Source organism: Paenibacillus sp. NPDC057934, assembly GCF_042887565.1.
Taxonomy (GTDB): domain Bacteria; phylum Bacillota; class Bacilli; order Paenibacillales; family Paenibacillaceae; genus Paenibacillus_AQ.
Genome location: NZ_JBHVPB010000007.1, coordinates 173,015 through 230,685, shown reverse-complemented (window position 1 = coordinate 230,685; position 57,671 = coordinate 173,015). Strand labels below are relative to the sequence as shown.

Genomic DNA, 57,671 nt, shown 5'->3' with positions numbered 1-57,671 from the left:
CCAAATGGCATATCATGATTTCCCGATAGAAGAGAGACAACTGGATGAGGAACTTAGAGAATTCACAAGACCGTTCCAATTGGGGCAGGCTCCCTTAATGCGCTGTTCTCTGTATAAGTTGACCAACCAACATCATGCATTTTTGTTCGATATCCACCATATTATTTCGGATGGAACTTCATTGCTTAATTTGTTAAATGAACTGTTTCTTTATTATGAAGGGGATGTCGAACCTGATCCCTTGTCGATTCAATATAAAGATTTCGCGGAATGGCAAAGCCAATTCCGGCGATCTGATCGTATGGAAGAGTTAAAGCGGTTTTGGATGACAAAATTATCTGGGAAGCTCCCGGAATTAAATTTGCCAACCGATTTTCCGAGACCGGCCACAAAAACTTATGTGGGGGATCAAATCAGGTTTGTCCTGGATACTCATTTGAAAGATGCGCTTTATCGGTTTTCTCAGGAAACGGGAGTAACTATGTATGTCTTATTACTGGCATTCTATCATTTGCTGCTGGTAAAGATAACGGGTGAAGATGATATCATCGTTGGTTCTATAGCTCAAGGAAGACCCTTAAGCATGTTGGATCCCGTTATTGGGATGTTTGTACATACTATCGTATTACGGAACAAATTCGGTAAGAATGATACCTTTCTCGAATTTCTAAAGCGGGTGCAGGAAAGCACTCTTCAAGCCTTTGAGCATCAAGAGTATCCGTTTGAGGATTTGGTTGCTCTCGTGAATCAGAAGCGGGACCCTTCCCGAAATCCACTTTTTGATACTGCATTTATCATGCATAACATGTACAAACAAGCGATACATGGAAATTCCATTAGAGTGCGTAAGTTTCCGTACCATAACGGTGTTTCGTTAGTGGATATGGCTTTGGAAATCCACGAAACTTCAGATGAGCTTATATTTCATTGGGAGTTCAGCACTTCATTGTTCCGGAAAGAAACAATCGTTGCATTTGGAGAGAAGTTAACTGCATTGATTGAGCAAATTCTCCGGAATCCTGATGATCCCTTGGATCAAATTGAGGGGATGTCTCCCACGAATGATTGTGTAGAAGAAGTTGAATTTCAGTTTTAGGAGAAGTCGCCTCTTTGACAAAATTTTGTTGGACTAGGGTGGGATGCTTAATGATAGGAAAAATCTTGAAAGAACAAGTGAATTCTTATGCGGATCAAAAATATTGGGAACGGAAACTGGATTCTGAGTTGTCATTATCCTCATTTCCTTACGATATACCGAGAAGCAGTTATTCGGGTTGTAAGGCAAGCATCCAACGGCGGTTATCAGAGAATGTAGTCGGAAGTCTATTTGCGATGACAAAAGATTCTCGTTTGGGCGTCTATATGATACTGCTCTCCGGCGTCAAGTTTTTGCTATCCAAATATACTGGTAGGGATGACATCGTTGTCGGTGCTCCCCCCTTGGAAACTGGGAACGCAAATGTTGTTTCCGATTCCATCTTGTTGCTTCGCAGCCAGATTCAGCAGGACATAACTCTACGACAATGGCTGGGTGTTGTAAAAGAGACGGTTACAGAAGCATTCAATCATCAGCAAATTTCTTTGCAGACCTTAACAGAACAAGTCCAATTAATCTACCTTGAGAATAACAAGCCTTTAATCCCTGTTATAGTCATGTTTGAGTCGATTCAGTCGGGAATATCTATCGATAAGGTTTGCACTGATATAATTTTTCGGTTTGAACTGCTGGAGGGGCAGTTAGCTGTGTCACTACTTTATGAGCAAGATTTGTATGATGTTAAGACGATGGAGCATTTGATGGATTCGTTGTTTCTATACTATGAATCATTGATCAAAGACTCGACCCTCACTCTTGCGGACTTGGATCTATTGTCCGATAGGGAACGACATTTAATATTTAATGTTTTTAATTCGCCTGAGGTGACACTTCAGGAAGGGGAGCTTACCCTACCGGAATTATTCGAGAGGCGAGTCCATATTTTTGCGGAACGCACAGCCCTCATCTATGGAAACAAGCGGATGACTTACAGGGAACTAGATGATCAGTCAAATCAGTTAGCTAGCTATTTAATCTCTACGTTCCAACTCAAAAAAGAAGAAGCGGTTATGGTGTATATGAACAGATCTCCATACACCTACATAGCTTTTCTCGGTATCTTGAAAGCTGGAGGGACATTTGTTCCTGTTGATCCGGCAGTTCCAGGAGATCGGGTACAATCCATCCTAGCGGAAGCAGAAATTCGTTTAGCTTTGACTCTTTCCAATTGGGAACCAGTGTTGAGCAAGCTGCGAAAGAACGGTTCGCCCTTGGCATATACTGTTTGTTTGGATGAAGACAGGGTTGTGAAAGAGGAAGGTTTCCAACTTCCCGTACTGTCTAACCGGCAATTGGCTTACATTATTTTCACTTCCGGATCAACGGGCAAACCAAAAGGGGTGGAGATCGAACAGAGATCGGTAATTCAGTTTCTTCATGGGATTGATAAGGTGATCCATCCTGCAGCACCCAAGGTGGTTTTGAATGCGGCCAGTATCGCCTTCGATCTTTTTATATCAGAATCATTGTATGCCCTATATAGAGGAATGGAAATTGTTATTGTTGACGAGAAGAAACATTTGGATTCGCAGGAGCTAGCCAGATTGCTTGATGATCATCAAGTTGAATTATTGATGATGACGCCTTCAAGATTGCAGATTCTACTTCATCATTCTGCGGGCAGGAAGGCACTGTCCCGAATCAAAATGTTTCTTGTAGGTGGACAAGAATTGAAGCAGTCATTTCTGGATGAGCTTCGCAAATGGAGTGCCGGGACAATCGTCAATGTGTACGGTCCTACAGAAGCTACCTGTTTGGCAACTGCATCCGTATTAGAAGAAGCATCGAGTATTACAATCGGTCGTCCCTTGCAAAATTACAGCTGCTATATACTGGATGATCAAGACCGGCTTCAGGTGATCGGTGGTATAGGCGAACTGGTGATCGGTGGTGGTGGGCTTGCCAGACGGTATTTGAATCAACCGAAGTTAACTGATGAGAAGTTCATGATTAATAAACAATATACGAATCAGCGGTGGTACCGTACAGGAGATCTAGCTCGGTGGCTGCCGACAGGTGAGATTCAATACATTGGTAGGCTTGACAATCAGGTGAAGATTCGGGGATATCGGATTGAGATCGGGGATATTGAGAAGGCAATTCTTAGCTATCCTCAAATCAATCAGGCGATTGTACTTATGAATCATGATGATGAGGGTGCTCCATACTTATGCTCCTACTTGGTTTGCGATGAGGAACCGGAGGTTTCCGGTTTACTTGTTTTTTTGAAATCCAAGCTTCCGGATTATATGATTCCTACATACTTCGTTCCGTTAGCTGAACTTCCGCTGACAGTCAACGGAAAGGTTAATACCAAAGCGTTAAAAGCTATGAATCATCGACAGTTTTCCCAATCTCCTTACATAGCTCCAAGCAATGATATTCAAAGGATGTTGGCGGATGTATGGGAGCAGTTGTTGGGACATGAGCGGATTGGAATCGATGATCATTTTTTTCAGATTGGCGGAACTTCATTAACAGGGGTCAAAATGGTTGCCTTATTGAGCGATCGGTATACCATTTCGATTAATGATGTATTCAAATTTCCTACGATTAGGGAGTTGTCGGCACATGTGATAGAACAGAAGGGGTATTTTTTGGAAATGATAGAAACGATGAGGCACTCGGCGGTTACCCCTGAACTCCTGAAGATGAGACGTGGCGAGAATGAAGAATTGCTAACCTCTTACCGTGAACGAATCATTCAGCGGGGGAACCCGAATCTATCTATTCAAAGAAAATACAAGCATATTCTGTTGACAGGAGGAACGGGCTTCCTGGGCGCTCATCTATTGTATGAGTTGATCCATAGAATCGAATCGGATATTACTCTTCTGATACGTGGGGAGTCAGGCGAGGCGGCAAGGCAATACTTGCGCAACAGATTTGATTACTACTTTGGCGATTCCGCCAAAGGAATATTCGATGGGAGCAAAATATCTATAGTCGCGGGGGACTTAACCCAACCATATATAGGCGTAGGCGAAGAAAAGTATAATCAATTGGCAGAGCAGGTCGATTGTATTATTCACACCGCTTCTCTTACCAAGCACTACGGAACAGCAGAAGAGTTCAAAACCGTCAATGTAGATGGCACACTCGCTTTATTGGACTTTGCCAAACAGGGCAATAAAAAAGACATGCATTTCATGTCATCCATGAGTCTTGCAACAGGTAGCAATATTAAAATGTTGGATGAATTCGTAGAAGATATTGAACTGCTCGATAAGAATATCAACAATCATTTTTTGAGCAGCAAATTGGAAGCAGAGGAATTGATCCGCAAGGAACGGAAAAACGGATTAAGCTGTACAATCTATCGGCTGAATTCTCTCAATAACAATACGAAAACGGGGAAGTTCATGTTTAACAAAGAAAGCAATGCGTTTTGCTCCTTTGTTAAAGGATTGAATGAGTTGGGGATTTATCCTGATTTGCAAGAACCGGTGCTTGATTTAACTGGAGTCGATCAGGCGGCCCGTGCGATTGTGACTTTGTTTGACAGACCCGCATTGCATAATCAACAGCATCATATCTTCAATCCTAATCGTTTGAGTTGGGGGCAATTCGGCAACGAGATCCGAGCCAGCGACCCTGACATTCGCCTTATGCCTTTTCAAACCTTCATAAGCGTACTTGAGGACCAATTCAAGGACCCGGAGACCCGGCATACCATTATCAACGTGGTTCTCAATTTATTCCTATTGAGAAATACAGAATGGTTAAGCTATTTGCGGGTTTGTGAGCGGACTTTGAGTGATTTGAATCTTCTTGGGTTTGAGTGGGGACCTATAAATAAACGACAAATCGATTGCTATTTGGAGGCGCTTCCATAAATTCCGTTTCTCTCTCCATGGGAGGAATGTCATGTGAAATATTCTTCAACGAAGCGTTCTTACAATAGAATCCATCTATTGGAGGAGGTGAAATTTAACGTGAAGACCATTGGATTAATTGGAGGGTTAAGTTATGAATCTACCTTGTTGTACTACGAGCATATTAATAAATTAACAAACCGCCTCTTGGGGAAGACCCATTCGGCCAAGCTGATTTTGAATAGTCTAGATAATGAGGAGGTACTGGATTTATTCAACAGAAACGAATTCGATAAAGCTCGAAGCATTTTGATAGACGCCGCCCTTCTGCTTCAAAATGCGGGAGCGGATTGTATTCTGATGTGTTGCAATTCCGTTCACAAATTGGCGAAAGAAATCCAGCAATCCATACAAACCCCGTTGATTCATATTAGTGATGCAGTAGTAGAGAAGATGCAGGGGAACGGATTAAGACGTATTGGCTTAATCGGCACGAACTTTACGATGAGTGACTCGTTCTACAAGCATAGGCTTGAGGAACATTCCATTGAAGTCATGTTGCCGGAGCAAGAGGAGAGGAATTTCTTGCATCGGGTTATTTTCAGTGAACTCGTTGTTGGAACGATCAATCCGGATTCCAAGAAGGTAATAAAACAGATCATTAAGGACATGGTTGATAAGGGAGCACAAGGAATTATTCTGGGCTGTACGGAACTACCGATGATGATTGAACTTCAAGACGTGAGGGTTCCCGTATTCGATGCTGTTAAGCTACATGCGGAAAAAGCTGTGGAGTTTGCGCTGTCCCGTATTGAATGTCTGAACCCTGTTTTTTAAAAATTGATTTTTTAAATGACGAATAAGAAAAGAGGAGATTGAATAATGGAAAACGTGAAAGAAAAAGAAGCAAGCTTGAATCCGGGAATCCCTCCCCAGGCAGTTGTCATGGGGAGTATCAGTGGCTTTTTTGGTTCTTTTGTGATTAAGACCGCTGTGGATGTGGGCATCTTTAAGGCATTGAAAAATGGTATTGCTACCAATGAAGCATTAAGTGATGCTTTGGGTTTGGATTCCAAGTCATTATTTAGATTGATGCGGGCTCTAATCTCAATGGAGTTGGTCTCACTTCTGCCCTCCGGAGAGTATTCGTCGACTGTTCTTGGACAAACATTAGAACCGGGCCCTACCCCTCAATCTATCGAACCGATCGCGGAGTATTTGTTGAGTGATTTTATTGTTGAAGCCATGGCTAAGTTGAAGGGAAGCATCCAGACAGGGAAACCTTCTTTTGATAATTCAGCTTGGTTTATGGAAGGGGAAGTGAACATTGAGCAACAGCAAATCGTAAACCGGGCGATGGAAGTCTATTCCAAGGTGAGTTTGCCTGCAATTCTAAGAAATTATTCATTTGAACCTTTTGATGTCATTGTGGATGTTGCGGGTGGGTTAGGGCAAATCTTAGCGGGTATTCTACATACCAATCCTAAGGCGAAAGGCGTGCTATATGATCTTCCAACAACCGTTGAAAAAGCCAAGGGATATATGGAATCTGTTGGTCTGTCCGAACGTTGTGAATTGATTGCGGGAGATATGTTCAAGTCTATCCCCGCAGGCGGTGACTTGTATATTATCAGCAAGGCATTAAATGATTGGGATGACGAACATGTTTTGTCTACTCTCCGAAATGTCTGTACGGTCATGTCTGAAAATTCGAAACTGATGATTATAGAAATGCTGATTGATGATCAACAGCCAGCAGCCGATGAAGCGATCCGGGATTTGTTCTTCCTTGCTATTACACCGGGGGGGAGAATTCGGACGAAGCAGGAATTTACCCGACTGATTGAACAAAGCGGGATGAAGGTGTCACGGATCATCCCTGCATCCGATCAGTTCTGCATGATTGAATGTGAGCGTGTGGAATAAATAATTGTCTCTTTAGCATAAGTTTTTGCCACCCATTCTTGGGTTTAAGGGTAATGGGTGGCAAAACAGTTAAATGATCAATATCGAATAAGCGAATAAAGGGGAAATTGAAATGTTGGCTTATGTATTTCCGGGCCAAGGCGCTCAAAGGGTTGGGATGGGTGGGGATTTATTTGATGAATTCCCAAAAATCACACGGCAAGCGGATCGCATATTAGGTTATTCGATTAAGGAGCTATGTCATACGGATCAAGGGAAAAGGCTTCAGAAGACCCAATATACCCAACCGGCCCTGTTTACAGTCAATTCCTTGATGTATATGAAGGCTGTTGCAGATACTGGGGTTAGACCGGATATAGTTGCAGGGCATAGTCTGGGAGAATATAATGCCTTGTTTGCCGCAGGTGCCTTTGATTTCGCAACAGGTCTCCAATTGGTTCAAAAAAGGGGAGAATTAATGAGTCTGGCCCAGGGCGGCGGAATGGCGGCAGTTATCGGTTTGGACGCAGATGCGGTTAAGCATGTTTTAGAACGGAACCAGTTGTCAGAAATTGATGTTGCTAACTATAATTCGCCAAGGCAGTTGGTGCTGTCGGGCTTAAAAGAAGATATTGATCGTGCGCAGCCGATTTTTGAATCGGTTGTTGGAGCAAACTATATCCCCTTATTCGTCAGTGGTGCTTTTCACTCCAGATATATGCAGGAGGCTATGAAACGCTTTGAAGTGTTCTTAGAATCATTTGAATTCGCTGAGTTGGATATTCCCGTCCTGTCAAATGTGGATGCTAGACCCTATAAATACAAGGACATCAAATCAAATTTGACCCGACAAATCACCAGTTCGGTGAAATGGTGTGAAACTGTGCAGGTTATGATGGGATTACCGTCGTTAGAGATGAAGGAAATCGGTCCGGGGCACGTGTTGTCGGGGTTATTGAAGAATATTCGCGAGGAGGCACCCCCAATAAATTTGCCTACGGAAGAATGGAATAAAAGGAGAAATGAGGAGACGATACTTTCCCGGCAGGTTGTTCATTCCGATGATATTTCTTCTGTAAAGGAGGTGCAGACATCCTCCATGATAGCGCCTGGAGAAACCTTGGGAAACAGTGGGTTCAAACAAGACTATCGGTTGAAATACGCTTATATCGCAGGGGCTATGTACAAAGGCATTGCATCTAAAGAACTGGTGGTGAAAATGGGAAAGGCGGGGATGATGGGTTTTTTTGGAACCGGAGGGTTAGGGTTAGATCAGATTGAGACATCGATTCAATTCATTCAGAGGGAACTGAAACATGATGAAGCTTACGGACTCAATTTGGTTCATCAACCGGATCGGCCGGAAAGGGAAGAAAGGCTTGTTCAATTGTACACTCAATACGAAGTAAGAAATATTGAAGCAGCCGCGTTTATTACGATTACTCCCGCATTAATATTATTCCGTGCACATGGCTTATCCATGAACCCAGATGGTAGTGTGAATGCTGTTAACCGCATCATTGCCAAGATATCCCGGCCTGAGGTGGCTGAAATGTTCCTGAGCCCTGCTCCTGAAATTCTTGTGGACAAGCTACTCAAGCAGAATCGGATTACATGGCAGCAAGCCCAAATGCTACAGCAGATTCCGGTGGCGGACGATCTGTGTCTGGAGGCAGATTCCGCGGGCCATACGGATGGTGGGGTTGCCTATGTCCTGCTACCGGCTATTGTCAAACTCCGTGATGAGATGATGTTGAAATACAACTATAACAAAAGGGTTAGAGTCGGAGCGGCTGGCGGTATCGGTACACCGGAGGCGGCAGCCGCTGCATTCATCCTGGGAGCGGATTTCATTCTCACGGGTTCTATTAATCAATGCACAATAGAGGCAGGAACGAGTGATGCGGTGAAAAATTTGCTTCAAGAAATGAATATTCAAGATACAACTTATGCCCCGGCAGGTGATATGTTTCAGATTGGAGCCCGGGTTCAGGTTTTAAAAAAGGGTTTATTTTTTCCAGCTCGGGCTAACAAGTTATACGAATTGTATATGAGACATCAATCTATTGATGAGGTTGATTCGTTGGTCAAGAGGCAATTGGAGGAGAGATATTTTAAACGCAGCTTGGAAGAAATCTACCAAGAGGTTAAAGCTTATTACTCTGCAGAGGAAATAGAGAAGGCAGCGAACCAACCCAAGAAGAAGATGGCGATGATTTTCAAATGGTATTTCAATTATTCTACCAGAATCGCTATTGCTGGAACCCCCGGGTGCGAGCTTGACTATCAGATTCATTGCGGACCAGCTTTAGGAGCATTTAACCAATGGGTCAAGGGTACAAAATGGGAACTATGGACCAATCGTCATGTGGATGAAATCGGAATTCGCATTATGAATGAAGCGGCAGCTATTCTAAATCGGAAAACCCTGATGGAATGGGACTTTGATAATAGGAGCGGTCACCGTAGAACGGAGTCCAACTATTCATAGAACAATTGGGAAGAGTGAGCTGAATGAGAAGGAGAAAAGCGGATATTGCAGTAATAGGCATGTCCTGCCGGTTTCCCGGCGCGGATGGATATCAGCAATTCTGGGCAAACCTTGAAAATGGCGTCAATTCTATAAGGGAGATTACACCGGACCGCTGGAGCATCGACGAGTATTATTCGCCGGACCCGGAGAAACCGGGGAAAAGTATCAGCAAGTGGTGCGGATTATTGGATCATATCTATGATTTCGACAACCAATTTTTTCAAATATCTCCCCGTGAGGCAGCTAATATGGACCCTCAGCAACGCCTATTACTTGAAGAAACCTGGCGCTGTATTGAGGATTCCGGAGTTCCCATTAGGAAACTTCAACAAAAGACGACCTCTGTCTATGTTGGCGTAATGACTACCGATTATCGACAGCATTTGGCAAGCCCAGAACAAATGCCGGACAGTTATGCCTGCTTGGGGAATTACGAGAGCATTCTGGCCAACCGGATTTCCTATTGGTTTGATTTTCATGGGATTAGCAAGCCGGTGAATGCTGCCTGCGCATCTTCTTTGGTTGCCATTCATGAAGCGAAACAGGCTTTGATGAGAGGGGATTGCGACTATGCTCTCATAGCTTGTGTAAATACTAATCTCCACCCTTTAAAATATATATCTTTTTCCAAGTCGCGTATGTTGAGTCCGGATGGGCAATGCAAAACATTCGATATAGATGCCAACGGTTATGTTCCGGGAGACGGGGTAGGGGTTCTATTGCTGCAGCGTTTAGAGGAGGCTGTTCAGAATGGAATTGTCGTCCACGGGCTGATCAAAGGCACTGCAGTGAACCATTCCGGCAAGAGTATTTCCATTACAGCCCCAAGCATACAGGCGCAACAGGAGGTTATCCTTAGTGCATACCGGGATGCGGATATAAATCCTGAGACGGTGACATATGTTGAGGCACATGGTACAGGAACTTCCTTGGGGGACCCTATTGAGATAGAGGCATTAACCCGTGCTTTCCGTGAATATACATATCGGAACCAATTTTGCAGAATTGGCTCTGTGAAGACCAATATCGGCCATCTGGAAGGGGCGGCTGGTATTGCCGGCATTATTAAAGTATTGCTGATGATGAAACATAAGAAAATCCCGGCCACACTCAACCTGAATACGTTGAACCCGATCATATCCTTCGAGGACACTCCTTTTCTTGTTTCGGGGAATTGCGAGGATTGGAAGAGTGGGGAGTCAGATGGACTGTCTTTAAGAGCGGGCGTGAGTTCGTTTGGATTTGGAGGAGTGAATTCCCACGTTTTACTTGAAGAATACGTTCCAGATGAGAAGGAAGAGCCTGAACTTGAGGAGCAGCCCGAGCTCTTTTTGTTATCTGCGAAGAATCCTGCCAGTTTAGAAAGAATGATCGGAGAGTGGATGGATTTACTACAACATGATACGAGGCCCCCTTTCCGTCTCCGTGATATCTGCCTAACCATGCAGACCGGTAGAGCAGCCTTTCCATACCGGTATGGAAGGTTGGTTAAGAATAGAGAAGAATTAATGATGGCTGTACAATCGGCGGCCCAATTCCCTACTCATGTAAAAGTGGGGATAACAGCTTGGGGGCTTCATATCGGAGAGTTTTCTTGGAAGGGCTACTCCGACATTGAATCGCTTGTTAGCAGTTCCCCAATTTATAGAAGACATCTAGAAGATGGAATGAAAATGTTGAAAGCGATACGTGTAAGCAAATCTATCAGGGATGGTCTGTATGAGGAGAACTGGGAAGGGCCTCATGGTTCTATTTATTTATTTATTTCAGGATATGCCTATGTCATTACTCTCATGGAATTAGGATTAAAGCCAGACCAGGTATCGGCGCAAAAGTCAGGGATTTGGATTGCAATGGCAATCACCGGAATGATGAGCATGAAGGATATCCTGACTGTTATAAGTAAGAAAACAAAACCGGGAAACGACTTTCTCGCGAGGCCTGCCATTCCTTTCTACGATTGCCTACGTGATATGACTTACCCGAGCTTTTTAATTCAGGAAGAGTATGTAGTAGAGCTCTTGAACAGCATGAATGGACAGACATTGACTGTGATTTCTGAATATGTTTATAAAGCCAGATTACTCTATGAAAGTCAATATACATTCAAAAAAACTTTGGACGATTGGATCGAACTGGTCCAAAGCACATGCGGGTTGCGAATGCGGCATTGGCTTTATGACAATGATCTTTTGAACGAAGCTTCAAATCTCTATGAGATTGAAAAGAAAATTCTATTGATTTCCATTGTTTACTCTATTCGAAAATTGAATCAAAAATGGGATATTCAGGAACAACGTATTATTGGGGATCTCCGGTTTTACGAACTTATAGATTTGTTGATGGATGGTGTTATAACGAAAGAGGTAATTACGGAATTGGTATCAAATACTATACCGGATTTCAGTCTGGCAGCTAAAAAACTGCAACAAAATGCAGGCAAACTGAATCCGGCCCGATCCTACTCTTTGTTAAGACAATACAACAGTCGATTGCAGGAAATACCTGAGATGAACGAATGGATCGAAGCTGCGGAAGACACTGTCCGTGCTGTATCTAAGATAAGGAAGAACAGTTTTGTGCTTGGAAAAACGGAATGGAATGCGGAGGGTCAAATGGGTCATATCGCCCTTTCCTCAGACGGGGACCTCAAAACTTGCTTTCAGGAGAATTTGCTCCGCCTGTGGCTTAATGGGAACGATATTTCATGGGAGTTGCTCAATCGGAATGAAAAATATCAATCTCTCCATTTGCCAACGTACAGCTTTCAACGTGAAACGTTTCAGTTAGCAAGTCCTAGGAGGATTGTCTCCAAGCAAGTTGTGGATTCTGTGAAGCCGATGCCGGATGATGATCAACTGAAACAGCTCTTGACCAAGCTTGGAGCTGGGGAGATCGAAGTTGAGGAAATCAAGAGTTTAATGGGGGATACATGATGGATGGGATGAAATGGAGTATAGATCGTGTACTGCATAAGATCAAAGGTCGGGAGATTACTTCAGAAGAGGGATTTGAGCTGATCAAGGCCATCCAGCGGGGAGATACGCCTGCGGTTACGAATACAAACCAGAACACTACCGGTCAATCCTTGGATTATTACACACCAGTATGGGAAAAACGGGATACGCCAACGAGTGTTTGGCCTGATAGGATTCTGTTGTTTGATACCACATCGGATTTGATGGACAAGTTGAAAACTATCGGCGTCCAGACGGTGTTGGTACAACCCGGAAACACGTACAAACGTCATAGCGTAGATCAGTATACTATTGATTCAGGAAGGCAGGATGACTACAAGCGCTTGATAGCATCCCTGTTGGAGGATCAATCGCTACCTGATTGCATATTGCATTATTGGTCCCGAAGTAGCTTTACTGGCGACCTTGCACATCTTGAGAACCAGCTTGGTCATGGGATATTTTCTCTCTTTTATTTTTACCGGGCTTTGACGGATTATAAAGTAAAACAACAGATCAAGCTGCTGTATCTTTATGATTCCCATACTCACGGCCAACCTCAGTACGGAGGCGTTAGTGCATTTGCCAAAACGGTGAGGAAAGAAAACCCGGGGTGGATATGTAAAACAGTGGAGCTGGAGGGAGTAGCCCAAGAAGTCGCTGCCTCTTTGCTTAGTGAGTTTGGAACAGAGGATGAGGAAATAGAGTTGCGCTACCGGGGAGAACAGCGCTTTGTAAGAAGAATGATTCCGGCCAGTATGGAGAAGGGGCCCCTGCCATTAAGAAAAGGGGGGACTTATTTAATAACGGGTGGGTTAGGTGGGGTGGGTTTCACAGTAGCTTCCTATCTCGCCAAGAAAACCCAAGGTAAAATTGTTTTAACAGGCCGCTCAGAGCTCACTTCTGATAAAAGGATTAAATTACTTGAGTTAGAAAAAATGGGGTGTGAAACTCTATATATTCAAGCGGATGTTTCTATTCGTGAGGATGTTGAGCGTCTGGTTGCGAAGACTAGACAGCAATGTAACGAAATCTATGGGATTATTCATGCGGCAGGCGTCATTAGAGATGCGTTTCTATTTAATAAAACAACGGAACAAATGAAAGAGGTAATTGCCCCCAAGGTGTTCGGAACTCTGTGGTTGGATGAAGCGACCTGCTTTGATCGGCTTGATTTCTTCATTATGTTTTCTTCCAGCACGTCGGTTCTAGGTAATGCCGGGCAATGTGACTATGCGTATGCCAATGGTTTTATGGACCATTATGCCTTATGGAGGGACGGGTTAAGGGAACAGGGAGAGCGGGAGGGGAAGTCCATCTCTATCAACTGGCCGTTATGGTCGGATGGCGGGATGAAGGTCGATCATGCAACGCTCACCTTTATGCAGAATACGATGGGGATTCTACCTATTTCCAATGAAGAGGGATTGTTAGCGTTTGAAGAGGCGCTTTCGCAACAAGAGAAGCAGTGGGTGGTCCTCAAAGAAAGCGATAATAAGAAGGTCCGCCTGTTTGATTCCTCTGATGAACTCGTTGCAGGGAGTAATTCCTCCGCGATTGTTTCTATAAATAATGAGAATTTGCATACACATGTGAGCCGGGAGGTCAGACAGATTGCCTCGGAAGTGTTGGCTGTCCCAATGGATAGGATTGATATGGATGTTGAAAAGAGTGAATATGGGTTCGATTCGATTTCTTCTACCGATTTTATCAATCGAATTAACAAAAAATTTACGATAGATTTGACCCCCCCCGTATTTTATGAATATCAAGATTTGGGGGCTTTCGCAAAGCACCTCACCGAAAATGTAGATATGTACCATTTTTCTGATCCTAGACAATCGGTTGTTTCTCACAAGGCGGCTCCCGGAGAATTACCTGAAATGGCCGCTTTCCCACGAGAAATAGAGTCCATAAATGATGCAGGGCATCCCCATAAGGAAACGTCCTTGCCGCCCGAATACGAGCCTGTTGCGATTATCGGCATGGCGGGAATTTTGCCAGGTGCCGATCATCTTGAAGAGCTGTGGGACAACTTGCTGGCAGACAAAGATGCAATCAGCGAAATACCGGCCGACCGTTGGAGTTGGAAGGAATATTACGGGGATCCGGCAAAGGAATCTAATAAAACGAATATAAAGTGGGGAGGTTTCATAAAGGAAATAGATAAGTTTGATGCGTTATTTTTCGGCATTTCTCCCCGCGAGGCTGAGCTTATGGATCCCCGACAGAGAATTTTTCTGGAAACAGTTTGGAAGTCTATTGAGGATGCGGGGTATAAGCCCTCTTCCTTGTCGGGGACGAATACAGGTTTGTTTGTGGGTGTCGGTACTTCCGATTATTACGATCTTCTTCATGAGAATCATGTGGAGATTGAAGCATATACGTCTACCGGTTGCTTCAATTCCATTCTTACCAACCGGATTTCCTATTTGCTTAACTTGCACGGGCCAAGCGAACCGATTGATACAGCGTGCTCCAGTTCGTTAGTAGCCATCCACCGCGCTGTCGAAAGTGTCAGAAGCGGGGAGTGCAATCTTGCAATTGCCGGAGGGGTTAATATCCTTGCCAGCCCTAATATGTATATTTCTTTAAGTAAAGCTAGAATGCTTGCGGAAGATGGAAGATGCAAGACGTTCGACAAGAAAGCCAATGGATATGTAAGGGGAGAAGGAAGCGCAGCTGTCCTGCTCAAACCTCTTTCCCAGGCTGAACGGGACGGTGACCATATCTATGCTATCATCAGAGGTTCATCCGTCAATCATGGTGGCCATGCTAACTCGCTGACCGCACCGAACCCGAATGCCCAAGCTAATCTTATTGCGACTGCTTGGTCGAAGGCTGGTGTCGATCCTTCCAGGGTTGGTTATATTGAGGCGCACGGTTCTGGCACTCCTCTGGGAGACCCGATTGAAATCAATGGACTAAAGAAGGCGTTCGGAAAATTATATGCGAACCATGGAAAATTCGTCAAAGAAGCTAGTTGCGGGATTGGTACCATAAAAACGCAAATCGGACATTTGGAATCAGCAGCTGGCATTGCCGGTTTACTCAAGGTTTTGCTGTGTTTGAAGCATGGAAAGCTCATTAAGAATCTTCATTTTGAAGAGATGAACTCCTATATTGAGTTAAAGGGAAGTCCTTTCTATATTATTGATGAAACGAAAGAATGGAATAGACCTGAACCGGATGCTCCCAGATTGGCTGGTGTCAGTTCGTTCGGGTTTGGCGGAGTGAACGCCCATATTGTCGTTGAGGAGTATATGAATTCCAATAGGTGGATTAAGTCTGGGGAAGGTCCAGCAATGATTGTACTGTCAGCTAGGGATCAGACAAGGTTATCTCTCATGGCCCGCAATCTGCTTGGTTTTCTTGAGAAAGAGGACGTCGCATTAATTCATATGGCCTATACACTACACACCGGCAGAGAAGCGATGGATGAACGGATTGCGTTCGTGGCTCGGCATGTTGATGAAGCTAAGGAAAAATTGAATTTATTCCTTCAAGGTGAGACCAACATCGAGGACTTCTACTATGGCAGTACTAAAAAGAGAGGCTCCTTGGCAGAGGTATTAATGGAAGCCGAAGAAGGTAAGGCGTTTATTAATAGTTTGTTGAACAAGAGGAAATTAAGCCAATTGGCTCAACTGTGGTCATCAGGGGTGGAAATTGACTGGGAACGAATGTATAACGGGCAGCAGTCCAATCGCCTTTCTCTTCCTTCATATCCCTTCACCAGGGAGTCATACTGGGTCGATCAAGCTGGGCGAAAGGCTGAGGCCAATCAGTTTCAATGGATTCATCCGCTGCTTCATCAGAATATTTCAGATTTTACGGAAATGCGGTTCCTTTCAAGATTTACAGGTTGTGAAAGGTTCTTTTCCGATTTTCGTAGCAATGGAATTAAGACTTGGTTTGGTGCCGCTTATTTAGAAATGGCCATCATTGCTATAAGTGAAATGGCCGGCATATCGGATGATAAACAGATTCATATTCAACTCAACAGCATGCACAGGGGCGCTGCTTTGATAGTGGGGGATCAGCCGGTAGAAGTGTTTTTCGGTATTAGCCGTGAAAAAAACGGATACATACAATATGAAATCTATGGAGAGGAAGACCTTCACGGGGAATGCGACGTTTATTGCTATGGACATGTCGCTCTTGTCCAGGACAAAACCGTGGGTCGGGTAGACCTACTCTCTTTAAAGGAAGATTGTGAGGAAACAGATATTCCATCTGACGTCTTCTATAAAGAGCTATCGGAGTTGGGAATGGTTTTCGAAGACCATTACAGAGGGGTCGAGCGAATCTATGCTGGACATGATAAGGCTCTTGCCAAACTGAAACTTCCCGAATCTTGGGAGGCTGATCGGCAGGAATATGTCCTTCACCCTTGCTTGGCAGATGCTGCTCTGAGTGTGTCTTATTTGTGGAGTATGGAGAAGAAGGGCAAGGTTAATGAGGAGTTCGGCCCCCTTTCGATGGAAGAGCTTGAGGTGCTTCGTCCTTGCACAAGTTCCATGTGGGCCCATGTCCGAAAAATAGAAGGCGTTGCTTCCCAAACGGGTGAATTGAATCGAGTGGATATAGATATATGTGATAACGATGGTAATATTTGCATTAGTATGAGAGGGGTTACAATCTAAACATTTAGAAGGGGATAGAGTGATGAAGAAGACGATGATGCTTGAACCAGGCTGGAGCGAGCAACCCGTTAAGGTAAGGGGAGAGGGAGCTTACTACGGGAGTCGAATCGTAATGCTCTGTGAACCTGCAGAAGATCTGTACGAGAGTCTGTCTGGCATGGAGAAATCGATTCGGTTCATACGCCTGTATTCGGAGGCACAGGGAATTGCAGAACGCTATAAAGCCTACGTGCTACAGGCAATGGAAGAAATACGAACGCTTTTGGAGAGCAAGCTGGAAGGAGCAGTACTAATCCAGATTGTCAGCGAGAATCGAGGGGAAGGGCAGCTCTTTTCGGGACTGGAGGGACTGCTGCGCACGGCACGGTTGGAGAATCCAAAGCTGGTTGGACAACTGGTAGAAGTTGACTCCTGGGGAGAGGCGGCAGAGCTGAACCAGGTGTTGGCAGACAACGGAAAGTATCATGGGGAAGACGTGTGGGTCCGGTATGCGGAAGGTAAGCGCCAGGTAGCGGTATGGAGCGAGGCGAAGGAAGTTAAGAATCCGGAGATGCCGTGGAGAGAAGAAGGCGTCTATCTCATCACAGGAGGAGCCGGAGGTTTAGGCATGATTCTAGCCAGAGAGATCGCAGAGCAGGCAAGGAATGTGGTCTTGATCTTGACGGGCCGGGCAGCCGTGAGTCGCGAGGTAGAGCGGAAGCTGGAGGAACTTCAGTCAGCGGGGGCCAGAGCGGTGTACGAGCAGGTGGATGTCAGGCAGCGAAGTGCTGTGGATGGGATGATGAAGCGTATCTGGGAAACCTACGGAACTCTGAACGGAATCATCCACAGCGCCGGGGTGATCCGGGACAGCTTTCTCTTGAAGAAGCGGAGAGAAGAGGCGGCAGAGGTGCTGGGGCCGAAAGTGGACGGCTTGGTGAATTTGGATGAGGCAAGCGCGGGGATGGCACTGGACTTCTTCATCCTGTTTTCGTCAGTAGCAGGAGCCATTGGTAACCTGGGCCAAGGGGATTATGCGGCAGCGAACGCCTTCATGGACCGTTATGCGCTATATCGGAATGAAAGGGTAAGCGTAGGCCACAGGCAGGGGCATACCTTGTCCATCAACTGGCCATTGTGGAAAGAGGGTGGCATGCGGGTGGACAGTGAAACCGAGATGAGGATGTTGGAGCAAACGGGGCTGGAGGTCATGGGTAAGGAGAATGGGCTGTTTGCTTTCAATCAGGCACTTGCATGGAAGAAAGGCAGATTTTGCGTATTGCATGGTGACGTTACGAAACTACTGAAGCAGTATATGAAGAAGGGGAGCCATGACCTCCCTGATCATGGAGAGCACAAGGGTCCGGTCCCACAGGTAAATCTGCAGTTGTTACGGAGTAAAACTCTTGTCAAACTGAAAGCTTTGTTCGGAGAAGCGGTCAAGATTGGGGTAAACAATATTGATGCGCTGGAGCCATTGGAAAGTTATGGATTGGATTCGATTCTCATCATGATGTTGAATCAAAAAATAGAAATGATTTTCGGGGAATGCTCCAAAACGATATGGTATGAATATTTGACTCTGGAGGAGTTAACTGGCCACTTCGTTGCCCATTATCCTGATCGTTGCATGACGTGGACCCGACTGAATGAAACATTACCATCCGACAGAGAAGGAAATGAGTCTGTTAAGGAACAGTTGAAGATTGAAGTCCCTGTCATAAGCCCGATAAAAAGAAAAAAACGGAAGTCGGCTCATAGTTTCGAAGGGTACAAAGCAACGGAGCCTATAGCAATCATCGGGATGAGCGGGCGTTATCCGCAAGCGGACAACCTTCGGGAATATTGGGCGAATTTGGAGAAGGGGAAAGATTGTATAGAGCAAATTCCCCAAGACAGGTGGCCCATTGAGAGCTTCTATGATCCGGATCGCAAGGAAGCTTTTGCGAAAGGGAAAAGCTACAGCAAATGGGGAGGATTCTTGGAGGGGTTTGCGGACTTTGATCCATTATTTTTTGCTATTTCCCCAAGGGATGCTATGAATATGGATCCTCAGGAACGAATATTTGTTCAGAGCTGCTGGGAGGCGTTGGAGGATTCCGGTTACACAAGGGAACGATTAGAAGGATGTTATAAGGGCAAGGTAGGCGTCTACGCGGGAATTACCAAAACCGGCTATGGTTTGTACGGTTCGGAGGTATGGGAACAGGGAGAGGGGCTTTATCCCCATACTTCGTTCAGCTCCGTGGCGAATCGAGTATCGTATCTGTTGAATTTGAAAGGTCCCAGCATGCCTGTAGATACCATGTGCTCTTCTTCTTTAACCGCAGTGCATATCGCCTGTGAGCATCTCAGACACGGGGAATGCGAAGCGGCCATTGTCGGAGGGGTAAATCTATACCTTCATCCTACCAATTTTGTTGAGTTAAGTGGAGCACAGATGTTATCTGCGGATGGGAGATGCAAAAGTTTCGGAAAAGACGCGGACGGGTTTGTGCCGGGGGAGGGTGTAGGTGTTATCATCCTGAAGCCACTGTCTCAGGCGATTGTGGATGGAGACCAGATTTATGCGCAAATTCGGGGCACCTCTGTGAATCACGGAGGCAAAACGAATGGATATACAGTGCCCAGTCCAACTGCACAAACTGAGTTGATAAGGCAGGCAATTCGGAAGTCCGGAATCTCATCGAGAGTGATCAGTTATATAGAAGCCCATGGAACGGGCACGGAATTAGGAGATCCTATCGAAATTACAGGTTTGACTCAAGCTTTTGAGGAAGATACCAATGATAGAGGCTTCTGCGCCATAGGTTCCGCAAAGAGTAATATAGGGCATCTGGAAGCGGCTGCTGGAATCGCGGGGTTAACGAAGATTGTGCTTCAGATGAAGAATCAAAAGCTAGTTCCAAGCCTTCATGCGAAGGAACCTAATCCGAATATTGCGTTTGCCAAAACCCCTTTTACAGTCCAACAAGAACTAAGAGACTGGAAAAGGCCCGTTGTGGAGATCAACGGGTTCAAGGAAGAGTTTCCAAGAACTGCTGGGATTTCATCTTTTGGCGCAGGCGGTGCGAACGCCCATGTAGTGGTGGAGGAATACATTCCGAAGGAGGCACGGCGACCTAACGTCCGGGTTAGCCCCGAACATCCTGCAATGATCGTGCTTTCCGCCAAGAATGAAGAGCGACTGACCGAACTGGTACGGCAGTGGGTAGACGCGTTGGAAGAGCGGAGATATACGGATGAGCTGTTGCCGAATATTGCTTACACGCTGCAAACGGGAAGGGAAGCGATGGATGAGCGTCTGGGTCTGAGTGCTGCTTCGATCGGAGAGCTGGGGGCCAAGTTGTCCGATTGGCTTCGTGATCCATCGGGGGCGCAAGAGATATACAGAGGCCAGGTGAGGCGCAACAAGGAAGTGTTGTCGGCGATCGTAGCTGACGAGGACATGCAAGAAGTTATGGAAAAGTGGATAAGGAAAGAGAAATACGACAAGCTGCTGGACCTGTGGGTCAAGGGTATGAGCGTGAACTGGGACAAGCTGTATGGGGAACATCCTCCGCACCGGATTAGTCTGCCGACGTATCCGTTTGCGAAGGAGCGCTATTGGGTGCCGGCAGGGGGGGCGGCAAGCGGCAGAGAGCGGCTTCATCCTTCTCCGTCCGTGCGGCTACATCCTCTGCTGCATGAGAATATCTCTGACTTCACGGAGCAGAAGTATAGCTCGACTTGGACCGGAGAAGAATTCTTCCTGACGGACCACCGAGTCCAAGGGAGGAAAGTACTACCGGGTGTGGCATATCTGGAAATGGCAAGGGCTGCGTCGGAGAACGCGACTGGTCCGACTGGGCGTATAGGAGACGGGCAAGCCGTTCGGATTAAGAATGTAGTCTGGATAAACCCGGTAGTGGTTGGGGAAGAGCCGGAGCGGGTGCAGATCGGACTATACCCGGAAGAGAATGGAGAGATTGGCTTTGAGGTTTACCAAGAAGAACAGGAGACCGGAGAAGCAGCAGTATACAGCCAAGGGCGGGTCGCATGGTTCGAAGCATCGGGAATGCCCCAATTGGATGTGACGGGGAAGCAGAAGGATTGCGACGGAAGAGTAATCACAGCAGATGAATGTTATGAGGCGTTTGAAAAGATGGGGATATCTTACGGAGCCGCCCATCGAGGGATCGAACGGATCTATGTGGGAGAGGGTCAGGTACTGGCGAAACTATTACTGCCGGGTGGAGTTGCCGATACCTTGGAGCAGTACGTGTTGCATCCGTCGCTATTGGACTCGGCTTTGCAGGCATGCCTAGGAATGGTAATAGGTGATGGACTGGGAAATAAGCCTTTGCTTCCGTTTGCTTTGGGACAGATAGAAGTGTACGCCCCCTGTACGGCAGCCATGTGGGCCTGGGTTCGTCACAGCGCAGGCGGTGAAGCCGATGGAAAAGTCCAGAGGTTGGATATTGATTTGTGTGATGAGAGCGGCCAAGTTTGTATACAGATGAGAGAGTTTACCTCCAGGGTCCTAGAGGTTGGAAATGGAAGGGAAGCTAGCGTGGTACAGACGATGATGTTCGAGCCAAGCTGGAGCGAGCAACCCGTTAAGGTAAAGGGAGAGGGAGCTCACTACGGGAGTCGAATCGTAATGCTCTGTGAACCTGCAGAAGATCTGTACGAGAGTCTGTCTGGCATGGAGAAATCGATTCGGTTCATACGCCTGTATTCGGAGGCACAGGGAATTGCAGAACGCTATAAAGCCTACGTGCTACAGGCGATGGAAGAAATACGAACGCTTTTGGAGAGCAAGCTGGAAGGAGCAGTACTAATCCAGATTGTCAGCGAGAATCGAGGGGAAGGGCAGCTCTTTTCGGGACTGGAGGGACTGCTGCGCACGGCACGGTTGGAGAATCCAAAGCTGGTTGGACAACTGGTAGAAGTTGACTCCTGGGGAGAGGCGGCAGAGCTGAACCAGGTGTTGGCAGACAACGGAAAGTATCATGGGGAAGACGTGTGGGTCCGGTATGCGGAAGGTAAGCGCCAGGTAGTGGTATGGAGCGAGGCGAAAGAAGTTAAGAATCCGGAGATGCCGTGGAGAGAAGAAGGCGTCTATCTCATCACAGGAGGAGCCGGAGGTTTAGGCATGATTCTAGCCAGAGAGATCGCAGAGCAGGCAAGGAATGTGGTCTTGATCTTGACGGGCCGGGCAGCCGTGAGTCGCGAGGTAGAGCGGAAGCTGGAGGAACTTCAGTCAGCGGGGGCCAGAGCGGTGTACGAGCAGGTGGATGTCAGGCAGCGAAGTGCTGTGGATGGGATGATGAAGCGTATCTGGGAAACCTACGGAACTCTGAACGGAATCATCCACAGCGCCGGGGTGATCCGAGACAGCTTTCTCTTGAAGAAGCGGAGAGAAGAGGCGGCAGAGGTGCTGGGGCCGAAAGTGGACGGCTTGGTGAATTTGGATGAGGCAAGCGCGGGGATGGCACTGGACTTCTTCATCCTGTTTTCGTCAGTAGCAGGAGCCATTGGTAACCTGGGCCAAGGGGATTATGCGGCAGCGAACGCCTTCATGGACCGTTATGCGCTATATCGGAATGAAAGGGTAAGCGTAGGCCACAGGCAAGGGCATACCTTGTCCATCAACTGGCCATTGTGGAAAGAGGGTGGCATGCGGGTGGACAGTGAAACCGAGATGAGGATTGAAAGAAGCTCAGGAATGGTATCTTTGTCCACTGAAGCAGGACTACGTCTCTTCTATGTTACAGCCGCATCGAGAAATGCTCAGGTTATGGTTTCTCAAGGCCACGGAACCGTCATGAAGGAAAGGTTACTCGGGAAACCACGAACGACAATACCTGCAGTTCCCAAAGTGTCGGAAGAAAAAGGAGAGGCCTATCTCCTTTCGGAAAAAGTGCAGGAAGTTCTGGCTCAAATGGTGTCTGGAATACAGAAGATGAAGGCGATGGATGTAGAGATGGATTTCGAGTTAAGCGACTACGGATTTGATTCCATCACTTTGACAAAGTTTGCAAATCAACTCAATCAAGCATTTCACTTAGAACTCGCCCCAACCCTCTTTTTTGAGTTCTCTACCTTGCGAGAATTGAGTGTGTACTTGATCAGGGAGTTTGGGGAATCGCTTGCGCATATCCTCAACATTTCTGCTAATCCGGAAGAAAAGGCGGCACCGCTGGCATCAACTGCTTTGGAGGAACCATTGCCGCAAAGGACGCTTTCCCGAAGGCAACAGACCAGGTTTATCAGCTTCCCGGCAGTTACGAAAGAGAAGCGGGATCCATCCTTCTATGAGCCGATCGCGATCATTGGGATGAGCGGCAAGTTCCCGATGTCTGACGATTTGGATTTACTATGGAAACATTTATTGGAGGGGAAAGATTGCATCTCCGAAATTCCCGATGATCGGTGGGATTGGAAAGCTTATTACGGAGATCCTGCCCTGGATGAGAATAAAAGTAACATTAAATGGGGCGGCTTCATGGATGGAGTGGACGAATTCGATCCCATATTCTTTGGGATTTCTCCGAGGGAAGCAGAGTATATGGATCCGCAGCAACGGCTCTTGATGACCTATGCCTGGAAGGCGATAGAAGATGCGGGTTATGCCGCGGAGAATCTGTCCGGAACCAAGGTAGGAATGTTCATAGGAACGGGAAGCAGTGGATACAACGAATTGATCACCCAAGCCAAAGCCGTCACGGAGGGCTATTCTTCTACAGGGAAGGTTCCCTCCGTCGGTCCTAATCGGATGAGCTATTTCTTAAATATACACGGGCCTAGCGAGCCAGTGGAAACTGCGTGTTCCAGCTCTCTTGTAGCGATTCACCGGGCCGTCAATGCAATTCGAAACGGGGAGTGTGTATCCGCTATTGCAGGGGGAGTGAATACGCTCGTTACTCCGGAAGAATATATCAGCTTTAGTAAAGCAGGTATGCTCAGTGAAGACGGTAAATGCAAAACTTTTTCTGCAAAAGCTAATGGGTATGTAAGAGGCGAAGGTGTGGGGATGATCTTTTTGAAGCCGCTGTGCGATGCGGAACGTGATGGAGATCATATATACGGAGTCATCAAAGGAACCGACCAGAACCATGGCGGACGTTCTAACTCTCTGACCGCACCTAACCCTAGAGCCCAGGCCGAATTAATTAAAACCGCATGGACTAAGGCGGGGATCGATGTGAGAACCGCTGGCTACATTGAAGCCCATGGAACGGGTACGCAGCTAGGGGATCCCATAGAAGTAAATGGACTAAAGATGGCATTCAAGGATTTGACAGGTTCCGTCAAAGATCCATGGAAGCCTCAGGCATATTGCGCCTTGGGTTCAATTAAAACCAACATCGGCCATCTGGAGCTGGCTGCCGGAATTGCAGGATTCATCAAGATTCTGCTGCAAATGAAGCATAAGACGTTAGTTAAGAATCTTCATCTTGACGAAATCAACCCCTATATTGATCTGAAAGACAGTCCATTCTATTTGGTAACAGAAACCCAGGAATGGAAGCCACTTCGGAACGCAGAAGGCCGGGAGCTTCCACGCCGTGCAGGAGTCAGTTCTTTTGGATTTGGCGGTGCGAACGCCCATGTAGTGGTGGAGGAATACATTCCGAAGGAGGCACGGCGACCTAACGCCCGGGTTAGCCCCGAACATCCTGCAATGATCGTACTTTCCGCCAAGAATGAAGAGCGACTGACCGAGCTGGTACGGCAGTGGGTAGGCGCGTTGGAAGAGCGGAGATATACGGATGAGCAGTTACCTGATATTGCTTACACGCTGCAGACGGGAAGGGAAGCGATGGATGAGCGTCTGGGTCTGAGTGCTGCCTCGATCGGAGAGCTGGGGGCCAAGTTGTCCGATTGGCTTCGTGATCCATCGGGGGCGCAAGAGATATACAGAGGCCAGGTGAGGCGCAACAAGGAAGTGTTGTCGGCGATCGTAGCCGATGAGGACATGCAAGAAGTTATGGAAAAGTGGATAAGGAAAGAGAAATACGACAAGCTGCTGGACCTGTGGGTCAAGGGTGTGAGCGTGAACTGGGACAAGCTGTATGGGGAACATCCTCCGCACCGGATTAGTCTGCCGACGTATCCGTTTGCGAAGGAGCGCTATTGGGTGCCGGCAGGGGGGGCGGCAAGCGGCAGAGAGCGGCTTCATCCTTCTCCGTCCGTGCGGCTACATCCTCTGCTGCATGAGAATATCTCTGACTTCACGGAGCAGAAGTATAGCTCGACTTGGACCGGAGAAGAATTCTTCCTGACGGACCACCGAGTCCAAGGGAGGAAAGTACTGCCGGGTGTGGCATATCTGGAAATGGCAAGGGCTGCGTCGGAGAACGTGACTGGTCCGACTGGGCGTATAGGAGACGGGCAAGCTGTTCGGATTAAGAATGTAGTCTGGATAAACCCGGTAGTGGTTGGGGAAGAGCCGGAGCGGGTGCAGATCGGACTATACCCGGAAGAGAATGGAGAGATTGGCTTTGAGGTTTACCAAGAAGAACAGGAGACCGGAGAAGCAGCAGTATACAGCCAAGGGCGGGTCGCATGGTTCGAAGCATCGGGAATGCCTCAATTGGATGTGACGGCGAAGCAGAAGGATTGCGACGGAAGAGTAATCACAGCAGATGAATGTTATGAGGCGTTTGAAAAGATGGGGATATCTTACGGAGCCGCCCATCGAGGGATCGAACGGATCTATGTGGGAGAGGGTCAGGTACTGGCGAAACTATTGCTGCCGGGTGGAGTTGCCGATACCTTGGAGCAGTACGTGTTGCATCCGTCGCTATTGGACTCGGCTTTGCAGGCATGCCTAGGAATGGTAATAGGCGATGGACTGGGAAATAAGCCTTTGCTTCCGTTTGCTCTGGAACAGATAGAAGTGTACGCCCCCTGTACGGCAGCCATGTGGGCCTGGATCCGCCACAGTGCGGAAGTTCAAGACGATATCGGGTTGTTGGAGTTTGATGTGGATCTTTGCGATGACAAAGGTGTTCTGTGTGCTAGAATGAGAAAATTTGCAACCAGAGCACTGACAAGGGAGGAGTCCTTATTATCGGCTCGGCAGCAAGTAACGGAGCTGGATGAAGAGGCTGAGAACCCGGTTATTGAGAGTGTAAAATTGGCCCCAGTTTGGGAGCCGGTTGAAGTTGATCCTCAAGTAGAATCCCAACTGATGGAATCGGTTAACGTTCTCGTCGTCATTGATTATAGTGAAAGATTAAGGAAACAACTGCTAGAGCAGTATCCCGGGGCAATCTTCTTGACAATCGGTGCAAGTTCAACGATCGAGGAAATCATGCTTCAACTGAAGGCCTGCGGTCCAATAGAACATATTTTGTGGGTGGCTCCGAAATCCTCCGATCATTCTTCCTGGCTGAATGCAAGATTGATAGAGGATCAAGAGTCGGGAGTCCTTCAAATTTTCCGGCTGGTCAAACTTTTGCTTAGATCAGGATATGGCAACCAAAGTCTGCAGTGGACTATCGTGACGGAACGAGCGCAAGCCATCTATAAGAATGATATGACTGATCCCACCCATGCCAGCGTTCACGGTTTCATGGGTTCATTGGCCAAGGAATATCCCAACTGGACCATTCGTGTCCTAGACGTGGATGACTTGGAAACATGTTTAGTAGCATCTCTTTTCGCTGTGCCTGCAAATGTTGAGGGAAACCTAGTTGTATTACGGGACGGACAGTGGTATCGCCAAGAATTCATACCGATGAAGATCACTATACCTGAGAAAACGGCTTACAAGCAGAACGGTGTCTATGTCGTTATCGGAGGAGCGGGGGGCATCGGCGAAGTGTGGAGCGAATATATGATCCATCACTATCAAGCTAAAATGATATGGATTGGCAGACAGGCGATGGGGGCTTCCATCCATAGCAAAATAAACCGTCTGGCGGAATTTGGGCCCGCCCCGGTATATATTCAGGCGGATGCTTCCGATTTAGAGGATTTAACCCGTGCTTATCAAGAGATTAAGAGTCAGGTTTCCCGCATAGACGGAGTGATTCATTCCGCGATCGTCCTGGAAGACGGCAGTTTAGCAAATATGGAAGAGCGGCAGTTTAGAGGCGCTTTGACAGCCAAAGTCGATGTTAGTGTTTGTATGGCAAGAGTGTTTCAGAACGAACCGTTGGATTTTGTAATGTTTTTTTCCTCATTCAATGCATTTACCAAATCGCCCGGCCAGAGCAATTATGCAGCAGGATGTACCTTCAAGGATGCGTTCGCTCACCGTCTTGCCCAAGAATGGCATTGCATGGTGAAGATTATGAATTGGGGATACTGGGGAAATGTTGGGGTTGTAGCTTCGGAAAGGTATCGGAAGCTTATGGAGAAGAATGGGATTTACTCGATTGAGCCTGTTCAAGCCATGGCTGTTCTGGAGTTTTTGTTAGCAGGCCCAATTGATCAGATAGGATTGATTCATACGTCGAATCCTCTAGAAATTCAGAGGGTTAATAGTTCGGAGGAAATCACTGTTTCATTGAAATGAGGCTGTTCGCAGGGACGAGGCGGTAGTTCAGGGGCCGCAAACGCGGCTCCCGGTTCTGCGTTCAGAGACAGCCGTTTAGAAAAATAGCAAACGGAGAGATGAGAATGGATCCCATTGAACAACTGGACTTGATGAGAAAGCCGTTGGAAGTATTAAATAGTCTGCTTCTTCAATTATTAAGAGGGCAACTGCAGAGTATGGGATTAACATTGCAGGGGTTGAAAGCGAAACCCGAGGAGCATTGTGATCTGCCGGGAATGTTGGATAAGTATCGCAAGTGGCTAGTGGAAAGCGTTAATTTGTTGTCTGATCTTCCGAGTGTTGAAGCACTAGAACCGGCTTCTGATATGGAGGCTCTTTGGCGGGAATGGGACAAGCGAATGGGGGAATGGGCAGCTGACCCGAACTTACGGGCTCATGCGGCTCTGGCGGATGTCATGATCCGGGCATTACCTGAGATCCTCACGGGGAAGAAGCCCGCTACCGATTTGATGTTCCCTGACGGAGGAATGCAGCGTGTGGAGGGAGTCTATAAGAATAACTTAATTGCCGATTACTTTAACACCGTACTAGTAGAAGCTGCTTTGGCATGGGTAAAGGAACGAGTACATGATGATCCACACGTTAATTTGCGTATTTTGGAGGTTGGAGCTGGAACCGGTGGCACGACCGGGGCTTTATTGCCTGCACTGAAACCTTATGCTCATGCTATTTCCGAATACTGTTATACGGACATATCCAAGGCATTTCTCATCCATGGTGAAAAAAAATATGGTCCTCGTTATTCCTTTTTAACATGCCATCTTTTAAATATCGAAGAACCATTGGCGAGCCAAGGCATTCAAGTCGGCCAATATGATGCAGTTATCGCAACGAATGTGCTGCATGCTACCCAGAATATGAGGCAGACAATTCGTAATACGAAAGCACTTCTGAAAAGAGACGGACGGCTCTTCATCAATGAGATAACAGGGAAATCTGTATTTACCCACTTGACATTTGGCCTCTTGGAAGGTTGGTGGTCCTATGAAGACGCTCCTTTGCGAATACCAGGTTGTCCGTCGTTATCTTCTGGTACATGGCAGACACTGTTGGAGAACGAGGGGATTCATTCCATACGCTTTCATGCACATAAGGCCCATTTTCTCGGACAACAAATTGTTGAAGCTGTTAGTGATGGAGTGATCCGACAGCAACGGAAGAGGAATAAATACGTTCCTGTTTCCGGGAAGCAGGAGAAGGCGGTCAGATATAAAGGCAAGCACTCTACTCAGCCGGAGATCACAGTCAATGAGGAGGCCCTTCGGCAGAGAAGCCAAGAATACTTTATAGAAATGTTGAGTCGGACATTGAAGGTTCCACCCGGACAGATCGAGGCCAACAGGCCGCTGGCGGATTATGGTTTGGATTCCATATTGAACATTCAGGTAACAAATCAATTGCGTACACTCTGGGATGATATTGGCAGCACTTTGTTTTTCCAATATCCCACGGTAGAGAAACTGACACAGTATTTCCTGGATTCCCGTAAAGAGTCTTTAGCCGAGGTTATTGGTATGAAGCATTCCCCAGTTAAGTTGTCCGAGGGAGAAGAGATTGAGGCTGAAGAGAGGCTAAGTACGGAGCGTTCAGCCTCTCCGAAGGGAAGTTTTACTTCCCGCTCGAGGTTTAAAGAAATGTCTCCTCCCACATTGGATCCGACAACTATACCTTTTGGTAGTAAAGATATTGCAATAATCGGTCTAACCGGACGCTATGCCCAGGCCCAGAACCTAAAGGAATTCTGGAATCATCTGAAAAATGGACAAAATTGCATCACGGAAATTCCGGAAGACCGCTGGCAATGGCAGGATTACTATCGGGCGGAGGGTCAAGAAAGGAACATATATACGAAATGGGGGGGATTTATAAAGGATATCGACAAATTCGACCCTTTGTTTTTCCGTATTTCTCCGAGAGAAGCAGAGAAGATGGATCCTCAGGAGCGTTTGTTCCTGGAAACCGCATATGCCTGTATCGAGGATGCGGGCTATACTCCTCAATCGCTCTGCAAAGACGGCAAGGTTGGAGTTTTTGTCGGCATTATGAATGGCAACTATCCTACGGGGGCGGCGTATTGGTCTGTTGCGAACCGGTTGTCCTATGTCCTCAATTTTCAGGGGCCAAGTATGGCTGTGGATACGGCCTGTTCTTCCTCTCTGACAGCGGTTCATCTTGCGGTGGAAAGCTTAAACAACGGAACAAGCGAATGTGCCATTGTAGGTGGAGTGAACCTGATTGTGGATCCAGAGCACTATCTGCGGTTATCCGAACTGAAGATGCTCTCTCCAGGCCCACAATGCAAATCTTTTGGCGATAATGCGGACGGGTTTGTGGATGGTGAAGGTGTGGGAGCCGTAATCTTAAAACCCTTACAAAAGGCTATTGCCGATGGAGACCAGATCTATGGTGTGATCAAAGGCACCATGTTGAATGGAGGGGGCAAGACGAACGGATATACAGTACCCAATCCCGAAGCTCAGTCTCGGCTTATCACGGAGACCTTGCAGAGGGCAGGGATTCATGCCAGAAGTATTAGTTACGTGGAAGCGCACGGTACAGGAACGGCTCTTGGAGACCCGATTGAAATTGAAGGATTACGGCAGGCTTTCGGGAAGGATACTCAAGATACAGATTTTTGCTCCATCGGTTCAGTGAAATCCAATATTGGACATTGTGAGAGCGCGGCAGGCATCGCAGGTTTGACTAAGATACTCCTCCAATTAAAGCATCGCCAATTGGTGCCTTCCTTGCACTCTAACTCCCTCAATCCAAACATCGATTTCAAGAAAACGCCGTTTAGGGTACAACAGGAGCTTTCAGAGTGGAAACAGCCGTTTGTTGCGATAGAGGGGAGCCGTCAAGAGCATCCGAGAAGGGCAGGTATTTCTTCTTTTGGAGCAGGAGGTGCTAACGCACATGTGCTGATAGAAGAGTATGTGCAACCCGAAGAACCAATGGCACACCATACTGCTTACCAGAAACCAGTTATGGTAGTGTTATCAGCCAGAAATGAGGAGCGGTTGGCAGAACGAGTTCAGCAATTGATCTCTGATATTGAAGAGCAGCAGTACTTAGATCGGGATATTGAGGCCATTGCATATACTCTTCAGGTTGGAAGAGAGCCTATGGAAGAAAGACTGGGATTTGTCGTCGAATCTTTACAAGAACTCGAAATAAAGTTAAGAAGTTTTTTGCTTGAAGGGGTCACACCATCACTCTATAGAGGGCAGGTCAAGCATAATAAAGAGACTATGCTACTTTTTGACCGGGATGAGGATATGATCGAAACCATTGATCAATGGTTTCAAAAGGCAAAGTTTGAGAAACTGCTTCAGTTATGGGTGAAAGGTCTAGATTTGGACTGGAACCGCCTGTATACGGAAAGGCATCGCAAGCCCCGAAGGATCAGCCTCCCGACGTATCCTTTCGCCCGTGAGCGCTACTGGGCAACGAAGGGGGAAAACAAAGCGCCGAATTCCCTAGCATGGCTGCATCCTTTGCTTCAAAGAAATATCTCTGTTCTCCAGGAGCAGCGGTTTACTTCCGTCTTTACAGGAGAAGAGTTTTTCCTTAAGGATCACAAAGTGTTCGGCCGAAAAATTCTGCCGGGTATGGCGTATCTTGAGATGGCTCGCAAGGCGGTTGAACAATCCGTGGATGGCTACGAATCGAAAGTGACAATGAAGTTGCAGCATGTAGTTTGGATGAGCCCCTTATGGGTAGACCAGCATCCCGTTCAGGTAAACATCAGACTCATGCCCGAAGGGACGGATAGGATTCAGTTTGAAATCTATAGTACAGAGATAGAGGATGAGAGGGTGGTTCATTCTCAGGGTGTCGCAAGTTTTTCGAACGGAACCGGTACCAGCAGACTGGATTTGGCGACTATACATAGCAGGTGCGATCGGGGAATGGTGACGGCTGAGGAGTGCTATGAATTCTTTCAATCTATAGGTCTGGAATATGGCGATACTTTTCAAGGGATTAAAACGCTTTATTTGGGTCAGGATGAAGTGTTTGCCGAACTGTCGCTTTCTTGTAATGGAGCGGATATCCAGCGTTCCTATATGCTTCATCCCAGCATAATGGATTCTGCTTTACAAGCCAGCATTGTCCTGATGGCAGGCAGTTCGGACCAGGATGAATCCGTTCAGCTTCAACTACCCTATGCCATACAGGAAGTAGAAGTGATGGCTGCATGTTCATCCCAGATGTGGGCATGGGTCCGTTATAGTGAGGGATTCAGAGACGAGGGCAAAGCACTGAAGCTTGATATTGACCTGTGTAACGATGAAGGCCATGTATGTGTAAGTCTACGGGGATTTTCAACTAGACGTGCCGCTATGTCTGGGAGCTCTGCCCAAGCTTCTTTTCCTTCGGAAGAATCGTCCCTGACGTTGGCAATGGAATCCGTGTTCAAAGATCCATTACCGGTGGAGACGTTGCTTTTGAACCCTGTCTGGGAGTCGATGAGTATGCAATCGATGCCGCTTGCACCACCAAACGGGCAGATGGTAGTGATCGGTGGGAAGGCGGAGAGAAGGCATCAAGTGCAAAGCCAGTATCCACTATCCCGAATATTAGACTTATCCAGTATCAGTACAACTGATGAAATCATAGACAGTTTGGAGGCTTGTGGTCCAATTGATCATATTGTATGGATCTCTCCTGAGCATGTATCGCGGTCTGTTTCTGATAGTGCATTGATTGATGAACAAAATGACGGGGTAGTCCTAGCCTTCCGATTGATTAAAAGCTTGCTCTCTCTCGGCTATGGAACAAAAGATTTGCGTTGGACTGTGATTACGGTTCAAGCTCAATCAATCCATAAATATGACGAAATCAACCCGACCCATGCAAGTCTCCATGGATTAATCGGTTCTATGGCGAAGGAGTATTTGCACTGGGACGTTTGCATGGCAGATTTAGATGCCAATGCGCCTTGGCCAGTTAGGGAACTCCTTCATCTTACTGCAGATCCCAACTGCCACCCTTATGTATACCGTGACGGACAATGGCACCGACAGGAACTCGTTCCTCTTCAAGCGATCTCGCACGGAGTCTCGGGTTACAAAAGCGGGGGCGTGTATATCGTTATTGGAGGTGCAGGAGGTATTGGACGGGCTTGGAGTGAGTATATGATCAGAACCTATGGGGCGCAGGTGGTATGGATCGGAAGGCGGGAGATGAATGCGGATATCAAAATACAAATCGAACAATTGTCGAAATTGGGTCCCGCACCGTTGTATATCGCCGCAGATGCCTCCGATCCACTAGATTTGCAAAGGGCATATGATGAAATCAAAAGACATTATCATAAGATTCATGGGGTGATCCACTCAGCTATTGTCTTATCTGATAAGAGTCTGGCGTATATGGAGGAATCTCAATTTAAGGCAGCATTGAAAGCTAAGATCGATACTAGCGTGAGCTTGGCGCAAGTTTTCCAGCAGGAGCCGTTGGATTTTGTCATGTTCTTTTCTTCTTTAAATGCTTTTACTAAAGCACCTGGGCAGAGCAATTATGTGGCGGGTTGCACCTTCAAGGATGCCTTTGCCCACCAGCTTTCATTGGAATGGACGTGCAAGGTGAAGGTGATTAACTGGGGGTATTGGGGAAGCGTAGGCGTAGTTGCGTCGGCTTCATACCAGAAACAGATGGACCGGATCGGGATCCGTTCCATTGAACCGGAAGAAGCGATGGAAACACTTGAAGTGCTTCTGTCAGGACCGATAAATCAATTAGCACTAATGAAAACAGTGGCTCCGCTGGAAATTCAGGGAGTGAATTGGGACAAATCCATAGTATGCTATTGCGAATCTTGAAACGAAACGATACCTACTATTCTCAAAAGGGGATACGGTCATGAAAAATGATGAACAGTTTATTAAGTTAAATCAATCCTTGGAATCGATGAATCAATGGCTTGCTAAATTGCTATGGGGGCAATTGCATACCATGGGATTGTTGACCGAGAATTCTGCTGACAAGGTTTTCTTAGAGGACAAGGGGTTAAAAGACTTGTACCACAAGTGGTTTGAAGAAAGTATTTCTATGCTGGAACGCCATCCACTTCAGGGACTTCGCCCCTCGCGGATAGAGGAAGTCTGGAGTGAATGGGAGAGAAATAAGCCATTCTTGATGCAGAATGAGAACCTGAGTGCCCAGATTGTTCTTGCAGAGACGACCTTGCGAGCGTTACCCAATATTCTTACAAGCAAAGTTCCTGCTACGGATGTAATGTTTCCTAAAGGAACGATGAAGCTTGTAGAAGGGATATATAAGAACAATCTGGTAGCGGATTATTTCAACGAGGTATTATCTAATACGGTGATAAATCTGATCGAGGGATGGCTTCGCAAGGATAAAGGAAGGCAGATACGGATCTTGGAGATTGGAGCAGGCACAGGAGGGACAAGTTCTATGCTCCTTGGCAAGTTGAAAGCCTTTGAACAAGAGATTGAGGAGTACTGTTACACGGATATTTCCAAAGCGTTTCTGAAGCATGGAGAGATTCATTATGGAGAGCAGTATCCGTTTCTTACTTTTAATGTATTGAATATTGAGGAGCCGGTTGGTAAACAAGGCATTGAAGTTGGCGGCTATGATCTGGTCGTGGCTGCCAATGTTTTGCATGCCACCAAGAATATTAGGCAGACAATTCGCAACGCCAAAAGTATCCTAAGGAACAAAGGAGTATTGCTGTTGAACGAGCTTACCGACAGCACTCTATTTACTCACCTTACCTTCGGGTTATTAGATGGATGGTGGAAATACGAGGATAATTCTTACCGTATCCCCGGCTGTCCAGGGCTTTATCCTCAACAATGGAAAAAAGTTCTTGAGATGGAGGGATATGAAGGGATTGGTTTTCCGGCCGAGGACATGGCGGTATACGGCCAACAGATTATAACGGCCTTTAGCGACGGGATCGTTCAGACATATCAACCGGGGAAAGCTGGATGGCCCCTTGCCCATGAAAAAAGAGACAACCTCTATCAACGCCACGGTGGAACGGCTTCTCCTATAAGGGAAGAGGCAAAAAGTGGCGAACAGATCTGGTTTGTGAAGCAAACAATACTCGAGAATATATCGGAAACGTTGAGAATCAATCTCCAGTTGATTGACCATGATAGTTCCTTTGCAGATTTCGGAGTGGATTCGATCACGGGCGTACAGATGGTTCAAAGCATTAATCGTAAGCTTCGGATAACATTGGACAGCACCGATTTGTTTGATTACAGTTCGGTTAATCAATTGGCTGCGTTTATTATGGAGCGGCATAAAGATGCATTAACCGGGCTTTCCATCGCTGATGGCGAAGCAAGGAGGCCATCACTAGCTTTGCCTGAGCGAAAACAGGTAGCAACGGCAACCGGAATGAATCCGTCTCACGCATGGGGACGAAACTCAAGTATGGATGAGAATAGATGGAACTCCCGTGGTGACAAATTACCTGATCCAATCCTAGACTCCAAAGTGTCCTTGGCAAATGTGAAGGACATCCTTCTTCAGAAGGTGTCCTATTACTTGAGGGTGCCGCTTGACATGATTGACCCAGATGATGCCTTTTCGGACTATGGCGTCGATTCGGTTACAGGCGTGCAATTGGTGCAAAGCATCAATAAGGCTTTGCAGATTGAGTTAGAGAATACAGATTTATTTGATTACAATACGGTCAACCAGTTGGCCGCCCAAATCCAATTCTTGCACCGTAAGACACAGAACGATGCGTTTCTCAATAAGTCGGAGAAGCTGGATAAAGTGGTTCCGTCCTATTTCGAATCGGTGGCCAGAGAGCCGGAGATTCCGTTGGCATCACCACTAGGGCAGGAAAAAGGCGGATTTGCCGATCTGCAACCGTCTAGGATCCCTCACAGCGGAAAGAACGCGAAAGAGATAGCGATCATTGGCATGAGTGGACGATTTGCGATGGCTAACAATGTTAACGAGCTATGGGAGCGTTTAGCTAATGGGGAGGATTTGATCGAGGAAGTCAAACGTTGGGATTTGTCCACTTACAATCCCCCTGGGAAAGCTTATTGCAATTATGGCGGTTTTATTGGCAACATGGAGCAATTCGATCCCCTGTTCTTCAACATTACTGGTTTGGAAGGCACGTATATGGATCCTCAGCAGCGAATCTTTTTGGAGGAAGCCTGGACGGCATTGGAAGATGCAGGTTATGCCGGACCGGCTATGAAGAGTAAATCTTGTGGCGTCTACGTAGGCTGCGGCCCCTCCGATTATGTGAAACTGTTGGATGAACAACAGCCTGCTCAAGCTTTTTGGGGCAATGCGAGCTCCATCATTCCGGCTAGAATTGCTTATTATCTCGATTTGCAGGGACCCGCCATCGCAGTGGATACCGCTTGTTCCAGCTCGTTAGCAGCGATTCATTTAGCGTGTCAAGGACTTTGGACAGGGGAGACGGAGATGGCTCTTGCCGGAGGGATATTTCTGCAGGCGACCCCGGATTTCTATATCAGCGCCGGTCGTGCGGGGATGTTATCCCATAAGGGTCGTTGTTTCGCTTTTGACCATCGTGCCGATGGATTTGTTCCGGGAGAAGGAGCGGGCGTCGTGATTCTCAAACGACTTGAGGATGCACTGAATGATGGAGACCATATTTACGGAGTGATCCGAGGCACGGCAATGAATCAAGACGGTTCAACCAACGGAATAACAGCCCCAAGCGCCTTATCCCAAGAAAGATTACAGCAAACCGTATACGATTCGTTTGGTATACATCCCGAGGAGATTCAGATCTTGGAGGCCCATGGGACTGGTACGCAGTTAGGCGATCCCATTGAGTTCAAGGCACTTTCCCGTTCATTCACCAAATATACAGATAAGACGAATTATTGCGCGCTTGGAACTATCAAAAGCAATGTTGGCCACACCCAATATGCGTCCGGTGTTGCTGGCCTGATCAAAATTCTACTTTCCTTGCAGTATAAGCAAATCCTCCCGTCTCTGCAATTCGAGAAGGAGAATGCCAATATTCAATTGAAAGGAAGTCCGTTTTATATCAATCAACATCTAAAACCTTGGTCTGTTCCTTCTGATATAAAACGAAAGGCTGCGATCAGCTCGTTTGGGTTTAGCGGTACAAATGTACATATGGTAATTGAGGAAGCGCCGGAGTTTAAACGTTCTCATGCCTCAAGGCCAGGGTATGTAGTAGTTTTGTCAGGCCGGACCAAAGATCAGTTGCGCCAGCAAGTCTTACAATTGATAAATTATTGTGCAGAGAAGCCTGAGCTGGACTGCGGGAATCTGAGCTTCACCCTATTCGTTGGACGCAAGCATTTCAATCATCGGTTGGCCTGTGTTGTTCAATACCTGCCGGAGCTTATTGCGAATTTGAGAGAATGGTTGATGCATGAAAGCGGACCAAGTGTATTTTCAACGCAGAACCCTGCGAATGATATTCGGCAGGAGGAGCGGGAACGTCTGGAGTTATATGGAAATGAATGTATTGCCAAATGCGGGGAGAAGCTTCGGGATTCAGCTTATATGGAGTATTTAGCTGAGGCTGCTAAACTCTATGTACAAGGGATGGAACTGGAGTTTCAGGGACTCTTTCCGAAGGGAGAGTATACCAGGATTCCTCTTCCCACCTACCCGTTCGGTAGAGAGAGATACTGGGTCTCCCAGATAAAGAGAATAACTAATGAGAACTTCGATAACTTTTCCGAGAAAGCAATGTTTAAGGAAAAAAATCCTGCATCGGAACAGCCCACACTAAGCTATGTTATAAAGCAATGGGAGCGGGCTTCTATAGAATCATCCGCTAAGGAGCAGCGCAGAAACGTTCTCATACTGGCTTCAGAAGAAACTGAACTTTTAGCCCGGCACTTAACCCGGTACATTCCTGGGTCAGACATTGTATATCTCCATGATTTGCATTCTGTGCTTCAACAGCCGGAGCGGACATGGGAATATTATTCCGGATTCATCGACCTTATCGGCTGTGGAAATGGGATTTCAAAGGATATGCAATGGTTATCATGGCTGCAGAAACTGATAGAGTATGGGAGAAGAGAAGGCTTCATGGTGATTTGTGTAACCCGAGGGTTGGAATCCTATGAAAACACAAATATCAATTTGGCCGGAGCATCCCGAGTAGGCTTGTACCGGATGCTCCAAAGTGAGTATAGCTATGTTCGTTCGCGTCATATGGATGGCGACCCTGCAGTAAATGATGCTGATCTTGCAGAGCAAATTATGCGGGAGTTCTCGGCTGATAACGAGGATACAGAGGTCTGTTACCGCGGTGGTGAGAGATACCGGGCATTTCTTCAAGAAGCGGAAGAATATTCCCGCCCCATCATATTGGACCGCAAATTCCCCTCCAATCATGTTCTGTGGATTACGGGCGGGACAAGGGGATTGGGTTTATTGTGTGCCCGGCATTTCGTGAAACATTACGGAGTCAGGCAATTGGTTCTCTCTGGTAAAGAGATTCTTCCTCCGAGGGATCAATGGGATGCTCTCATGGATCAGGATACGAAGATGGCCCGGAAAATCCGCTCCATTCGGGAGATCGAGAGAGAAGGCGTGGAGGTTTTTGTTCAGTCCATCAACTTGGGCGATATTGATTCCATGCGCGCCAGCATGGACAGTGTCAAGCGCTTTATGGGACCGATTGGGGGAGTTATTCATTGTGCGGGAATTGCTGATTTGGAGAATTTAGCGTTTATCCGGAAATCGCCTGAAGCAATGGAACAGGTTCTTCATCCCAAATTGATCGGGTTGGACGTTATGTACGAGATCTTTAAGAATGAACCGTTGCAGTTCTTCATTTTGTACTCTTCCGTTTCTGCGATCATCCCGACACTTGGATCCAGTATTAGCGATTATGCAATGGGCAATGCCTATATGGATTATTTCGCTGAAGCCAAATCCCGCACATGTCCGATCATCAGTATCCAATGGTCAAGTTGGAAAGAAGAGGGCATGGGAGAAGTGTTCACCGTTCCGTACCGGCATACGGGGATGCTCAGTATGAATAACGAAGAGGGCCTAACCGCACTGGATCGAATTTTGGCTTTGAAGAGCCGGACGGTTGTTCTTCCTGCATTGGTAAATCCTGCAGCTTGGGAACCCGGTCGATTGATGTCCTTGCGTAGGCTTAAGGCTGTTAATCTCGACTGGAAGGAGGCCCAGCCTTCTTTTAATAGTCATGATTATGTCCCAAAGGAGATGAGCCGCGACGGGTTGGCCCAGACAATACAAGATTGGCTAATCTCTTTGTTTGCCAAGGAGCTGAGGGTTGATGAATCGGAGTTTGGACCGGATATCCCATTCCAACAGTATGGGATGGACTCTATTCTGTTGGCCCAGGTGATTACAAGAATGGACAATGAGCTGGAAGGTATTGCTCTTGACCCATCAATTATTCTGGAATATCCCACAATAAGAAGCCTAGTAGAGCATTTGATGGAAATGTACCCTGAGGTAGTGAGGATACGACTAGGTAGATCAGCGACATATAGCTTAGCTTCTGACGGTCGATTTCCGGAAGGGGTACAATCTCACGGATTAATGACTGAGGTGAGATTAGCGAACGAGCAGGAACGGGCCGCACCCTCATCTGTGGCGGTGGATAACTTAGTTGGTAAGACAGAGGCTTGGCTTATCTCTTTATTTTCTAATGAATTGAGGATTGATCCTTCTGAAATTCAATTGGATATTCCGTTTCAACAATATGGAATGGACTCTATTCTCTTGGCTCAGGTCGTCACAAGAATGGATTTGGAGTTAAACAATGTGGCGATCGACCCTTCCATTATTCTAGAGTATCCGATCTTGAGGAATCTGGCGGCATATTTATCGCAAACGTATGAAGATGAGTTGAGATTGCGGTTGGGCTTGAATGAGAAGCATCAGGAGCGGATACCTGATGAGTCGCTAGTGCAAGAGCAGCTTGTTTCTACAAATTTTGGTGTAGAGAGGGTTCCCAAGGCTCAAAGAGAGGAAGGCATCAACTGCAAAGATAAAGTAGCGATAGTAGGGATTGGATGTCAATTCCCAGATTCATCTAACAAGCAGGAATATTGGAATAATTTAAAACAGGCAAAAGATAGTATTAAACCGGCGCCCACGAACCGTTGGGACACAGAAAAAGAACATCCTAGTGTAAGAGGAAAAAAGAAAGTCGGGGCGTTTTTGGAGGGAATCGAGGACTTCGATCCTGCGTACTTTCAAATTCCGGAATCTCTGGCAGTCCAGATTGATCCGCTTCAGCGCAAAGTCCTTGAATGCGGGGCAAGCGCTTTGGCTGATGCAGGTTATGAAAAAGAGGAACTGTGGAATAAGCAAGTTGGTGTTTTCATTGGTGCGAGAACGAGTAGCTATTATCAAAAGCTTGGGAAGGTAGATAAAGACACAATTGTTGGGATTGGACAAAACTTCATCGCGGCCCACTTATCTCATTATTACAACTTTAAAGGTCCCAATATGGTTGTCGATACGGCTTGCTCCAGTTCTTTAACGGCCATTCATGTAGCTGCGAAAAGCATTTTGAACGGCGAGAGTGAAATGGCATTGGCCGGAGGAGTGGATATTATCCTGGACGAGTCTATCTACGTTCTGCTAAGTGCTGCCAACATCTTGTCACCTGATGGGAAATGTCAAGCCTTCAGCGCTCATGCCAACGGCATCGGAGTGGGGGAAGGCTGCGGGATTGTTATTTTAAAATCTCTCGAGCAAGCGATTCTAGACAATGATAGAATCTATGGCGTTATTGACGGTTCTGCGATCAATAATGACGGAAACACCATGGGCATCACTACTCCGAATCCCGAGGCTCAGAGGGAGTTGATCGAGAAAGCTATTGCTGACGCCCGGATTGATCCCAGTACTATTAGCTATGTTGAGACCCATGGGACAGGAACTTTAATCGGTGATCCGATAGAATTGAAAGCATTGAAGAACGTGTTCTCCAAATATACGGACAGACAGCATTTTTGCGGAGTAGGCAGCGTTAAGAGTAATATTGGCCATTCGATTTGCGCTGCAGGCATTGCCAGTTTTATTAAGGTTTTATTGTCGATGGTTCATGAAGAGTTGCCGGCAACTTTGCATTGCGATACTCCGAATCCGAGGTTTAACTTTGAAGATTCTCCCTTCTATATTGTGCAAGAGCATCAAAAGTGGACTTGTCCCGGGGTGGTTTTGAGGGCCGGTATCAGTTCATTTGGTCTCGGCGGAAACAACGCCCATATCATTGTTAGTAATGAAGGAATTCCGGATACACATCGTGCTTCCCTTGTACCCCCAAAAAATGAGATTCCATTTCTTCGCAAGAGATATTGGCCGGAACCGCAGAGAAAGGAAGAACTGGATAAGGAATTCACAGCATTTTTTGAAGTCCTGGAAGTTGAATAGAGGAGGCTAGTCTATGAGAAAGCCAAAGACGTTTATGCAAAAATTGCATAATGACAATTTCATTGTGCGGGATCATAGGGTTCATGGCGTGCGGACCTTGCCAGGTATTGCGTTGCTGGAGATGATTTACCGTTTGTCAGACATCCATATCGGGACGATGAAGATCGAGTTGAGACAGATTTTATTCAAGCAGCCGGTAGTGACATCGGAAGCATTTGACCGCCATATCTTTGTCACATTCTCTCCTTTGCCAAACCATTGGAGGATTACGATAACCAGTAAGAAAGTGAAGAATGGGATAGAACTGGAGACTCAGCCAACGGAGAATATGGAGTGTTTATTGGACGTTATAGATGAGCAGGCACAGAAACCTCAGCCCATGGACCTCCCAATGTTCATTCAAAATTCGGAAGAACAATGGGATATGGATGAAATGTATGAGGTGGTGCGTAAGAGCGGGGTTCAGCATGATGATTTCATGAAAACTTTGGGAAGAGTGTACCAAAGGGGAAATGATGAGGTCATGCAACTACAACTTAGCGAACTTGCGTACCGATATTTCGACGCATTCTATGCACATGTGGCCTTCCTTGACGGAGCATCCATGGCCGGCATGTCTTTCAGCATAAACGGCACGCAGAATTGGATCAACGAGGACCGATCTACTTATTTGCCGATATCCATAGGGCGATTCTGCATTAATCGGAAGCTTACGAGAACAGTGTTTACCCACACAATAGAGAGGGCGCCGACAAGCGTTCTCCCTATCAACCCTGATATTGTATCCCGGGATATCACGGTCTATGACGAATCTGGAGAAGTGCTGGTAGAATTTGAGAAATTTAGCGTGAAGCGGATTAGGGAATCCAATGTCATCCAGAGCCTAGAAGAGAACCGGTCAACTAGTTCCTTCCAACATCCTTTATTGATAACAGGGCAAGAGCCTGTTTTGGAGTCGTCTTTCCGATTGGAACAAAAGCAACGGATTACCGCATATCTGATTGGTATCATTGCGAAGGTTAACACCGAAACGAATATAGTCAGCACGAGTGAAGGGTTCTATGAACTGGGATTGGATTCGATTCAATTGCTAGGGTTGGTAAGGGTATTGGAAGAAAAGCTAAACACATCCTTATACCCAACCCTGCTGTTCGAATACTCTACGATTGACAGACTGGCGGTATATTTACTTGAGAACCATGAGAATGCCTTTTCTGCAATCGGCGATATGCCAACGGAGGAGTCTGATGTAAAGGGGAAGGCTCAGCCGGCCCTTCCTTTAAGTCCTCAGGATTCCAGTGTTGCTAAAAAGCATACTCAGGCTTACTTGATTGGGGTTATAGCCGAAGCGTTGCAAATTCATCCGGACCACATCTGTACAAGCGATGGGTTCTATGAATTGGGATTGGATTCGGTTAAATTACTGGGTTTAGTTAAAGTATTGGAAGCGAGGATCAAAGGGACATTATATCCAACCTTGCTGTTTGAATACACAACTATCGACAGTTTATCGGATTACTTATTGGAGCATTACGAAAGTGCATTTTCCCACTGTGAGGAAGCGACTGTGAATGGGACGAAATCTCCAGAAAGTTCTATTCAGGAAGATCTGGGGGAAACTATATATTTGGATCGTAAGTGGGTAAAGCGAGAGATTCAGCGAAGAGAGAGCTCAGTTAGGCGGCACCATGTAGTCATACTCTACGATTATCCCACTGAGTTAATGGTTGATGAGCAATATTTTGATGAATTTTATCGGCTCCATTCTGGTCAACCGGACGAAACGTTGCAATTCGAAGATAAGTTGAAGCAGGTGATGTTATATATCCAGTCCATCATGAAGAGAAAGGCAAATGAACAAATCCTGTTGCAGATTGTTTCCGTTGATGGAAGCCCATATGTTTTTGCGTTGGAAGGCTTGTTGAAGACGCTATATCTGGAGAATCCGAAGTTTCATAGTCAAATCATCAAGCTAGAGCCGAGTTTAGAGCAGTCATCCAACAAGCTAATGGCCGAATGGCTTAAGCGGGAGGCTAATGCTCATGAAGAAGGTAACATTGCCTTATGGCACAGGATGGATACCGGTGAATGTTTAATTCAAGAATACAATGAAGTTCATCCCAAGATAAGCGACCCTTTGTACAAAAGAGATGGGGTATATGTGATCACGGGCGGATTGGGCGGCTTGGGGATTCAGGTGGCAAACCACCTTGCATCCCGAGAGAGGGTAAAGATCGCTTTGATTGGTCGATCTAAGCCAGATCAACATAAAAGTCAGATGATTCGAGAATGGATAAAAATGGGTTCGGAAGTATTGTTTTTTGAATCGGATATTAGCAAAGAATCGGATGTGAAGAATACAATCGATTCAATCCGTATGCAATGGGGAACGATCACAGGAATTTTTCATTGTGCAGGCGTAATCAAGGATAAAATCATTCTTCAAAAGCATGCCTATGAGATTTCCGAAGTGTTCGCTCCGAAAGTGCGCGGATTTCGCCATTTAGATCAAGCCACACAAGAAGACAATCTGGATTGGTTTGTGGTCTTCTCCTCCGTGTCGGCCATTACCGGAAATCTTGGACAGGCCGATTATTCCAGTGTGAATGGCTGTTTGGATTTGGTAGCGGCGGAACGGCAAACAAAGGTGGACGTTGGAGAGCGTAGCGGACGGACGATTACATTGAATTGGCCTTTATGGCAGGAGGGTGGAATGCAGATCGATGAGAACATTCAACAGATGTTCTATCGCTCAAGAGGAAATCGCGCTCTTCCGACAAAAGTAGGGCTTCAAGCTATGGATAACATATTGGCACATTCGTTGACCCAAGCCATCATCTTGTACGGTGACGGAGATAAAATTAGAAGGGACTTCCTCCAATCCGGGTCATCCGATGATCGTAGGAACACTCTCTTGGAAGAAACCATAAGCTCGGGGACCGACGAGGACATTGTTATCATTGGTTTGTCGGGCAAATATCCCATGGCGAACAATATTGACGAGTTCTATAACAATCTGGAAAAAGGGAAAGACTGCATTTCCTCTATTCCAAAGGAACGTTGGGAGAACAATTACTTAAACTATGATGTAGAGCAATACTATAAATATGGCGGATTTTTGGATAGAATTGATGAATTTGATCCCATGTTTTTTAACATTTCTGCTGCGCAGGCAGAGAGGATGGACCCTCAAGCCAGACAATTCTTGCAAGTCGCATGGGAGGCTTGTGAAGATGCGGGTTTCCTGATAAACAGGAACAAGCACGAATTTCCTTCTTCTAGCGATCGAAGCGTAGGTGTCTTCGCCGGAGTATTCTGGAATACCTATGAGCTTTTTAGCGCGGAAATGACGCAGCGCGGAAATCCATTGGCTTTTGGCGTTTCTGCTGCGTCCATTGCCAACATGGTATCCTATACATTCAATTTCCATGGCCCTTCTATATCCATCGATTCCATGTGTTCCTCCTCTTTGACAGCGATTCATATGGCAAGTGAAAGCATTAAGCGGGGAGAGTGTCAATATGCGATTGCTGGGGGAGTAAATCTTGTGACACACCCCCATAAGTACCTGTTCCTGCACCAGGCTCAGTTTCTGTCATCGGATGGTCGTTGTCGTAGCTTTGGAAGTGGCGGAGACGGCTATGTTCCGGGGGAAGGAGTAGGAGCGATACTTTTGGCAAAACGATCTCAGGCGGAGGAGGGCGGATATCCGATATACGGAGTGATCAAGGGTTCGGCCATCAATCATGCCGGTAAGACATCAGGAGCTACGGTTCCAGATCCGGTTGCCCAGTCGGAAGTTATTGCGGACGCCATAGCCCGATCAGGCATCAATCCTAGGACGATTAGTTATGTGGAAGCCCATGGAACGGGCACTTCATTAGGTGATCCCATCGAAGTGCACGGCCTCGAACGGGCGTTTGGCAAGTGGTTCCCAGAAAAACAATATTGTGCTATAGGGTCGGTAAAATCAAATATTGGTCACACGGAAGCGGCGGCTGGTATTGCGGGAGTAACCAAAGTCCTTATGCAAATGAAGCATAAAACCTTTTTCCCTTCGTTGCATGCAAAAGAACTAAATCCTTACATATCATTTGAGGATACGCCTTTTTTCGTTCAACGCGACCGTGCAGAGTGGGCTAGACCGGAGATTGAAATTTCTGGGGAAAAGAAGGTCTATCCAAGGCGGGCAGGCATAAGCTCCTTTGGAGCAAATGGAAGTAATGCCCATTTAATTATAGAAGAATATATAGAAACCAGCCCCGAAAGTTGTAGAGGAGTGGGGAGTTTTTATGAGTATTACCTTGTGCCTTTATCGGCCAAAAGTAAACGAGCTTTACAAATATATGCGCAAAAGTTGCTCCAATACTTTGAGAAATGGCAGATGAAGAATGATGCAGTATTATGCCCACCGGAGGATATCCACCAGCTGTTGAGGGAGGCTGCTTTTACACTCCAAACGGGACGGGAAGAGATGAAATGTAGGGTAGCTTTTGTTTCTGCTTCTCTGGAAGAATTGATGCATAAGTTGGAATGCTATTGCAATGATGAACCGAGGAAAGATTATTGGTTCGAGGGGGATGGATCTAGCCATCAGCAAAACAACAAATCAGTAGCTCCCACAAATTCGGTGCAAAATATGGATAATATAGGCGATTGGAATGCTATGGCCGATTGGTGGACGGCAGGTAATTCGGTGGATTGGAACCTCCTGTATGGTTCTTATCGGCCGAACCGCATCCATTTGCCGACCTATCCCTTCGCTAAAGAAAGGTACTGGGTTCCTAAGGAAGAAGCGAGAAGCTCTGAAGAAAATCGGAAAATGCTAGCCTCTCCAGAAGCCGATCATCCTCTGCTGCTGCATACTGCCGGGATGGGAACAGAAGGGGTTATGACTTTATCAAATCTGTCAAAACCGGAAAGTAAGGGAGAGAATTGCTGGAATATTGCTTGGCTGCGTGAAGACGGCTAATGGAAGGGTTGAACATGGAACTGCTTGATCTGGTAGAATTGGTACTTTGTACTTTCTTCGTAAGAATTGAAATTGTTTAACTAATCGAAAGGAGATGCCAGATGAGTGATCGTAGAAGCACAGTATTCTTGTACTCCGGACAAGGATCCCAATATTACCGCATGGGCGAGCCATTTTATCGCAATAATCCCATCTTTCGTGACTGCCTGGAGAAGTTGAATCATGAATTCGTAAGGCTTACCGGCCGGTCTGCGTTGGAAGAACTGTATCATCCGAATAAGAAAATCGGCGAACCATTCAAGAGAACGCTCTACACTCACGCCTCCATCTTCATGGTGGAATATGCACTGACTCAGGTACTATTGGAGAATGATATCATTCCCGACGCCGTAGCTGGATCCAGCTTAGGGGATTTTGTTGCTGCGGTAACTGCAAACGTATGGTCTTGGCAAACTGCGCTGGAAGCGATCGTCGTGCAAGCACAGCTCCTGGAAACCCATTGCCGGCTTGGCGGGATGCTCGCAGTGTTTGAGAATCATCTATTATTCCATACTAGTCCAGATCTGTACAGAAACTGTGAGATTGCAGCTGTTAACAATGATAACCATTTTATCGTAGCGGGGTCTCAAGAAGGATTGCTACGGGTTCAAGAGTATTTGGGCCAACAGGGCATTATTTTCGTACCCTTGCCTGTTGAATATGGCTTCCATTCCTCCGACGTGGATTCTATCGGAAATGATTACCAGAGGATTATAGAGGCATACAGCTACCGCTCTCCCTCTATACCTTGGATATCTGGTTTGTATGGGAAAGAGACAAGGGTTGCAGAGAGGGATTTTTTCTGGCAAGTCATCCGCAGACCTATCGATGTCGCCGGAACGATCAAGGAATTGCTCAGGTTATTTCCCCGGAGTTTATTCGTCGATTTAAGTCCTTCCGGAACTTTTATTAATTTGATGAAGCCTTTTATGGGCGAACAGAAGCCAGAAGTTATTTCTTTGCTTTCTCCATTCCACTCGAACACAACCCACCTGGACCAACTATTGTTACGATAGATTTCATAGGGAATGGTCTCAGAGGAGGTACCTAGTAATGAGACAGGTATCACTAGTAATTGCTTAGAAGTTTTGAGACATTGCCGATCTTTTGATTAATAATGGCGGCTATCCCGCTATGGTTGTCGGCTACGTATTACAATAAAGGCGCACCGGTGAGACTAAGGGCTGGGTGCTTAGATCATCGTAATGGAAACCGATAAGTTAAAGTGGCACGCTCTATTTTGACTTCTCTGAGTTTTAAGCGGGTTTTAGATTCGTCTTCTTGGACTTTTTTTCTTTCCAAATAGCGTATCCGACCCGAATTCGAGTCTTCTCACCAGTATCTTGCCTAATCAGATGAGTTCATTGGGTTTATATCCGATGAGCTTATTTGTTGTATTTTAGATAATCATTTATCTAGAAAAAATGAGATTTTCTAACTCTAATCCAGGTTGTAGTAAACATTTGCTGTTGTTGAACAGTCAGGGGGATCGGCCCACTCCTAAACGGCTTCCATCACTACACCATTTGTAAATAACAAGCTTGCGAAGCTATACTAAAGATCCGTGGGATCTGCCTCACCGTAAGTTAAAGGAGTGGGAAGTTTTGCTCATTGACCAGGTGGTGGGAACTTATTGATATTACGATCGTGACGTCATTTCTCGGCTTGTCGCCAGGTGGTAAGAACTAAATGGTACTCATCGCCAAGGAAGTTGAAAACGCCGATCTGTCGATCGTAACGCTTTACCAGCTCTTTCGAACATTATTTATCTTTTTCGCAGTGTCACCTGTGTTGAAGCTGGTTTTCCGGTCGATGTTAAAAGAAAAAAGGGTTACGAGTTAAGTCAAACCGGCTACAAAGCTACCGTTATAAACGTCGGACTTAGGGGGAGAGCACTTTGTTTACAATTAAGGAGGCATCGGGAAAATTAAATTGAGCTGCTCACACGATCTAATTTTACGATAAAGAAGGACTATTGCCTAACATTCGCAGGGGCGATGATGGCAACCGTATGTTCGAACAAAGAAGCTCATCAAGAAGAGATCAAGCGGAAGCAGCGTGTGCTGGGTGAGGACTTGGAAGTCGTTAGCCAGAAGCTTGAAGTGTATAACAATATCGAAAAGGGTGGCTTTGTTGTTATTAAAGACCTTGCCTTGGAGTGCACTTTAAGATGTAAACTGGAACTGTTAAAAAATAACGTTCATCGGAATAAGAAAGCAGGAGAGACTGGATGAAATATGTAATAATCTTGTTCGCACTCGCATTAGTAATTTTCTTAATCTTGAATTATTATCCTCCTCTTGGTGGAAAAAGTTCAGCGGACACTCAGCAGCGGATTCATGAATCTGCTAACTTTGTCGATGGGAAGTTTCGCAATCAAATACCGACATCGATGGATTATAGTCTAAAAGATACCGCTGGAGCCCTATACGACACGATAAAAGGAAACCCGGATGGTCGGCCAAAGGTAAAACTTCCGACGGAGCGTTTTGATGCAAAAGCCTTTTCGGAAAGTCCCGAGGATCAAGTGATCTGGTTTGGTCATTCGACTCTATTGCTGAAGACAAATGGAGTGAAGATGCTGCTGGACCCGGTGTTCAGTAAATATGCCTCCCCGGTTTCTTTCGCAGGACCAAAGCGATACAGCTATGATCTTCCAGCACAAATTGAGGAGTTACCCGACATTGATGTGGTCTTGATCTCGCATGATCATTATGATCACCTGGACTATGCTTCTATCCGTAAGCTGAAAGGAAAGGTCAAACAATTTATTGTTCCATTAGGGGTCGCCGGACATTTGACGAAATGGGGCGTAGATCCGGCCAAGATTCAAGAGCTCGATTGGTGGGAAGAGGCGTCGTACCAAGGGCTAACCGTTGTTAGCACACCGGCAAGACATTTCTCTGGCCGCGGCACCCGTTCTGGGTCTACTTTATGGAGTTCCTGGGTTATTAAAGGTGAACAATCAAATGTATATTTTAGCGGGGATAGTGGTTATGGGCCACACTTTAAGGAAATTGGCAATAAATACGGTCCGTTCGATCTTGCCCTCATAGAAACAGGTCAATATGATGTGAAATGGGCCAACATTCATATGGTTCCTGAAGAGTCCGTACAAGCGAGTCTCGATGTACAGAGCAAAGTAATGGTTCCTATTCACTGGGGAGGCTTCACGCTGGCATTGCACACTTGGACAAACCCGATTGAGCGGGCGAAGGCAGCTGCGGGTGAGCGTGGTGTAGCTTTGGCTACGCCTAAAATTGGAGAAAAGGTGATTATCGGTTCTAATGAATTTCCTTCTTCAAACTGGTGGGAATCCATTAAAAAATAGTGCTTGCCTTAAAGTGAACTTTAAGGGTTACGATGACTTACGAGCCAAGCTCAATTCGTGATCTGGAGGGAATACACATGAGTCAAACCATTTTAATCACAGGCACATCAACAGGCTTCGGCAAAGAATTGGTTCTTCAATTCGCCAAGCGTGAATGGAACGTCGTCGCCACCATGCGGGAACCATCGAAAGCTGCCGCTGAATTTAGTCAATATAGTAATGTACAAGTTCTGGCCCTGGATATTACGAATCAGGAAATGACCAACGAGGTTGTAGAGGCGGTAACACGTCAATATGGACGCATTGATGTATTGCTCAATAATGCCGGATATGCGCAAGCAGGTATTTTTGAAGAAGTATCTGTTGACCAAGCCCGTCAGCAATATGAAACCAATGTGTTTGGTGTAATGACCACCATTCAAGCCGTTCTCCCACAAATGCGGGAAAATCGCTCGGGTCATATTATCAATATCTCTTCGATGGGCGGCGTACAAAGCTTGCCAACGCTGTCTATCTACTGTAGCTCCAAAGCAGCGCTTGAAAGCCTGAGTGAAGGTCTGGCGGCAGAAGTTAAGGATCTGGGCATCAAGCTCACGCTGGTCGAACCTGCAGGATTCAAAACAGGCTTCCAAGCCAATACTCAGGAAATTACAAGCAGTATCCCAGACTATCAACCACTGTATGATTGGTATAATGATCTTGCTGAGACCGCGCCTTATGGCGATGTTGAGAAAGCAATGTCAGCCGTTGCCGATATCGCCGGCGCAGACAATCCTCCGAGAAGACTGGCGCTTGGTAGCATGGGTCTCGTGATGGCGCGTACGCAGCTGAACGGGATGCTTGAGGAATATGACAAGTGGGAACACATTACTGCAAGCGCGGATTAATTTAAAGAAAGAGGAGTGGATCATTCATCCGCTCCTCTTTTGCATAATAAGCATACACAATATTTTATTTATAAAAGCTAGTAATTATAGTAATGACAACATTGATCGTTGTACCGAGACACAGTAAGGTGCCGATTTTCGCTCCCCAATCTTTGAGATGATTTAGCCCCAAGAGGATGCCTGGCACCGTAAGAATCAAGACAGCTAGAGTTAAAATCTTCTGGTCATGAAATCCAATCTTGTTCCCTAGAGTTTCAATGACAGGCACGCCATTCATGCTAGATAACCAGAGTATCGACAGGAATCCCAGATATAGCGCCCAGGTCCCAGTTCCCCTACTTGCTTTTTGCTTCTTCATTGTTATATTCCTCACTCTCAATATTCCAAAAAATTGTAATTGTGAAAATCCCTTCGGCATAGTCCGCCTTAATGTTATGACCCATCTGTGACAGCAGCGTTTTACAAATGGAAAGCCCGAGTCCAGTGCTGTCATTTGTTCGGCTGCTGCTTGTCGTATATGACCGGTCGAACACATGAGATAACTCTTGTTTTGTAATGACCTCACTTCCATTTGAAAAGGACATCACGATGGAGCCAGACTCGACCTTACTATCCACTAGTAATTTATTTTTCCCATGCTTCTTGGCATTTTGGAGCACATTCTCGATGACCCGATGTACAGCGTTAGCATCTGCAACAACCTTTGGGGCAGCAGGAGGAAGAGAAGCTTCCACTTGAAAGCCAGAGGCTTCAAAATCGTCATAGACTTCGGCCAGTAAGTTCAGACCAATCTCGTTGACATCGATTAAAGTGGATTCAAGAGCGTATTCTCCTTCATCCAAGCGGGATAAATCGTAGAAATCCGCTATGAGACGATGGAGCGAGCGGGCCCTTTTTTCTACAATGCGAAGATAGTTCGCTTGTTCCTGATGGGTTACTTTACCCTGATTCAACATGTGTAGATAGCCTAGAATGGCTGTTAACGGTGTTCGCATATCGTGAGAAATATTAGAGATTCCTTGATGAAATTTCTTTTCATTCCATTGATAAGAACGCGCCATCTGTTCCTTGGCATGAATAAGCCGATTAATCTCAATGACAAGCTCCTGATTCAGCTTAGAGGGAAAGCTCATCGTGACGAGTTGGGATCGTTCTTCGTTGTTCAGTTGTCTGAGTTTTTGCATCAGCCGCCGCGTCTGGGAGACCTGTAGGCCATAGAGGATGGCAAATAAGCAGGCTGCCGCACCTAAAACGATCGTCACAATGAGCATATCGGTCTCCTTAAAGTTCTTTTTTGCGGAATAAGAAACTGCCAATCCCTAATAGCACGAGAACACAAACCACCGGGATGGTGAGCATCACAATCTGCAGCGTTACAGAGGGTGCACTGTTCTCAGCCACCGGATTTAGGAAAGTCAGCACTCTGCTAAAACCAGGGAAAGTTGAGCCCAGCAAGTGACTGATATTAGAAAGCACCGTACTGCTCAGAATACATACCAAGATCAGTGAAGCCGTCTTTTGGATCAGAACACTTAGCATCTGGAATAAGGCGAGATAGGCAGCGATACTCAGAAAATAAGAAATCATCGTCGTGGATACCATCTCTTGAAGCAAAGTGCTCCCATCTGCTGTACCGAAGCTATAAAAGACTGAAGCCATGGTAGAAGCGGAGCAGAGTATCCACATGAGCAATAAGAGCAGGAGTCCGCTGAAATATTTGGAGATAAAGATGGTCGTTCGTGTGATGCCACTGGTTGTATCATTTTTATATAGGCCTAGCTGCATATCTTCTCGGAATGTGTATTCTGTAATGATTAGCGTGATAAAGAAAAAGGCTACATACATAATGCCTGGAACGACATGGACAACGATGGATGGGGCATAATGACTGCTTACACCAATGATCAGCAAGGCCGGAACGGCAATCAAGATGAAGCACCATACCAAGAATGACAAGCGGGTACCGATACGATATAAATCAGCTTTACAATAATTAAGCATTTGAACGCTCTCCTAACAAGCTCATGAAGTAATCCTCCAGATCTTTTCTTTCTTCTGTTAATGAGAATACGTCTACGCCGTTTTCGTTGAGTTCCCGATTCATCTGTTCCGGATGGTCCACTTGATCGTAACAGCGAATAATATTCTGGGGAAAAACTTTATAATTCTTATAACCACAGATGTCGAGAACCGTGGATGCCTTCGCAGTGTTACTGACTTTGATGACTAGTGCCCCCTTGGACTGTGCCTCGAGTTCTTTTGCGCTAATCTGCTCGATCAGTATCCCGTTGTCAATGAATCCATAATGGGTGGCTACCGAGCTAAGCTCCTTCAATATATGGCTGGAGATCAGAATGGTAACACCCTGTTCTTGATTAAGCTTCAGGATCAAGTCCCTAATCTGTGAGATCCCCAAAGGATCAAGGCCGTTCGTAGGTTCATCCAGCACCAGAAACTCCGGTTTACCAAGCAGCGCACGCGCAATGCCTAGCCGCTCTTTCATACCTAAGGAGAACTGGGAGAATTTCTTACGGCCTGTATCGCTGAGACCCACAAATTCCAGTAACTCGTCCAGCTCACCGGTAATAGGAATCCCTTTTTTCATACAATAGATTTTCAAATTTTTCTTTGCTGAAAGGTTCGGATAAAACGTGGGGGATTCAATTACACAGCCGATGCGTGTGCGGCTCTCTTCTAGCTTTCGGGAATCACCGTTTCCAAACAAAGACAGCGATCCCGATGTTGGGTAACTCTGACCACAGATGAGTCTCATCAATGTGGTTTTCCCTGCTCCGTTCTTCCCGACTAGACCATAGATCTGACCTTTTTCAATATTTAAGGAACAATCCATTAGCGCAAAAGAAGAGCTATATTTTTTAGATAATCCATTCGTAGCGACGATGTTTTCACTCATGACCATACCTCCTTCGATGTACTTATCTTAGCGAACGAAGAATACAAGAGCATGAAGGAATTCTGAAGACTTTCTGAAGTTCACGGGTTTAAGCGATAACCAATGCCACGCACGGTTTTGATGTATTCCTCGCGATCGTATTGGGCGATTTTACTGCGAATACGACTGATATGTACGTCTACCGTATTATCTTCACCTAAAAACTCCTGCTTCCAGCAAGAAGTGAAAATATTCGAACGGGTAAATACCCGCTCTGGATGCTGAAGAAAGAGGGTAAGGATCTGATATTCAAGCGATGTGAGGTCGATGGGTGTTCCGTTCATGCTTACCGTCATTGTTGCTGTGTTACATTCACAATTTTTATGACGAAGCAATGTAGCGGAGGAGGAGGTATTGCTTTTAGAAAAAATTTGGCTTCTTCGGAGTTGTGCCTCTACACGAGCCAATACTTCTTCATTTTCAAAAGGTTTTGCGATGAAGTCATCCGCTCCTAGACGCAGCGTGGCTACACGAGCATCCGTACCCAGCATGGCGGAGATGACGATGATGGGTATCGTATGCTGTTCCCGGATCGTTGTTATCAACGACTTCCCGTCCATTCCAGGCAGCATCAAATCCAGCAATAGACAATCGAAGGTCTCATGCTTCATCAGCAAATGGCCTTCCGAGCCTGAATAAGCGCTAGTGACGGTGTAGCCGTTATCCTTCAGTATTTGTGCAAGCAGCTGATTTATATCCATATCATCCTCAACGATTAGAATGCGGTAGCTCATGAATGTGTTCTCCTTTATCCGTTTCAAGTATAGATAAGCACGTTAAATTGTAGGGAATATGCGATGAAATTGCAAAGTGCATGAGTATAAGGTGAACATAAGATTCAAACATACGTCTCGGCGTCATTCCGGTGAAGTTTGGACTTCCGGTCGCTGTTGTGCCCAGATTTCTTCGATTAAACCGCGTTTCGCGGTTGAAATCCGGGCACAGCCTATGCTTCCGATGCTAGCTTTCCTGTGGAAAGCTTTCAGGCGAACGCTGCGCTCCTACAGTTCCAATCTTCCCCTCCATTCCTTCTCTTCTTTTGTTCATCGGATATAGTTTGCATCTGCGGGCAAAAAAGCCTTATTTATGCAATATGCAATTCATGCATAGATAAGGGTAGTTAGGGCGTTTTTCAATTTTAGTTGGTATTGAAATCGGTGGATATACTATCTCTTTCCAGTGCGCAAATCCATAATTTAACGTACTCACTTGTCCGAGACAACTGTAAGCATCGAAACCTAGCGGCAAGTGAAGTATTTATGTATCTGCGTTGTTCCTTGATTCTTCAGAACAAGATTCATGGTAGCTGCTCTATCCTATATAGCTTATTTTGAAGATCATAGTAGCGATTAAGCGGTGATCCTGAGAAAGCAGCCTATCCATCGTTCAATTTGGCCTTACGAACGCTATGTTTCTGGAAGTCACGAGACATTATCTCCATTTTGAGTTATAGGTGTGTTATGTAACACCTTATCCAGCGTGCAACCAACAACGATTGTTCAGATCTGTTCTTTAAGCAAGAACTTATAAAGGTGTTGTGTTTAGAAATTGTTATATAAGATGAACAAAAGAAAAACAAGAGGCGAGGAGGAACGAAGGGGGAAGTTTGGAACTGTAGGAGCGGTAGCGACCGCCTGAAAGCTTTCCGCAGGAAAGCTCGCATCGGAAGCACAGGCTGTCTCCAGATTTCAACCGCAATCAGCGGTACAATGGAAAGAAATCTGGAGACAACAGCGGCCGGAAGTCCAAACATTCCACCGTAGTGACGACCAAGCCTTAAGTTTAAAGCTTAAATTCGTCTTTTATAGTCTGATCTTATATACAGTTGTTGCTAACACAACATTTCTATATAATTGTTGGAAAGATAGTTACGAGGTGAAATGAGTATGCCAATATCTGAAGTGAATGCCTCTGACCCGCGCGTGATTAGAACACGGCAATTAATTATCGACGCTTATATTGATTTGCTGACCACAAAGGAGTTTAACGCCATTACTGTCAGTGATATTTCCAAGCTGGCGACGATCAACAGAGCGACTTTTTATGCGCATTTTACAGATAAATTTTCCCTTACCGATAGTTATTTTTCAGCTTCCTTTATGGATTTTGTCAATAAAAGGGTCGGTTCAGAAGCGGATTTATCGGAAGAAACGATTAAGCTTATCGTGATCTCTTTATGCGAATATCATGTAACTACAAATCAGATTTGTAAGCGAAATTATGAAGCGATTGCCTCTTACGTGGAAAAAGATATAAAAGCCTATCTTGAAGACATTATTTTTAAAATTATGGTTAATGACTGCAAAGATACCGCTGAAGATACCTTGCGAATCGCGGCGAATATCTTGACTTGGTCGATCTATGGTATCACTTATCGCTGGAATATGGAGAAACGGCCGGAGACGCCGCAAGAGTTTGCGGTGAAAATTTTGCCCATTTTAAAGGGCGGATATTTCGATTGATTGGAGATTATGGAATGCCCAGAAATCATGAAAAAGATGTTCAACTCCGTGAGGAGCGAAAAAAACAGATCTTAAAATCGGCCTTGCCACTATTTGTTGATAACGGGCTTCAGGGCACGACGATCAGCGAAATTGCGAAGGCAGCAGGCATGAGCAAAGGTCTGATCTATAACTATTTTGAGTCGAAAATAGAGTTATACAGTATTTTGGCCGCTGATATCTTAGGCATTTCCGAACAAGACGCGCATCATCTCCTGTATGAGTTGGAAGGCACTCCATGGGACAGGCTTTGTCAATTGGCTAAGGATGTAGTTATCATACAGAAATCTAAATTAGCCGGAGATGCCGTTGAGATGCAATTTAATCTGGCCTTTTCCATGCAGTTTCTAAGTTTTGAACAGTTGCCTGAGCCCTATAAGAGCGACGTGGATAAAGCCTATAGCTTTAGACGACAAACCATTGCGAAATTGATCGAGCAGGGGCAAAACGCCGGGCAATTCATCGAAGGTGATCCTTACCGGCTATCGATTCATTTTGCCTCGATCGTGAATGGTATGTTCATGGAGAATACTAGGAGTGAAGGGCTCTTTGATGAGAGTAATGTAGAGCAGGCACTGAAGCTCTTTCTTCGCTAGTAGGCGCTACATACATAAAAACCGTGAATCTCCTTGATTACCAAGGGCTTCACGGTTTTTTGACGTATTCATTAGGGAATTAATTTGTTACATAATGGTTCTGTGGAATATTTAAGCCCAGATTCCCTCTAAGTGTATCACTGTCATACTCTGTTCGGAACAAACCACGTTCTTGCAGAATCGGAACCACTTGAGTTAAGAAGTCATCCATGCCAAAAGGACCAAAGGGAACGAGCATGAACCCGTCTGCGGCGCCTGCTTCAAACCATTCTTGCAACGTATTTGCGACCTGTTCAGGCGTTCCCATAAACGGACTGCGTGGTGTAGTAGCTTCTAAAGCAAGCTGGCGAAGCGATATACCACTTTTCAGAGCTTCGGTAAAGCTCTTTAGTGAACCTTGTTGAGTCGGTACAAGATCGAGCAAGTTCAATGCGGGCTCATCCAGCGGATACTGCGTTAAATCATGGTGGTTAAAAAAGCGGCTGGTATATTTAAGGGCATCCGTAATCGTGACTAAGCTCGCCATTTCCTGATATTTCTGCTCCGCTTCCTCTGCGGTTCTGCCCACAACTGGAGCGATGCTTGGGAAGACGAGAATATCGTCTGCTGATCTACTGAAGGTCTCCGCTCTTCTTCTCATATCCTTTCTAAAAGCAATCGATTCTGTGATCGTTTTGGGGATGCAATAGATGGCATCGGCTTGCTCTGCTGCAAAGTTGCGACCTACTTCCGATGTTCCCGCTTGAAAAATAACCGGTTGGCCCTGCGGTGAACGTTCAATGCTAAGCGGTCCTTTGACGGAAAAAAACTCACCTTTATGATTCAGCGTATGCATTTTCGCTGGGTCAAAAAACACTCCGCTTTCCTTATCGCGTACGAATGCATCCTCTTCCCAGGATGACCATAATCCTTTTGTAACTTCTAGAAATTCTGTGGCCAATTTGTACTTCGCATCATGTTCGATTTGCTTTTTGTTGTAATTATCTGCTGCACCGTCCAGCGTACCGGAGGTCACCACATTCCAGCCGGCTCTTCCCCCGCTAATTTTATCAAGGGTTCCAAACTGGCGTGCTATTGTAAAAGGTTCGCTGAAGGTTGACGATACGGTCCCGACTAGACCAATGTTGGAGGTTACTGTGGCTAAGGCACTTAGTAGCGAGACAGGTTCAAAGCGATTTAAAAAATGGGGCAGTGACTGTTCTGTAATGTACAAGCCGTCCGCAATAAAGATGGCATCCAACAGGGCAGACTCCGCTTTTTTGGCCCACTGCTTATACAGCTCGAAATTCACGCTGGCGTCCGGCTGAGCATCAGGATGTCTCCATTCAGAAATACTGTCCCCAACGCCGCGCAAATTTACGGCCAGTTTTATTTGTTTTCGACTCACAATGATTCCTCCCACTATTTGATCAACTAAGAGAATGAGTATACTCGGATTAAAGTGCAGCTACACCCACAGATTGACCGTTCGTTTAATTTGTGGATCATTATAGCTTGCTTCCCGCCTGGCT

The 57,671-nt window shown here is 46.1% G+C and carries 23 protein-coding genes (1 of these 23 cut by a window edge); 17 read left to right on the top strand and 6 right to left on the bottom strand.

The features are described 5' to 3' along the window. From ACFVRY_RS17790 to ACFVRY_RS17720, 15 genes are all read left to right on the top strand, one after another. On the top strand, nucleotides 1-1,096 hold the 3' end of the coding sequence (locus tag ACFVRY_RS17790; protein WP_387501598.1) for a condensation domain-containing protein. The gene continues 2,351 nt to the left of window position 1, outside the view; only the last 1,096 of its 3,447 coding nucleotides appear in the window; the start codon falls outside the window, past its left edge; its stop codon occupies nucleotides 1,094-1,096. A 50-nt stretch (nucleotides 1,097-1,146) separates the two neighbouring features. Beyond that, nucleotides 1,147-4,932, top strand: a complete 3,786-nt coding sequence (locus ACFVRY_RS17785; protein WP_387501597.1) for a non-ribosomal peptide synthetase family protein — start codon at nucleotides 1,147-1,149, stop codon at nucleotides 4,930-4,932. Nucleotides 4,933-4,965: 33 nt separating this feature from the next. Continuing rightward, nucleotides 4,966-5,748, top strand: coding sequence for an aspartate/glutamate racemase family protein (locus tag ACFVRY_RS17780; RefSeq protein WP_387501596.1), 783 nt, complete (start codon nucleotides 4,966-4,968; stop codon nucleotides 5,746-5,748). Between the two features lie 45 nt (nucleotides 5,749-5,793). Next, nucleotides 5,794-6,837, top strand: a complete 1,044-nt coding sequence (locus tag ACFVRY_RS17775; protein ID WP_387501594.1) for a methyltransferase — start codon at nucleotides 5,794-5,796, stop codon at nucleotides 6,835-6,837. A 112-nt stretch (nucleotides 6,838-6,949) separates the two neighbouring features. Continuing rightward, entirely contained in the window at nucleotides 6,950-9,307 is a 2,358-nt protein-coding gene (gene fabD / locus ACFVRY_RS17770; RefSeq protein ID WP_387501593.1) for an ACP S-malonyltransferase, read from the top strand. A gap of 23 nt (nucleotides 9,308-9,330) precedes the next feature. Further along, nucleotides 9,331-12,285 (top strand): type I polyketide synthase, encoded by a 2,955-nt coding sequence (locus ACFVRY_RS17765; RefSeq protein WP_387501592.1) that lies wholly within the window; start codon nucleotides 9,331-9,333, stop codon nucleotides 12,283-12,285. Next, a complete protein-coding gene (locus ACFVRY_RS17760; protein WP_387501591.1) occupies nucleotides 12,282-16,952 on the top strand; it encodes an SDR family NAD(P)-dependent oxidoreductase in 4,671 nt (1,556 codons plus the stop codon). The genes ACFVRY_RS17765 and ACFVRY_RS17760 overlap by 4 nt, the downstream gene beginning before the upstream one ends. Nucleotides 16,953-16,974: 22 nt before the next feature. After that, on the top strand, nucleotides 16,975-27,444 hold the full coding sequence (locus tag ACFVRY_RS17755; RefSeq protein WP_387501590.1) for an SDR family NAD(P)-dependent oxidoreductase: 10,470 nt from the start codon (nucleotides 16,975-16,977) through the stop codon (nucleotides 27,442-27,444). A gap of 104 nt (nucleotides 27,445-27,548) precedes the next feature. Next, nucleotides 27,549-33,311 (top strand): SDR family NAD(P)-dependent oxidoreductase, encoded by a 5,763-nt coding sequence (locus tag ACFVRY_RS17750; RefSeq protein ID WP_387501589.1) that lies wholly within the window; start codon nucleotides 27,549-27,551, stop codon nucleotides 33,309-33,311. Nucleotides 33,312-33,399: 88 nt separating this feature from the next. After that, nucleotides 33,400-40,881 (top strand): beta-ketoacyl synthase N-terminal-like domain-containing protein, encoded by a 7,482-nt coding sequence (locus ACFVRY_RS17745; protein ID WP_387501588.1) that lies wholly within the window; start codon nucleotides 33,400-33,402, stop codon nucleotides 40,879-40,881. A 13-nt stretch (nucleotides 40,882-40,894) separates the two neighbouring features. Continuing rightward, nucleotides 40,895-45,853 (top strand): SDR family NAD(P)-dependent oxidoreductase, encoded by a 4,959-nt coding sequence (locus ACFVRY_RS17740; RefSeq protein ID WP_387501587.1) that lies wholly within the window; start codon nucleotides 40,895-40,897, stop codon nucleotides 45,851-45,853. A gap of 101 nt (nucleotides 45,854-45,954) precedes the next feature. Further along, nucleotides 45,955-46,908, top strand: coding sequence for an acyltransferase domain-containing protein (locus ACFVRY_RS17735; protein ID WP_387501586.1), 954 nt, complete (start codon nucleotides 45,955-45,957; stop codon nucleotides 46,906-46,908). A gap of 984 nt (nucleotides 46,909-47,892) precedes the next feature. After that, on the top strand, nucleotides 47,893-48,126 hold the full coding sequence (locus ACFVRY_RS17730; protein ID WP_387501585.1) for a hypothetical protein: 234 nt from the start codon (nucleotides 47,893-47,895) through the stop codon (nucleotides 48,124-48,126). Then, complete coding sequence (locus ACFVRY_RS17725; RefSeq protein WP_387501584.1) at nucleotides 48,123-49,223, top strand: MBL fold metallo-hydrolase; 1,101 nt, start codon at nucleotides 48,123-48,125, stop codon at nucleotides 49,221-49,223. The genes ACFVRY_RS17730 and ACFVRY_RS17725 overlap by 4 nt, the downstream gene beginning before the upstream one ends. Nucleotides 49,224-49,300: 77 nt before the next feature. Next, entirely contained in the window at nucleotides 49,301-50,110 is an 810-nt protein-coding gene (locus ACFVRY_RS17720; RefSeq protein WP_387501583.1) for an SDR family NAD(P)-dependent oxidoreductase, read from the top strand. A gap of 64 nt (nucleotides 50,111-50,174) precedes the next feature. Here the strand turns inward: ACFVRY_RS17720 and ACFVRY_RS17715 are convergent, their stop codons facing one another. The 5 genes from ACFVRY_RS17715 to ACFVRY_RS17695 form a co-directional block, all read right to left on the bottom strand. Further along, complete coding sequence (locus tag ACFVRY_RS17715) at nucleotides 50,175-50,468, bottom strand: hypothetical protein (RefSeq protein WP_387501582.1); 294 nt, start codon at nucleotides 50,466-50,468, stop codon at nucleotides 50,175-50,177. Beyond that, the gene (locus ACFVRY_RS17710; RefSeq protein WP_387501581.1) at nucleotides 50,446-51,381 is read right to left on the bottom strand and encodes a sensor histidine kinase; all 936 of its coding nucleotides are present in this window, start codon (nucleotides 51,379-51,381) and stop codon (nucleotides 50,446-50,448) included. The genes ACFVRY_RS17715 and ACFVRY_RS17710 overlap by 23 nt, the downstream gene beginning before the upstream one ends. A gap of 10 nt (nucleotides 51,382-51,391) precedes the next feature. Next, entirely contained in the window at nucleotides 51,392-52,111 is a 720-nt protein-coding gene (locus ACFVRY_RS17705) for a hypothetical protein (RefSeq protein ID WP_387501580.1), read from the bottom strand. Next, complete coding sequence (locus tag ACFVRY_RS17700; RefSeq protein ID WP_387501579.1) at nucleotides 52,104-53,024, bottom strand: ATP-binding cassette domain-containing protein; 921 nt, start codon at nucleotides 53,022-53,024, stop codon at nucleotides 52,104-52,106. Before ACFVRY_RS17700 ends, ACFVRY_RS17705 begins: the two co-directional genes overlap by 8 nt. 80 nt (nucleotides 53,025-53,104) lie before the next feature. Then, nucleotides 53,105-53,797 carry a response regulator transcription factor gene (locus ACFVRY_RS17695; RefSeq protein ID WP_387501578.1) on the bottom strand — a complete coding sequence of 231 codons (693 nt, stop codon included), beginning with the start codon at nucleotides 53,795-53,797 and terminating at the stop codon, nucleotides 53,105-53,107. Between the two features lie 1,152 nt (nucleotides 53,798-54,949). On the opposite strand from ACFVRY_RS17695, the gene ACFVRY_RS17690 reads away from it, so the two are divergent. Next, nucleotides 54,950-55,525, top strand: coding sequence for a TetR/AcrR family transcriptional regulator (locus tag ACFVRY_RS17690; RefSeq protein ID WP_387501577.1), 576 nt, complete (start codon nucleotides 54,950-54,952; stop codon nucleotides 55,523-55,525). A gap of 14 nt (nucleotides 55,526-55,539) precedes the next feature. Next, nucleotides 55,540-56,160 (top strand): TetR/AcrR family transcriptional regulator, encoded by a 621-nt coding sequence (locus ACFVRY_RS17685; protein ID WP_387501576.1) that lies wholly within the window; start codon nucleotides 55,540-55,542, stop codon nucleotides 56,158-56,160. A gap of 79 nt (nucleotides 56,161-56,239) precedes the next feature. On the opposite strand, the gene ACFVRY_RS17680 is transcribed toward ACFVRY_RS17685, so the two are convergent. Further along, nucleotides 56,240-57,550: an LLM class flavin-dependent oxidoreductase gene (locus ACFVRY_RS17680; RefSeq protein ID WP_387501786.1), complete on the bottom strand. Its 1,311-nt coding sequence runs from the start codon at nucleotides 57,548-57,550 to the stop codon at nucleotides 56,240-56,242. Nucleotides 57,551-57,671: the final 121 nt, after the last annotated feature.

Excerpts from the sequence above, each read along its gene's own strand:
- ACFVRY_RS17785 (WP_387501597.1), top strand. The coding sequence starts at position 1,147 with ATGATAGGAAAAATCTTGAAAGAACAAGTGAATTCTTATGCGGATCAA.
- ACFVRY_RS17775 (WP_387501594.1), top strand. The coding sequence starts at position 5,794 with ATGGAAAACGTGAAAGAAAAAGAAGCAAGCTTGAATCCGGGAATCCCT.
- fabD (WP_387501593.1), top strand. The coding sequence starts at position 6,950 with ATGTTGGCTTATGTATTTCCGGGCCAAGGCGCTCAAAGGGTTGGGATG.
- ACFVRY_RS17765 (WP_387501592.1), top strand. The coding sequence starts at position 9,331 with ATGAGAAGGAGAAAAGCGGATATTGCAGTAATAGGCATGTCCTGCCGG.
- ACFVRY_RS17760 (WP_387501591.1), top strand. The coding sequence starts at position 12,282 with ATGATGGATGGGATGAAATGGAGTATAGATCGTGTACTGCATAAGATC.
- ACFVRY_RS17755 (WP_387501590.1), top strand. The coding sequence starts at position 16,975 with ATGAAGAAGACGATGATGCTTGAACCAGGCTGGAGCGAGCAACCCGTT.
- ACFVRY_RS17750 (WP_387501589.1), top strand. The coding sequence starts at position 27,549 with ATGGATCCCATTGAACAACTGGACTTGATGAGAAAGCCGTTGGAAGTA.
- ACFVRY_RS17745 (WP_387501588.1), top strand. The coding sequence starts at position 33,400 with ATGAATCAATGGCTTGCTAAATTGCTATGGGGGCAATTGCATACCATG.
- ACFVRY_RS17740 (WP_387501587.1), top strand. The coding sequence starts at position 40,895 with ATGAGAAAGCCAAAGACGTTTATGCAAAAATTGCATAATGACAATTTC.
- ACFVRY_RS17735 (WP_387501586.1), top strand. The coding sequence starts at position 45,955 with ATGAGTGATCGTAGAAGCACAGTATTCTTGTACTCCGGACAAGGATCC.
- ACFVRY_RS17730 (WP_387501585.1), top strand. The coding sequence starts at position 47,893 with ATGGCAACCGTATGTTCGAACAAAGAAGCTCATCAAGAAGAGATCAAG.
- ACFVRY_RS17725 (WP_387501584.1), top strand. The coding sequence starts at position 48,123 with ATGAAATATGTAATAATCTTGTTCGCACTCGCATTAGTAATTTTCTTA.
- ACFVRY_RS17720 (WP_387501583.1), top strand. The coding sequence starts at position 49,301 with ATGAGTCAAACCATTTTAATCACAGGCACATCAACAGGCTTCGGCAAA.
- ACFVRY_RS17715 (WP_387501582.1), bottom strand. The coding sequence starts at position 50,468 with ATGAAGAAGCAAAAAGCAAGTAGGGGAACTGGGACCTGGGCGCTATAT.
- ACFVRY_RS17710 (WP_387501581.1), bottom strand. The coding sequence starts at position 51,381 with ATGCTCATTGTGACGATCGTTTTAGGTGCGGCAGCCTGCTTATTTGCC.
- ACFVRY_RS17705 (WP_387501580.1), bottom strand. The coding sequence starts at position 52,111 with ATGCTTAATTATTGTAAAGCTGATTTATATCGTATCGGTACCCGCTTG.
- ACFVRY_RS17700 (WP_387501579.1), bottom strand. The coding sequence starts at position 53,024 with ATGAGTGAAAACATCGTCGCTACGAATGGATTATCTAAAAAATATAGC.
- ACFVRY_RS17695 (WP_387501578.1), bottom strand. The coding sequence starts at position 53,797 with ATGAGCTACCGCATTCTAATCGTTGAGGATGATATGGATATAAATCAG.
- ACFVRY_RS17690 (WP_387501577.1), top strand. The coding sequence starts at position 54,950 with ATGCCAATATCTGAAGTGAATGCCTCTGACCCGCGCGTGATTAGAACA.
- ACFVRY_RS17685 (WP_387501576.1), top strand. The coding sequence starts at position 55,540 with ATGCCCAGAAATCATGAAAAAGATGTTCAACTCCGTGAGGAGCGAAAA.